The following is a 55,526-nucleotide window of genomic DNA, read 5'->3' as shown; positions in this document are numbered from 1 at the left end:
TGAGCAGATTTGGGAAGAAGGCAACGATGAAGTGCTGGTTCGCGCCTTCGAAAAAACCGACAAAGACTCGCTGTTCTGGGGCGAGCAAACCATCGAACGTAAAAACGTCTGAACGTTCCCCCCGCCCACGCGGGGGGTTATCTTCTATTTCGCCGCGTTGTTCATCACCGCATTGAATTTATCGACAGGACAGAAGCCGTTGCCATCCACCGGACAGCCCTTCAGCTCCAGCGTCACGCGCTGCGCAGGGGATTGCAACGACAGTACGCTGGCGTTACGCAGTTGATCTGAACTCTGGTAGACATACTCAATTTTCATCAGCTCCTGATTAGTGTTTTTGTCATGCCAGCGCTGGAAGACAATTTTACCGCCAATCGGGGTTCGTTCCTGCTGGTCGTGCAGCTGATAAGGCCTGAAGTCCAGCGCGGTCAGCAGCGAGGCGATGTTAGAGTCGTGCCCCACCAACAGGGTGATTTTTGGCGCTTTTGCCTGGTCGGTCACCAGCGCTTTATCAATGTACTTCACCAGCGGTTTAGCCACGTTCTGCGCCACCTCCGTCGACGTAAACAGCGAGTCCTGATAGCCGTTTTTCAGCTTCGACAGCACGCGCCACTGCTGATCGGTTTTGATTTCCCCCCAGGCCACCTGGTCTGTCGGGAAGCCTTCGTAATACTGTAGCGTGAACGCATCCACCAGCGAGTTACCCACCTTCAGCGGCCCGGAGACGCCCGGTTCTTTTTCATAATCGGCGCTGAACGTATCTTTCGCCTCCGTCAGGGAGCAGACTTTTTTCTCCTTGCAGGACGGCGAGTCGCTGTAGTTTGTCAGCTGTTCCAGCAGTTTGTAGCTTTCATCCAGCTGCATTTTCTGCCGTTCCGTCTCCATCGCTTTCAGCGCTTTCTCGCGAAACTCAGGGGAGTTATCGGTAATGACCGGATTGAAGGTGGGGTCCATGGTGCCCATTTTTTCCTGGTGATGCACAGGAACATCGCACCCGGGGAACGCGCCGGTGATAAAGAACTGTGCGGTCGCCACGGTGCGCTGGAGGCTGTTGGCGTAGGCATAGACGGTATCCGCTGGCGGGCATTCACCCGTCTTCACCATCCCCTGCTCTGCCAGCCACTCGCGCATATAGTGACCCATATACACTTCCAGTACGCCACCTTTGGTGGTGAGCTGTCCACCCGGGACGTCCCACTCCGGCCACTGCTTCGGCGTGGACTGCTCCAGCACGCTGCCGTTATTGGCAAGCGGCGCGCGCAGGTTGTGGCGGCTCATGATGAGCACCTGTTCCAGCTGATAGCCGTCCGGCGTGTCCTGCGCCTGTGCGCCAAAGGTCACGGAAAGGGTACCTGCCACGGCAACTGCGAGTAGTGCTTTTCTCATCCCTAATTCCTCACACGTTTTTAATGTCGCCCTGAGTGTGACAGATCCGTGACAGGTTTTTCGGGAAGCATTTCTCAAACTGATGATTAACGTGCTTACGGCGTGTGCCGATGAGTTTTATAAAAAAACCATACCCCACCGGAGAATTCGCTGTGAAACGTACCCGCCTTGAAGAGAGCACCTGCCCCGTCGCCCGTTCGCTGGATATTATCGGCGACTGGTGGTCGCTGCTGATTGTTCGCGACGCGCGCTACGGGGTCGCAGTCGATATTCTGGTGGCCTATCTCACCGATGAAGCGGGGATCCGCGCTACGTAAAACAGTAGCCTAACGCTGAAGCTGGTCACCGTATTCGCTCATCCAGGCGGCCAGCGGCGAGAGTGCGTCCTGAAGGGTTAGCCCCAGCTCGGTGATCTGATACTCCACGCGCGGCGGGATCTCCGGGTAGACCGTTCGCGTCACCAGCCCGCGCTGCTCAAACAGGCGCAGCTGCTTCGTCAGCTCTTTCTGGGTGATAGGGGCAGCGGCCCGCAGCAGATCGCCAAAGCGAACGGGCGTATTGAACACAATCAGGCGATAGAGAATGGGGATCGCCCACTTACCGGAAATCAGATTCACAAACTGCGTCATCGGGCAGGTATACGCCTCAGATTTTTTTTCGCAGCACGCTTCCAGCAGCTCTGCCATTTCACACCTCTTGCCTCGTTAGTATCCATTTGGTACCTGGTTTCCTTTCGATACTAACGTTTCTATAGTGCTTTCTCCAGAGACATTTCAGGAGAAGAACATGGGTCGTTTAACCGATAAGTATACGTTGATTACCGGCGGCACCAGCGGTATCGGTCTCGCCACCGCGCAGGCGTTTATCGCCGAAGGGGCGCGCGTCGCCGTGACCGGACGCAACCCGGATACCCTCGCCGAAGCAGAGCGCATTCTGGGCGATAAGGCCTGGGTGATCCCAACCGACGCAGGCGATATTTCGTTGCAAAAAGCGCTGGCGGAGACCCTCACCGCCCGCTGGCCACGCCTGGATGCGGTCTTTCTCAACGCCGGTGACGTAACGCACGCGCCGCTGGAAGTCTGGCAGGAAGAGGCCTGGGACCGTCTGATGAGCATCAACCTGAAGGGACCGTTCTTTTTAATTCAGGCGCTGCTGCCGCTGCTGAATAACCCATCCTCGGTGATCCTCTGCGGCTCCGTGAGCGCGCGCATCGGCCTGCCCACCAGCAGCGCGTATGCCGCGAGCAAGGCCGCCCTGCTGTCGCTGGCGCGTACACTCTCGGCGGAGCTGCTGCCGCGCGGGATCCGCGTCAACGGTCTGAGTCCCGGTCCGGTGGAAACCCCGGCGTTTACGAAAACGGGCTTAAGCGACGAGGCGCTTAACGCGATGATGGCAGAGGTCATTAAGCTGGTGCCGCTGGGCAGAATGGGCTCGACGACCGAGCTGGCAAAAGCCGCACTCTATCTGGCCTCCGACGAGTCGAGCTACACGGTGGGAACGGAACTGCTGGTGGACGGCGGAATGGGGAGCCTGTAATTCAAAAGGCGCTGATGCCGGTGACCGCGCCGACATACAGCGCCGCCCACGCACAGGCGGAAAGCAGGCTGACGGCGTAGACCTTGACGGCGTTCAGCCTGAGCATCCCGGCCGCCAGCGGGACGATGTAACGCAACACCGCCAGGAAGCGCGACGTAAAAAGCACGATGACCCCGTTCTTTTGCAGCTGATGCTGGACCCGCAGGAACTTATTGGCATGCTTTGAGGTGAAGCGCGTGACCATCCGGGTATGCCCCATCAGTTGGCCGATATGGTAATTCAGCACCGAACCCGCCGTTGCCCCCATCACCACGGCGAGCCACGTCAGCGCAGGATGCATGCTCCCCTGGCTGACGGTAATGCCCGCCAGCAGCATCACCGACGCGGGCGGCAGCACGGAGGAGATCAGCACCGTCGATTTGCTCAGCGCCATCACGAATAACAGCACAAACAGATGTGCCGGATACAGCGCAAAATGATTCAGCAGGTTATCAAACCATGTCATTTTCCCCTCCCCCGTTAATAATTTAATTGTCCATTTAAAATGAATAACCTTAAATAAACCCTCAACATTTTATTAATAAGATTTACCTAAACCGTTCTTAAACATTATTTAATTTTCTGAGCACTAAATTTAAACAGGCGTATTATCCCTCTCGTTTTACAACGATCTCGTTATGGCGAGGCTCCTGTACAAATACACGTTATCGCTCTGGTGGGTTCGAGAGAACCGGCACAGGGTAAAACAGGCACTGTCGAATCAAGGCTTTGTCAGTATAACTTCCCTTGTGGGATACGGTGTACAGTGCTGAACCCAGGACGTGGGGATCTCCTTTCCGACATGCCCTGTCTTGCTCGCCCCTGAGAGATTTTATTATTCAAAGGGAATTTACTATGTCTTACGCTATTCATAACCAAAACCTGGCTTTTAATGACAGCGCCATCGCGCAATATATGAATACCGATTTTATCGTTATCGATATTTCATTATGCGTAGCTCTGGCACGCGAGCAGTTCTTTGAAAAATTAAAAGATGATGATATTCCGTCGCATATTTTTATCGAAGATAACGGTCGCCTCGCGGGTTTAATCGCCGTACGCAAATTATTGCAGGCCACGGACACCGTGCAGCCTGTTAAGGGGTTGATGATATCGGATTTTATTCAGCTCAAACCGGAAGATGAGCGGGCGGATGTCGCCGGGCTGCTGGCGCACGCGGGTGCGGATGTAGTGCCGGTGGTGACCTACGGCAAGCTGGTGGGCTGCCTTACCGAGCGTGAAATCGCCCATCTGCTGGAAGATGACGTTACTGAAGATGCCCAGCTTCAGGGGGCGACGCTGCCCCTGGAGAAGCCCTATCTGGAAACCAGCGCCTTCAGCCTGTGGAAGAAACGCTCCGTCTGGCTGCTGCTGCTGTTTGTTGCGGAAGCGTATACCAGTTCGGTGATCCAGCATTTTGAAGAGGCGCTGGAATCTGCCATCGCGCTGGCGTTCTTTATTCCGCTGCTGATTGGCACCGGTGGAAACAGCGGGACGCAGATCACCTCGACGCTGGTGCGCGCCATGGCGCTGGGTGAAGTCCACCTTCGCGATGTGGGTCGCGTGCTGCGCAAAGAGATCAGCACCTCGTTAATGATTGCCGCCACGCTGGGTCTGGCGGGCTGCGTTCGCGCCTGGATGATGGGTATTGGGATGGAAATCACGCTCATCGTCAGCCTGACGCTGGTCTGCATTACACTGTGGAGCGCCATCGTCTCGTCGGTGATCCCGATGGTACTGAAACGCTGCAAAATCGATCCGGCGGTGGTCTCCGCACCGTTTATCGCCACGCTAATCGACGGGACCGGGCTGATTATCTACTTCAAAATCGCGCAGTATACGCTGGGGCTGGAATAACGAAAAAACCCTGCGATATTGCTATCGCAGGGTTTTCGAATTTGGCGGAAGCGTAGAGATTCGAACTCTAGAACCCTTTCGGGTCGCCGGTTTTCAAGACCGGTGCCTTCAACCGCTCGGCCACGCTTCCAAAGTGAGGCGCACTATAAACATCTCTGAGCATGATGTAAAGCACGAATTTGCATAACATTACACGTCTTCCGTCCTCCCCTTCCGTCCCGCTGATTTCTTCGCCATCGACTGGCTAAAATGTAAACATTTATTTTTACATTCATAACGTTTATTAGATTCGCGGGTGGTCATTTAGACTCTTTTTCGCACAACACCCATTAACCGTAGATCACTGCGATAAGAGATTAGCCATGACTTTATTTAACGACGATTATGAATTTTTTATTTATCAGTGATAACTATTACCTTTGCCATGGTGTATCAAGCTCCCTGACATCAACCCATTTGATTCGCGATGACGCGGATATTCACGATCTTGATGGGGTCGATCAGGTGATGGATTTTATCATTGCGATTGAACAGGATAAGTTACGCAATAAAACCATTCGGCAGGTCAAAAAAGTTAAGCGTGATTACATTGTCCTGATGCATGAGATAGAAGCCAACCGCGCAGTGAGAATCGATAATATTATCTATTCGTCGATGCATTTTACTGCTCACCCTTTTCAGCAGCTGATGCGCTTTTACCGGGCGCTCAGAACACACTCCTTTACGCGACGCGAATATGACGTGCTGAAGCTGTTTCATTTGGAAAACCATGAGATCGCGAAAAAGCTGCAATTGTCACAAAAAACGACCAGCACCTACCGCGTGAGGATCCTCGAGAAATTAAATATGCGCTCAAAAAACATTCTGGCGATGACCCGTGTAAAATCGGCGATCGTCGATTAAAAGCTGTGACATTTTGCCTTGCCACGGAAAAACCGGGCCGTCACGTTTCGCCCTGAGGGGGTTTGGCTGGCGCGGTATACCAGTTCTCTTTGGTAACCATTACGCTGCCCTCTGGCTGCATAACAAAATTCGGGGACATGATCTGCACGTTAAATTCGTTAAACACATCCTGTATCTGGCTATGCAGTTCATTGCGGGCAACCGCGAGGGACTGTTCGGGCAGCAGACGGACCTGCAATTCGTAAGCGATATACCAGTCCATTAACCCTAACTGGCGTACCAGCGGCGGCTCGGAAAGGTCAATCCCTTTTGCCCGTTTCGCGGCCAGCTCCAGCATGGCATGCACCTGACGCCATGGGGTGTCATAACCGATCGTGACGCTGACCGTCAGATTGAGGCTGCCATCGGGCTGTAGCGCGCTCAGATTGGTGATCTTACCGCTCACCACCACCGCGTTGGGCACGGTAACGACATAATTTTCCCGGGTAATAATTTTGGTCGCCAGCATGCCAATTTCACTGACCTTGCCTTCGTTATCCGCCACCCGAATGACATCGCCTTTGCGCAGTGCGCGGGAGTAAATCAGGACCAGACCGCTCATGGCATGGTTCATCACCCCTGCCGAGCCCAGCGTTAACATCAGGCCAAAGAAGACGCTAATACCTTTAAACGCCAGCGAGTTTGCACCGGGAAGAAACGGCCAGGCGGCGGAGAGAGCAAATAGCCAGACGGCAACGGAAATGAGCTTACGGGTAGCCCCCACGGTTTCCGGATGTACGCCGGGAAGTTGCAGACGACCAGCCTCCACCTGATTGAGCACCATCCTGAGAAGCTTCAGAATAAATGCGGTAATGAGGAAAATGATCAGCACAATCGTCAGCCCCGGCAAGGCCGAGACAATCGCCAGGGCGATTTGCTGCACCACGCGAAGCGTCCAGTCTCCCAGCGACGTGCCCCACACCCGCGTCCACGGAAACAGACTGAATGCCCAGCTCAGCCAGACGTAAAAGCCGATCAACCCCAGCAGGAACATCAGCAAGGCGTAAAGCCGAATCTCAATTGCGCCAATGTACCGCCGCCAGCTTTGCGGCACCCGGCTGCGATTCTCCACAATACGCCGACGGTAGACGCGCCGGAACCAGCGCCAGGATCGCCACGCGCCGTAGCAGAGCAGCAACAGCGCCAGCAGGCCAGCGGCTGTTTTTACCGTCGACAGCGCCAGCCAGCCGGTATCGTATTGATCGCGCAGCGCCATCCTTTGCGCTTCCATGCGCGCCAGCACGCGCTGTGCGGCCTGATTGAGGGTAAGATCGTCCCCTTCGTCCAAATCCCCTTCCGTCAGCAGCATCACAGGTTTCCCGTTCATCACTATCAGCCGTCCCTGCTGGTTATAGCGGGTCACGGGAACGATGCTGAGCGGCTCACGCACATCCGCCTCGGTAAAATTGCGCAGGGTGTTGCGGATGCGTAAAACGCGTTCTTCCGGCGTGGTCAGGCCAAATTTCGCCTGGAGCATGACGATGGGCTGATGGAAGATGTAGACCGTTCGGGCGCGCTCCTGCTCCGTAGGCGCCTGGCGGGGCTCTGCGGCATACGATGAGAAGGCGCTCAGGGCGGCAAAACAGAACGCAAACGCGAGCAGGATCTTTTTCATCCTTACTACCCCAGGTCAGAAATCTTGTTATTTTTCAGGCAACCCGCGAATGCCAGGTGGGTATGTTGAGAATAGTCCAGCCTTTCGTTTCTGCAACAAGCGACGGTGAGCGTGTTGCTCTCAATCACAATATATGTATTATGTTATAACATAACAATTTTGGATTGCGTTCTATGTTACTCAAAAAAGGATTATTTCTGGCTTCACTGCTCACCATGGCGCCTGCCGCTTTCGCCGCTACCACCTGGCCCCTCACGATTGAAAATTGCGGCGTTAAGCAGACCTTTACGCAGGCTCCTCAGCGCGTCGTTACCGTGGGTCAGCATGAAACAGAATTACTGCTCGCACTGGGGCTGGAGAAAACGATCGCCGCGACGTCAGTCTGGTTCGGCAAGCTCCCGCCCACGCTGGAGGATGCCGGGAAAAACCTCCCCCGGCTTGCGGATAACTCCCCCTCCTTTGAAGCCGTGGTAGGGCAGAAACCTGAACTCGTTCTCGCGCAGTATCACTGGCACATTGGTCCGCAGGGAGAAGTGGGAACCCGTGAGCAGTTTGCGTCGCTGGGGATTAATACTTGGATCTCCCCTGCCGACTGCACGGATAAAACGGTAACGGAAACCTCAAACGCAGACGGAGCACGTAGCGCGCCGTTTTCACTGGCGGAAATTACACGGGAAGTGACAGATCTGGCGACGATTTTTGATGTTTCTGCGCGAGGTGAGCAGCTCAATCGTGCGCTGGCGGAGCGTATTAAAAAGGCCCAGGCGCGCACCTCCGCGAAACCGCTTAGCGTCGTATTCTGGTTCTCCAGCAGCCGTCTGAATGGCGATCCCTGGGTGGCGGGGAATTACGGCGCGCCTGGCTGGATCAGCCGCACGCTGGGGTTGAAGAACATTATTGACTCTCACGACGAATGGCCCGCTGTAACGTGGGAACATATTGCCCGCTCGCAGCCGGACGTGATTGTTATCGCCGGGATGTCCCGCAGGCTCTACCCTGCCGATGACGTTGAGGTAAAAAAAGCGTTCTTGCGCAGTGACCCGGTGACAAAGAACATGCCTGCGGTCAGGAACAACCACATCATCGTGGTGCCAGCGATGTCGTTAAACCCTTCATTGCGTAACGTCGATGCGGTTGAGCTTATCAGCGATCGGCTGGCTTCTTTCCAGGATGAACAATGAGTCATTTCGCTTTTGACCGCCGCCAGCAGGGTTTACTGGCAGCAGGTGCCATGGCGCTGCCGCTGATGCTGGTCTTTGCCGCCAGTATCGGTGATATGCCGGTGTCGTATGCCAGTACCGGGAAAGCGATCCTCAACGGACTGGGTTTGACCTCTTATACGTTGCCGCAAACGGAGGAAGGTATCGTCTGGCAATATCGCATGAGCCGGGCAGTAATGGCCGCGTGCAACGGCGGCGGCCTGGCGTTGTGCGGGCTGGTGTTACAGTCGATCCTGCGTAACCCTCTGGCTGAGCCTTATCTGCTGGGGATTTCCGCGGGCGCATCGCTGGGGGCCGTCTGCGTGATGCTTCTCGGCATCGGGGGGAGCGTGATTGGCGTAAGCAGCGGTGCGTTTGTCGGCTCGTGCGCCGCCTTTGCGCTCATCATGGTGATTACGAACGGGATGAGTGAAAGCCCGTCGCGCATTTTGCTGGCTGGCATTGCGGGCACCCAGCTCTTCAACGCCATGACCGCGTACGTCGTCAGTACGTCCGCCAATGCCGAGCAGTCCCGTAGCGTCATGTTCTGGCTGCTGGGAAGTCTGAGCGGCGTGCGCTGGCCTGACGCGCTGCTGGCGCTGGCCGTTACGCTTGCGGGTTTACTGGTGGTATTGCTCTTTTCACGGGCGCTGGACACCTTCACCTTCGGGGATGAGGTCTCCACCACGCTGGGGATCCCGGTTACCGCCGTGCGTATTGTCTTATTGCTGACCTGTGCCATTGTTACCGCAACGCTGGTGAGCGCCACGGGCGCAGTGGGGTTTGTGGGGCTGGTCATTCCCCATGTAACGCGCATGCTATGTGGGCCGGGCCATCGTCTATCTATCCCGCTGACGTTTCTTATCGGCGCCCACTTTATGATCCTCGCCGATATCGTCTCACGCACGCTGATTGTGCACCAGGTTCTGCCCATCGGGGTGGTGACTGCGCTGGTAGGCGCCCCCGTCTTTGTGGCGTTGCTTTATCAAAACCGAAAGGAGCATCCATGAATATTACTGTGGCCGGGTTAACTGTAACCCGACAAGCGCAGACGGTGCTTAAGGATATCGATCTCGACCTGCCATCCGGGCAGATTATCGGCCTGTTAGGGCCTAACGGCTCGGGCAAGTCGACGCTGCTGCGCTGTCTCGCCGGGCTGCTTCCACGACTCAGCGAACGCGTGGCGCTTAATGGCACAACGCTCGGCATGATGCCGCTGAAAAAACGCGCGCAGCACATGGCGTTTGTCCCGCAACATGCTGAGGTCGACGGAGAACTGACCGTTGAGGACATTGTCAGACTGGGGCGTACGCCCTACCGGAAAACATTCCAGAAAACCTCGCGCGACGATGAGGCTGCGGTTGAGCAGGCGATTGGCCTGATGCAGTTATGCCGCTTACGCCAGCGGCGATGGCACTCTTTGTCTGGCGGAGAGCGCCAGCGAAGCCAGATAGCCCGCGCGCTGGCCCAGCAGCCGCAGGTGCTGTTGCTCGATGAACCGACAAACCACCTGGACATTCAGCACCAGCTGGAGCTGATGCGGCTCGTTTCACAGCTGCCGCTTACGGTGGTGGTTGCACTGCACGATCTCAATCTTGCGGCCAATTATTGCCAGCGTCTGATCCTCCTGAAGGCCGGGCAGATCGCCGCCACGGGCGCGCCAGAAGCGGTTCTGACGCCGGCAAACATCGAGGACACCTGGTGCGTAAAAGCTCAGGTCTGCAAGGCCGACGCCGGGATTACGATAAGCTACAACATGGTGGCATGACGGAAGCCTGGCGCAAAAGCAAAAACCCCTGCGATATTGCTATCGCAGGGGTTTCGAATTTGGCGGAAGCGTAGAGATTCGAACTCTAGAACCCTTTCGGGTCGCCGGTTTTCAAGACCGGTGCCTTCAACCGCTCGGCCACGCTTCCTAAGTGAGGCGAACTATAAACACCTCACCGCGCGCTGTAAAGAGTGCGCGCATTCGTTCGCTTTAAAAATAGCCAAAATGCGTTTAATCGGTTGAATAGACGACAGATTGGCCGTTTTGGCAGCATAATATCCACTGCGGATCGTTAGTGCTTTTTGATGTACATATCTTTGGTGTAGTAGTACCCGAGCTTGTCTGGCGTGAAGCCCCCTACCCACGGTTTCACCAGGTGCGTGCGCACGTAATGATAGACCGGGATCGCCGGTACATCCCGTCCCAGCAGATCTTCTGCCTGCTGGTAGAATTTACCGCGCTCCTCCGCCGTTTTCGATTTCGCCGCGTTCACCAGTGCCCGATCGTAGTCCGGATTGCTGTACTGAGTGGTGTTTTGGCTGTCCCCGGTACGGAAGTTGTTCAGGAAGGTTGCCGCATCGTCGTAATCGGCAATCCAGGCGTAGCGTACCGCGTCAAAGTTATGGGTGTGCATGGTATCAAGCATGGTTTTCCACTCCTGATTTTGCAGCTTTGCCTCCACGCCGAGGTTCTTCTTCCACATTGAGCTGGCGGCAATGGCAATACGCTGGTGCGATTCCGAGGTGTTATAGAGGAGATTAAAGCTGAGCGGATGGCTGTCGTTAAATCCGGCTTCGGCCAGCAGCTTTTTCGCCTCGGCAATGCGTTTATCCATCGGCCAGCTGGCGTAATCCGGGTTCTGGAGCTTGACGCCGCCAATATCCGGCTGGCTGATCAGCCATGCCGGGCGCTGGCCCTGCCCTAATACTTTCCCGGCGATGATGTCTTTATCCAGCGCCAGGTTCAGCGCCTTGCGCACGCGGGCGTCGTTGAACGGCGGCCGGGTGGTGTTGAACTGATAATAATAGGTGGCAAGCTGCGGTGAAACGTCCAGCTCGCTCCCCAGCGTTTTCTTCAGCTGAGCAAACTGGTTGATCGGCACCGTGTAGACAATGTCGATTTCGCCCGCTTTGTAGCGGTTGACGTCAGCAGCTTCAGAGGAAATGGGCAGATAGGTCACCTTGTTGATGACGGTATGTTCGTTATCCCAATATTTCGGGTTACGCACCGCCACAATGCGTTCATTAACCACCCACTGTGACAGTTTATAAGCCCCGCTGCTGACGAAGTGCTCCGGTTTGGTCCACTTATCACCGAAACGGCCTACCAGGACTTTATCAATTGGCACCAGAGACGGGTGAGCCAGCATCGCCAGGAAAGCGGCGTTAGGTTGCGTGAGCGTAACTTCCAGCGTGGTGTCATTGATGGCTTTCACCCCCAGCGACTCGGGCGCTTTTTTGCCTTCTGCGATATCAGTGCCGTTGACGATACGCATACTACCGGGATAGCTGGCATACGGAGAGGCGGTTTTCGGGTCGACCAGCCGCTGCCAGCTCCAGACAATATCTTCCGCGGTGATGGGGGTTCCATCGCTCCAGGTAATGCCCGGACGCAGATGGAACGTCCAGACGGTGTTGTCTTTATTTTCCCATTTCTCCGCCAGGCGCGGCTGGATTTCACCTGCCGGAGAGACGCTGACCAGCCCGTCGAATAAATCGCTGATAATATTGAATTCGACATCGCTTTCGACTTTATGCGGGTCGAGCGAGGCGGGTTCACTGCCGTTGTTCCTGACCAGTTCCTGCTTATCTGCCAGCTGGGTTCCTGCCGGCACGTTAGCCGCCCAGGTTGCCGTGCTGGCGCACAGGATCCCTGCGGTTAACAAAGAGAGTGTAAAGTGCGTGCGTGTTTGTGGTTTCATTTCCTTCGCCTTATTGTCTGTTTTTATGACGATCCGGAAATAACTCTTAGCGGCCTTAGGGAAATAACGCAATATTTTTCAGTGACCTATAAGAGGTTGATCTGAATACGCCCTACAAACCGCACTTCATTCTGAGTACAAAGGCTTTGCCAGAATAAAAAACCAGCATAATCCCTAAGGGGCTGAGTAAAGATGGGTAAAACCACTTTGCGTCTGCCGCGCCGTTTCCTATTCTTTGCGCTAATTACATCTGTCATAAGAGAGTGACTCATGGATCGTATAATTACTTCTTCACGCGACCGCACATCGCTACTCAGCACCCATAAGGTGCTGCGCAATACCTATTTCATGCTCAGCCTGACGCTGGCGTTTTCGGCGATCACCGCGACGGCCAGCACCGTACTGATGCTGCCTTCTCCGGGCCTGATCCTCACGCTGGTGGGTATGTACGGTCTGATGTTCCTGACCTACAAAACCGCGGATAAACCGGTGGGTATTCTCTCCGCGTTCGCCTTTACCGGCTTCCTGGGCTACATTCTGGGGCCAATCCTGAATGCCTATCTGTCTGCCGGAATGGGCGACGTGATTGGTATGGCGCTGGGCGGTACCGCGCTGGTGTTCTTCTGCTGCTCGGCCTACGTGCTGACCACCCGTAAGGACATGTCCTTCCTTGGCGGTATGCTGATGGCAGGTATCGTGATTGTGCTGGTCGGTATGCTGGCGAACATCTTCCTGCAATTGCCTGCGCTGCATCTGGCAATCAGCGCGGTGTTTATCCTGATTTCATCCGGCGCAATCCTGTATGAAACCAGCAACATCATTCACGGCGGTGAGACGAACTATATCCGCGCCACTGTGAGCCTGTATGTGTCGCTGTACAACATTTTTGTCAGCCTGCTGAGCATCCTGGGCTTCGCCAGCCGCGATTAACTCACCGTGCTGTGAACAGGGCCCCGCTTATGCGGGGCTTTGTTTTTTTGGTAGACTGAGGCGGTTTTTGACTAACGTGTGAATGAATATGTTGAGTTTTGAAGGCAAAGAGATCGAAACCGATAACGACGGTTATCTGAAAGAGAGCAGCCAGTGGAGCGAAGCGCTGGCGGAGAAAATTGCGGAAAACGAAGGAATTACCCTCTCCCCGGAACACTGGGAAGTGGTGCGCTTCGTGCGAGAATTTTACCTTGAATTCAACACCTCGCCGGCTATCCGCATGCTGGTCAAAGCCATGGCGAATAAATTTGGCGAAGAGAAAGGCAACAGCCGTTATCTGTATCGCCTGTTTCCGAAAGGCCCGGCTAAACAGGCGACAAAAATCGCCGGCCTGCCAAAGCCGGTAAAATGCATTTAATAGCGAATACTGAAGTCAGCGTATTCCCGGTCGGGTTGATGCGGTTCCGTTAGCACCTTATCAACCCGCGCGCTGCGCGGTCCGCCCGCTTTCAGCCACGCCACCAGCTTCTCAACCCGATCCGCCTCACCGCAGGCCACAACCTCCACGCTGCCATCATCCATGTTACGCGCATACCCCGTCAGCCCGAGCTGAAGGGCTTCGCGCTGGGTGCTGTAGCGGAATCCGACGCCCTGTACAAGGCCATGGACCCAGGCAATGGTGCAAACATTTGACATCATCCTTCTCCTTATCCGACTGGCGCGTTGCATTTCCTCACTAAAGTCGGGAAAATGGCGGCCATTTCATTGGAATCGACAGAATAGCAAATTATGAGTGTACGTTTAGTGTTAGCCAAAGGGCGCGAGAAGTCATTACTGCGCCGTCATCCCTGGGTCTTTTCCGGCGCGGTTGCCCGCATGGAAGGTAAAGCCAGCCTCGGTGAAACCATCGATATTGTTGACCATCAGGGGAAATGGTTAGCACGCGGCGCATACTCGCCAGCATCTCAGATCCGCGCGCGCGTCTGGACATTCGATAAAGAAGAAACCATCGATATCGACTTCTTTGTCCGTCGTTTGCAACAGGCGCAGCAGTGGCGCGAGTGGCTGGCAAAGCGTGACGGGCTGGACAGCTATCGTCTGATTGCCGGAGAGTCCGACGGGCTGCCGGGCGTGACCATTGACCGCTTCGGCAATTTCCTGGTGTTGCAGCTGTTGAGCGCCGGGGCGGAATACCAGCGTGCCGCGCTGATTAGCGCCCTGCAAACCCTGTTTCCGGATTGTGCCATTTACGACCGCAGCGACGTGGCGGTACGTAAAAAAGAGGGCATGGAGCTGACGCAAGGCCCGGTCACCGGCGAACTGCCGCCTGCCCTGCTGCCTATCGAAGAACATGGCATGAAGCTGCTGGTGGATATCCAGGGCGGCCATAAGACCGGTTATTACCTCGACCAGCGTGACAGCCGTCTGGCAACGCGCCAGTACGTTGCCGATAAACGCGTGCTGAACTGCTTCTCTTATACCGGCGGCTTTGCGGTCTCTGCCCTGATGGGCGGCTGTGCTCAGGTGGTGAGCGTCGACACCTCACAGGAAGCGCTGGACGTGGCGAAGCAGAACGTTGAGCTGAACAAGCTGGATCTGAGCAAAGCGGAGTTTGTGCGCGACGACGTATTCAAACTGCTGCGTAAATACCGCGACCAGGGCGAGAAATTTGACGTCATCGTGATGGACCCGCCGAAGTTTGTTGAAAACAAAAGCCAGCTGATGGGCGCCTGCCGTGGCTATAAAGACATCAACATGCTGGCGATCCAGCTGCTGAACCCGGGCGGCGTGCTGCTGACGTTCTCCTGCTCTGGCCTGATGACGACAGATTTATTCCAAAAAATCATCGCCGATGCCGCAATAGATGCGGGTCGTGATGTACAATTTATAGAGCAGTTCCGTCAGGCCGCCGATCACCCGGTGAACGCTACCTACCCGGAAGGGCTGTATCTGAAAGGGTTTGCCTGTCGCGTCATGTAACTTGAAAAGAGAAATATTGCCCGCACATAGTGTGTATGTAATGTTTCCCGGGAGGTGACTATGATTGCCAGCAAATTCGGTATCGGCCAGCAGGTCCGCCACACCTTGCTTGGATATTTGGGTGTGGTCGTGGATATCGACCCGGAGTATTCCCTTGATGAACCGTCAGCAGACGATCTGGCCGTTGACGCAGAGCTTCGCGCCGCGCCCTGGTATCATGTGGTTATGGAGGGCGACGATGGTCAGCCTGTCCATACCTATCTTGCCGAAGCGCAGCTGAGTGGTGAACTACAGGATGAGCATCCGGAACAACCCACTATGGACGAGCTTGCTCAGACCATCCGCAAACAGTTACAGGCACCAAGACTGCGCAACTAAAGGTGTAAAAAAGCCCGTCAAACGGGCTTTTTTTATTTTGCCAGCCCCAGACGGGGAATATCGATTGCCGGACAGCGATCCATCACCACCTTCAGCCCGGCATCGCGCGCCAGCACGGCCGCCTGCTCATTAATCACGCCCAGCTGCATCCACAGCGTTTTCGCGCCGATGGCAATCGCCTCCTGCGCCACGCCCCAGGCCGCCTCTGAATTACGAAAAACGTCCACCATATCCACCTTTTCCGGCACGTCCGCGAGCGTCGCATAGCCCTGCTGGCCCAGCAGCGTTTTCCCCGCCACCTTCGGCGAGACCGGGATCACGTGATAACCCTGATCCAGAAGGTATTTCATGACCCGATAGCTTGGGCGATCCGGTTTATCGCTCGCGCCGACCAGCGCGATAGTGCGCGTGGACGTCAGAATCTCGACAATGTCGTTCTCTTTCATGCTCTTCCTCCTGGCTTTTTTCAAAGTGTACGTCAAAGCGGACATCTCAACCACGCATCCCATACAGAAGTATGAGGGCAAAACGGCAGAATATGTCTATATGTTAGTAAACGTGTTTGTCGAAAACTTTTGATACATTCTTACCGGGTAGTTTGTCTACAGGAGTCTGCTATGAAAACCGGCATTGCCTGGGCTATGGTTGCGTTAATCATGCCGGTTTGTGTTTTCGCAACCACCCTCAGACTCTCAACCGACATTGACCTGCTGGTGCTGGACGGGAAAAAAGTCTCCAGCTCCCTGCTGCGGGGTGCAGACAGTATCGAGCTGGATAACGGCCCGCACCAGGTGGTTTTTCGGGTGGAAAAGACTATTCGCCTCGCCGACAACGAACAGCAGGTGTACATTTCGCCTCCGCTGGTGGTCAGCTTTAATACCCAGCGTATCAGCCAGGTCAATTTTCGTCTCCCACGCCTTGAGACAGAAAAGGAGTCACTGGCATTTGATGCCTCGCCGCGCATTGAACTGGTGGACGGGGACTCCATGCCCATCCCGGTAAAACTGGATATTCTGGCGCTGACAAAAAGGTCAAAGGGAACAGACTATGAAGCGGACACCGAGACCTACAACAGGGCCAGCAGGCGCGCCTCGCTGCCCCAGTTCGCCACCATGATGGCGGATGACAGTACCCTGCTTTCGGGCGTATCGGAGCTGGATGTACTCCCCCCTCAGTCGCAGACCCTTACTGAGCAACGCCTCAAGTTCTGGTTCCAGAATGCCGATCCGGACACGCGCGCCCGTTTTCTGCAATGGGCGAAGCAACAACCTTCGTCGTAAGCCACATTTTTTCGTCCTTTCTCTTGCAGCATCAGCCAGTTCCCGTCATCGTGTAACGAGGTAACCTCACGGATAAGATTATGGAACTGACAACACGCACACTTCCGGCGCGCAAGCACATTGCTCTGGTTGCGCACGATCACTGTAAACAAATGCTGCTTAACTGGGTTCGTCGCCATCAGCCTCTTTTACAGCATCATGCCCTTTCTGCCACGGGAACAACCGGCAACCTGATCCACCGCGAAACCGGTCTGGAAGTGAATGCCATGCTGAGCGGCCCGATGGGGGGTGACCAGCAGGTAGGTGCTCAGATTTCAGAAGGTAAAATTGACGTTCTGATTTTCTTCTGGGATCCGCTGAACGCGGTTCCGCATGATCCGGACGTTAAAGCGCTGCTGCGTCTGGCGACGGTGTGGAACATTCCGGTGGCCACCAATCTTTCAACGGCAGATTTCATCATTGAATCGCCGCAGTTTAACGATCCGGTGGAGATTTTGATCCCGGATTATCAGCGTTATCTTGCGGAGAGACTGAAGTAGTTTTTTGCCCGGTGGCGCTGCGCTTACCGGGCCTACAGAATTTGCCCGGCGCGTTACGGCTTTCTCGCCACCGGCACGTCAATACTTTTCAAAATATCGACAAACACCGACGGCTCCTCTTTGTTGAACAAGAGCCACACGCGATGGCGCGCGCGGGTTATCGCCACGTACAGTAAACGCCGCTCCTCTGCATCCGGGAAATCTTCCGGAACAGGTAATAACGCCTCTTCCATCACGGATTCCCGCGCCGGTGCAGGGAAACCGTCGCTCCCCTCTTTTAGCCCCACCACAATCACGTAGTCGGCCTGCTGCCCTTTACTGGCGTGAATGGTCATAAAATCGAGCTGAAGTTTTGGCCAGCGCGTCGCCGCTTTTTCCAGCGCCGTCGGCTTGAGGTGATGATAACGCGCCAGGACCAGAATGCGCTCATCCGGTTTCGCATAGCCGCTCAGTTTATCCAGCAACGGTTCCAGCTGATCGTCCGCCAGCAGCGTGACGGCCTTTTTATCCCCCGACGTCAGGCTGTTAAGCGGTTTCGACAGCTGGTGCGGGTTCTGCTGAATAAAACGGTTGGCTATTTCGCCAATCCGCGAGTTGAAGCGGTAGGTGGTGTCCAGATCGCTGCGATCGCCTTCCCCAAAATAGTGGTGGAAGGCCGTTGTGAGGGATAGTTGCGCCCCGCTGAAACGGTAGATAGCCTGCCAGTCATCGCCCACGGCAAACAGCGACGTGTATTTATTCTGCGCCCGCAGCGCCGAAAGCAGCGCAGCGCGCTGCGGCGAGATATCCTGAAACTCATCCACCAGAATGTGTTTCCACGGGCTGACGAAGCGCCCTTTCTCCAGAATGATAATGGCCTGATGGATCAGCCCGGAAAAATCGACCGCGTTTTCGTCTTTCAGCGCGGTTTTCCACGCTTTCAGCATCGGCGCCATCAGCTTAACCCGCTTAGAAAACACAGCGCGGATCGACTCCGGTGCGCTTTCTATCATCTCCGCCTGAGAGCCGCCGTGCATGCGCATCAGGCTTACCCACCGGTCGAGACGAGAGCCAAGCCGGCGCGCCAGCTTTTCATCCTGCCAGAAGCTGCCCTCCGGCACCTCCCAGTTGAGTTCCTCTTCAAGCCACTGACGCCAGCCTTTCGCCTGCGCCTTTTTTTCACTGCACTGCTGACGCCATGCCTTGATAAACAGCGCCTGGCGAGCCTGAGCGTCGTTCTCCAGCTTGCTGACAACAGGAACTTTTTTGCTGCCCTGTTGAATGATGTGTAAAGCGAGGGAGTGGAACGTGCGTGCCGAGATATCCTGGGTATGCAAACGCGCCTGAATGCGCTCATCCATCTCCTGCGCAGCCTTGCGACCAAAGGCCAGCAGCAAAATCTGGTCGGCAACCGCCTCGCCCGTTGTCAGAAGCCAACCCGCGCGCGCCACCAGCACCGACGTTTTGCCGCTCCCGGCACCTGCCAGCACCAATAAAGACTGCTCGCCATTCACCACGGCGCGCGCCTGGGCAGGATTGAGGGGCGATGACTCCACCGTACTGAAGAAGTCGGCATATTGCGTAAGCATCGCCTCAGTCCAGGCCTGGTTATGCGCCAGACGGCTTTTCTCGATATCGCTCAGCCAGGCCTGGCACTTCCGCCACGCGTCGCGGCAGTTATCAAATTCCTCAAGCCGCGCCACCGGTAAAGGCAATGCCGTCAGCGCCTGGGCGATTTTTTGCTTAAGCCCGGCGGTTTGCTGGCGCGTCAGCCACTTCTGCTGCGTATTGCTTAGCGCGATATCGTCCAGCACCTGTTGCAGAACCTGTGCGGCAATCACGCTCATCTCCTGGCTCCACTGCTGCCAGCGCGTGTTCAGATGATGGTGGAAGCGTTGGGTTTCCGCCCACTCGGTCCCGTGGAGTCGCACCACTTTGTCTGCCGGCAGGACGAACTCCAGCTCCCCCCATACCAGCCCTCGTTTACAATGAATGGCCAGTAGCTGATTAAACGGAATAAGGTATTCGTGGCGTTCACCGGAGACTTTCACTCCTGCATTGAGCAGGACAATCTTGTCGTAAGGGTGCTGCGCCAGGCGTTTGCCCATTGAAGTTGCTTTCAGTTCCATATCCTGCCGGATCCACGAGGTCATAATTTGTCAGACAGTTTAACTGCCAGTTTTAAGGTGCTCCAGCCCAAAAAAACGTTACAATCACCGGGCGTTAATCATATCGAAGGAAATGAGGGTTTATGCGTACCGTTCTGAATGTGTTGAATTTTGTCCTTGGCGGTTTTGCCACCACCCTTTCCTGGCTTTTTGCCACTCTGGTGAGCATCGTGCTCATCTTCACCCTTCCGCTGACGCGCTCCTGCTGGGAAATCACCAAACTGTCCCTCGTTCCTTATGGAAATGAAGCCGTACACGTGGATGAGCTGGAGCCGGAAAGAAAAAATGCCCTGATGAATACCGGCGGCACGCTGCTGAATATTTTATGGCTGATCTTCTTTGGCTGGTGGTTGTGTCTGATGCATATCTTCGCCGGTATCGCCCAGTGCATCACGATTATAGGCATTCCGGTTGGCATCGCTAATTTCAAAATTGCTACCATCGCCCTGTGGCCGGTAGGACGCCGTGTTGTCCCGGTCGAAGTCGCGCAAGCCGCGCGTGAAGCCAACGCCCGTCGCCGTTTTCAGTAATAAGGACTGGCCGCACTCATGCTAAGCCCCCTGCTTCGTCGCTATACGTGGAACAGTAACTGGCTGTATAACGTCAGGATCTTTATCGCCCTCAGCGGCACCGTCACTCTGCCGTGGTGGCTGAATGATGTGAAGCTCACCATCCCCCTCACGCTTGGGGTGGTGGCCGGTGCGCTGGCGGATCTCGACGACCGCCTGGCCGGTCGTTTGCGTAATCTGGTCATCACGCTGGTCTGCTTCTTTATTGCTTCCGCCTCCGTTGAGCTGCTTTTCCCCTGGCCCTGGCTGTTTGCCTTAGGGCTGACGGTGTCTACCAGCGGCTTCATTTTGCTCGGCGGCCTCGGGCAACGCTACGCCACTATCGCGTTTGGCGCCCTGCTGATTGCCATTTACACCATGCTGGGCGTCTCTCTTTACGATCAGTGGTATCAACAACCGGTCCTGCTGCTGTTGGGCGCTATCTGGTATAACCTGCTGACCTTAACCGGGCATCTTATTTTTCCGGTTCGTGCCTTACAGGACAACATTGCCCGCAGTTACGAACAGCTGGCCCACTATCTGGAGCTGAAATCCCGGCTGTTTGATCCGGATATTGAAGAGGACAGCCAGGCGCCCCTGTACGATCTGGCGCTGGCAAATGGCCAACTGGTCGCCACGCTGAATCAGACCAAAGCGTCTCTGCTCACCCGTCTGCGCGGCGATCGCGGTCAGCGCGGTACCCGGCGCACACTGCACTACTACTTTGTCGCCCAGGATATTCACGAGCGCGCCAGCTCCTCGCATGTGCAGTACGCTGACCTGCGCGAGAAATTCCGCTACAGCGACGTGATGTTCCGTTTCCAGCGCCTGCTGTCGATGCAGTCTCAGGCCTGCCAGCAACTTGCGCGCTCAATACTGCTGCGCACGCCCTATCAGCACGATCCTCGCTTTGAACGCGCATTCAGTCATCTGGATGCGGCCCTCGATCGCGTTCAGGCCAGTGGGACATCGCCGGAACAGTTCAAAGCCCTGGGATTCTTGCTCAACAACCTGAGAGCCATCGATGCTCAGCTCGCCACCATTGAGTCTGAACAGGCGATGGCAATGCCGGGCAATGACGCCGACAACCAGCTTGCCGACGACAGTCTCAACGGTTTCAGCGATATGTGGCTGCGCCTGAGCCGTCATTTTACGCCGGAATCCGCCCTCTTTCGCCATGCGGTAAGGATGTCGCTGGTTCTGTGCGTCGGCTATGCATTTATCCAGATAACAGGGTTGCACCACGGTTACTGGATCCTGCTGACCAGCCTGTTTGTCTGCCAGCCGAACTATAACGCTACCCGCCATCGGCTCGCGCTGCGTATTGTCGGGACATTAGTCGGGGTCGCCATCGGGCTACCGGTGCTCTACTTTGTGCCATCCGTAGAAGGGCAACTGATCCTGATCGTGATTACCGGTGTACTGTTTTTCGCCTTCCGCAATGTGCAGTACGCCCACGCCACGATGTTCATCACGCTGCTGGTGCTGCTCTGCTTCAATCTGCTGGGTGAAGGCTTTGAAGTGGCCCTCCCCCGCGTGATCGACACGCTAATCGGCTGCGCCATTGCCTGGGCGGCGGTGAGCTTTATCTGGCCGGACTGGCGTTTTCGTAACTTACCGCGCGTGTCCGACAGAGCAATGAACGCCAACTGCCGCTATCTGGATGCTATTCTTGAGCAATACCATCAGGGTCGCGATAACCGTCTGGCCTATCGGATTGCCCGTCGCGATGCGCATAACACGGACGCAGAGCTGGCTTCCGTTGTCTCGAATATGTCAACTGAGCCGCGCGCCACGGCAGAAATCCGGGAGACAGCCTTCCGCCTGCTGTGTCTGAACCACACGTTCACCAGCTATATCTCTACCCTTGGCGCCCACCGTGAGAAACTGACAAATCCGGGCATCCTGGCGCTGCTGGACGACGCCGTTTGCTACGTTGATGATGCGCTTCATCATCAACCTGCGGATGAGCCACGGGTTCACCAGGCACTGGATGAACTGGTGCAACGTATCGCACACCTTGATCCTGGCACCGACAACAAAGCTCCGCTGGTCCTACAGCAAATTGGCCTGCTTATCGCTTTGCTGCCGGAAATTTGTCGGCTGCGACAGAAGATCGCTACCTGGCGGAATGATGGCCCTGCGACTCAGGCAGCGCATTAAACCACTCCATAAGCTCCCGGCGAATATCCGCCGGGAGTGCCGCTTCATGTAACCCTTCGATGGCGCCTTCAAGCGCGAACAATACCCGGATACTCAGCGCTTTATTCTTAGAGCGCATTTTCAGCCAGCTCGTCTTCGCCCCCAACTGTCGTAGCGTCTCTTCATTGGTAATGCCCGCCTCCATAAGCAGGACCTCAATCTGAAAGGTCAGGTTCGGCAGATCCTTAAGCCGGTTACGCTGATGGCGTTGGTAGCGCTCTTTCCTGGCGGCATCGAGCGCAAACGAGGAGAGCTGAAGCAGCTTTTCCCTGTTTTGCCACAGACCTTCATCCACACGGTAGTAATTAAGCAGCACTGGCCGTCCTCGTTTCATCAGGATCAGAAAAGAGGAGGCGTTTTTTACACAGTATTTTGCACTTTGCTCACAGGCGCGAAGGTACAGCTCGCCGTCAGACACCATCGCGAACACCGCTTCATCCACGGCCAGGGTATAACCGCCAAACAGGGCGCGATGATGAATTTCGCCCAGCGGAGAGAGGTATTCCTGAGATTGATAAATCCGATCATAAGATATCTTTTTCATGATAATTCCATTAAAAATCATACAGTAAACACGATATTTCTTACTAACGGATCCGTTAGCAGGAAAATAGGCAACTTATTGCCGTTGGGCAAGATGATTTTTTCAGGTTCACCAGGAATGGATGAAATTTGCGAGTCGCTTTCCGAAAATGAGGTTGATCTTTATGCACACAGGGGTTACTGTATATCCATACAGTAACTACAGGGCTGGAATGAATATGTACACTTCAGGCTATGCAAATCACTTAACACCTTCCACTTCTGCCGCAGGCAATGCTGCGCAGAATTCTATCGGGCGTGTATCGACAGGGCTTATCAGTGAAGTGGTTTACCGTGAAGACCAGCCGCTGTTAACACAACTCTTACTCCTGCCGCTTTTGCAGCAGCTCGGGCAACAGTCTCGCTGGCAGCTCTGGCTGACGCCACAGCAAAAATTAAGTCGTGAATGGGTTCAGTCGGCTGGCCTGCCGTTAGCGAAGGTGATGCAGATTAATCAACTCTCCCCTTGCGATACGGTCGAGTCGATGGTCCGGGCATTACGTACCGGGAACTATAGCGTCGTGATTGGGTGGTTGCCTGAGGATCTGTCGCAAGAGGAACATTTGCGTCTGACTGAAGCGGCTGAAGAAGGTAACGCGATGGGTTTCATCATGCGGCCGGTTCGTGGAGATTCCTATCGCAGAGGACAACATCCCGGGCTAAAAATTCACTCAAATGTGTACCATTGAGTCATTTTAAGAGTTTTCCTGGAATTTTTTTCGACCGCAGTATGCAAAAAAAGTTCAACGCGCCAAAACTGCGGCAAGGCTTGTCTGACGCGGTTCTCGTTAATTTTACTGCACAAAATTCGTTCAAAAATTGTTAAATATTAGGTATACGGAACTTTTTTTTTCATATGCCTGACGGACTTCACACTTGTAAGTTTTCAGCTACGTTGTAGACTTTACATCGCCAGGGGTGCTCGGCCTAAGCCGAAGATATCGGTAGGTTTATATTTGACCACGCCCCCCGGTGAAGGATTTAACCGTGATTCCTCCGATGGAGATATTCATGGCAAATTTTGGATGATAACGAGGCGCAAAAAATGAAAAAGACAGCTATCGCGATTGCAGTGGCACTGGCTGGCTTCGCTACCGTAGCGCAGGCCGCTCCGAAAGATAATACCTGGTATGCAGGTGGTAAACTGGGCTGGTCTCAGTTCCATGACACCGGTTGGTACAACAGCAGCCTGAACAACGATGGCCCTACTCACGAGAGCCAGCTGGGTGCAGGTGCGTTCGGTGGCTATCAGGTTAACCCGTATGTTGGCTTTGAAATGGGTTACGACTGGTTAGGTCGTATGCCTTACAAAGGCGACAACGTAAATGGCGCTTTCAAAGCTCAAGGCGTACAGCTGACCGCTAAACTGGGTTACCCAGTAACTGACGATCTGGACGTGTACACCCGTCTGGGCGGCATGGTATGGCGTGCAGACTCCAGCAACAGCATCGCTGGTGACGACCACGACACTGGTGTTTCCCCAGTATTCGCTGGTGGCGTTGAGTGGGCAATGACCCGTGACATCGCTACCCGTCTGGAATACCAGTGGGTTAACAACATCGGTGACGGTGCTACCGTTGGCGTTCGTCCAGACAACGGCATGCTGAGCGTTGGTGTTTCTTACCGTTTCGGTCAGCAGGAAGATGCGCCAGTCGTAGCTCCAGCTCCGGCTCCAGCTCCAGAAGTACAGACCAAGCACTTCACTCTGAAGTCTGACGTTCTGTTCAACTTCAACAAAGCTACCCTGAAACCAGAAGGTCAGCAGGCACTGGATCAGCTGTACACCCAGCTGAGCAACCTGGATCCTAAAGACGGTTCTGTAGTGGTTCTGGGCTTCACCGACCGTATCGGTTCTGACGCTTACAACCAGGGTCTGTCTGAGAAACGTGCTCAGTCTGTAGTTGATTACCTGGTATCTAAAGGTATCCCAGCTAACAAGATCTCCCCACGTGGTATGGGCGAATCTAACCCAGTTACCGGTTCTACCTGTGACAACGTGAAACCACGCGCTGCACTGATCGACTGCCTGGCACCAGATCGTCGCGTAGAGATCGAAGTTAAAGGTATCAAAGACGTTGTAACTCAGCCTGCGGCATAAGTTATCGTCTTATAAAAAAACCCCGCGATGCGGGGTTTTTTATTATCTGAAGAAAAGTAAAAAGCTTATTTTTTACCTAACAGTGCCTGTAGATCGTTCTTCAGCGTCGACATCTGGCTGGCATACTTCTCTTTGTGCTCGGCATCTTCAATCAGCTGCACCACCGTTTCCGACAGGGTTTTCCCGCGCCGCTGCGCAAGCCCGGCCAGACGCTGCCAGACCATGAACTCCAGGTCGATGGATTTCTTACGGGTGTGCTGATGCTCGGCATTGAAATACCGTTTACGACGAGCTCGGATAGTTTGCTTCATCCGGTTTAACAAGGCCGGATTAATGTGTTTCTCAATCCAGCCGTTGACCTGCACCGGTTCGTTTTCGAGGGTCAGCAACATATCCACAGCTTCTTGTGCCGCGCTGGCTTCGATGTAGCAGGTGATCAGCTCCCCTTCACGGTGCTTTTTGACCAGGTACTTCCATTTCCAGCCGCTTTCGAGGTTTTCCAGTTGTTGATATTTCATTGCGATCTCAGTGTTACCGTGTAACTCTGTTCAGAATATCAGTTTTTTGGCAATCTGCTGAAAAGAAATCATATCCTGTGAAACGCCGCAGGCGATCCGCATGACGAAAACCCGAATCCTGATTGGGCAGAGTGCGCCGCTTACGGTATACTCCACGGTTTTACTTCTGACTAAAAAACATCAACTTTGACCATTACGAAACTTGCATGGCGTGACCTGGTTCCGGATACCGAGAGCTATCAGGAGCTGTTTGCACAGCCAGACCTCACAAAAGAACACGAATTCATACTTAGCGATACACAACCGCGTTTGCATTACGCGCTGGAGCAGATGTCATCCCCATGGGCTACATCTCCTTTCATGCTGCTCAAAGCCCCGGAAGAAGCCGAGTATCTGACGCTTCTCGGTGATGCCATGCGCCAGTTGCATCCAAAAACGAATGCCGTTTTTGGTGGTCAGTATCATATTGCCGGACGTGACGTGACCTTCGGACCTGCCACGCAGGCAGACGGACAATTCGCTGCAAAAGGCGAAGTGATCACCGCCAACTGGGTGGAAGCAGAACAGCTGTTCGGCTGCCTTCGTCAGTTCAATGGCGATGTGTCACTGCAACCCGGTCTGGTACACCGCGCGAACGGTGGTGTGTTGCTCATCTCCCTTCACACCCTGCTCGCACAGCCTCTGCTGTGGATGCGCCTGAAAACGGTGGTGATGCAGCAACGTTTTGACTGGATAGGCTACGACGATTCACGTCCGCTGCCTGTTTCCATTCCGTCTATGCCGCTGTCGCTGACCGTCGTGCTGACGGGTGACCGTGAATCTCTGGCTGATTTCCAGGAAATGGAGCCAGAACTCGCGGAGCAGGCGGTTTACAGTGAATTTGAAGACAATATTCAGATCGCCGATGCCGATGACATGGCGCAGTGGTGTCAGTGGGTTATGGCCGTGGCGGAACGTTTCGCGCTGCCCTCGCCTGCCGAGGATGCGTGGCCGGGCTTAATCCGCGAGGCCGTACGCTACACTGGCGATCAGGAAACCCTGCCGCTCTGCCCGCTCTGGATCGGTAAACAGCTGCGTGAAGTGGGCGTTATCAGCGGCAACGGTCCGTTTACTGGTGAGCAGCTTAGCCAGATGCTGGCCCAGCGTGAATGGCGTGAAGGTTATCTTGCTGACCGTATGCAGGATGAAATTCTGCTGGAACAGATTCTGGTGGAGACCGAAGGCGAACGTATCGGGCAAATCAACGCCTTGTCCGTCATCGAGTTCCCCGGACACCCGCGCGCCTTTGGCGAGCCTTCCCGTATCAGCTGTGTCGTGCACATTGGTGACGGCGAATTTACCGATATCGAACGCAAGGCCGAACTGGGCGGAAACATTCATGCCAAAGGCATGATGATCATGCAGGCATTCCTGATGTCTGAACTTCAGCTGGAGCAGCAGATCCCCTTCTCTGCCTCGTTGACCTTTGAGCAGTCCTACAGTGAAGTCGACGGCGACAGCGCCTCGATGGCAGAGCTGTGCGCCGTGATCAGCGCGCTTGCAGACGTACCGATTAATCAGAATATTGCGATTACCGGTTCCGTAGATCAGTTTGGTCGTGCTCAACCGGTGGGTGGACTGAATGAGAAAATCGAAGGCTTCTTTGCTATCTGCCAGCAGCGAGGTTTAAACGGCAAACAGGGCGTGATTATTCCGGCGCCTAACGCTCGCCATTTGAGCCTGAGTCAGGCGATTCTGGATGCGGTAGAGCAGGAACAATTCGCCGTCTGGGCCATCGAAGGGGTTGAGGATGCTCTACCCTTACTGACAAACCTGGTCTGGGACGGCGAAGGCCAGACAACCCTGATGCAGACCATTCAGGAACGTATAGCTCAGGCGACACAGCAGGATGCTCGTCATCGTTATCCGTGGCCGTTACGCTGGTTAAGTTGGTTTAGTGCTAACTGATCGGACTTGTTCAGCGTACACGTGTTAGCTATCCTGCGTCCTTCACTAAAATAAGGCTTACTGAGAACATGGTAGATAAACGCGAATCCTATACTAAAGAAGACCTTCTTGCCTCTGGTCGCGGTGAACTGTTTGGTGCGAAAGGCCCGCAGTTACCGGCCCCAAATATGCTGATGATGGACCGTGTCGTGAAAATGACCGAAACCGGCGGCAACTTTGATAAGGGTTACGTAGAAGCAGAACTCGATATCAACCCGGACCTGTGGTTCTTCGGTTGCCACTTTATTGGCGATCCGGTAATGCCTGGCTGCCTGGGCCTCGATGCCATGTGGCAGCTGGTTGGCTTCTATCTGGGCTGGCTTGGCGGTGAAGGTAAAGGCCGTGCGCTGGGCGTAGGCGAAGTGAAATTCACCGGTCAGGTTCTGCCTACCGCGAAGAAGGTCACCTACCGTATCCATTTCAAACGCATCGTTAACCGCCGCCTGATTATGGGCCTGGCGGACGGTGAAGTGCTGGTAGATGGTCGTCTTATCTATACCGCGAACGACCTGAAAGTGGGTCTGTTCCAGGATACCTCCGCTTTCTGATAACGGCATTTAGCCCCTTCCAGAAAGGCGAAACCTCCGCATTGCGGAGGTTTCTTTTTAAAGAGACGGTATCAAGCAAGTACTGCCCTGTCTCCGATGGCTTCTCGCCAGCCCCCTAGCCATTGGGACCTTTGATTCAGGGCCTGATAGGGACACATTTCTTTTGAACGTCCGGCGATGCCAGCCTGATAACCACGTTGATGAGCCCTTTCCAGGCGATCTCGTTTCTGTCTCTTCATGCCTCGTTTCCCTCATTCTTTTGTCTGGTGGAAAGAAAACAGTGGTTGCAATATGTGCAAGCACAGTTAACGAATACCCCGAATCGGCGTCAGCGTCAACGTTCAAAATTCATACGGGTGTCATATTTGTGAGCTACATGGAAGATCGTTTGTACAAAAAATGTGACGCGGGACAAGTAACAAACTGAACATAAAACAAAAAAAAAGCCGCAATCAGCAAGGAGCTGAGTGCGGCTTTCGTCGATGAATTTTACTTATGGCAGCCGGGAAATCTCTCTTGCGATAGCAGCCGACTCCTGTGCCCACCCCTGCGCAAGCACTTTCACCATTTCGTCATAGCCATCTTTCTGCTGCTTCAGTTCCAGATGGAAAGGACGCTTAATCAGCTGGCCCTGATGATTCAAGAGCCACTCCCCGCTGATAACAACCGCACCATCATAGCGGCCATGGAATCCCGTCACGTTAACATTCAGGGTATCCTGATCGCTTCCCAGAGGCTGCGAGGCGACTACCCAACCAGGAAGCTGGCTGCTCAGATTCGCCACCAGCGTATTGCGTAGCTGCTGATCCAGCGGGCTGGCCCACAGGTTATTGTTGGCGATAACGTACTGCACATCGCTGGTCTGGTAGACCACCCCGTTGCCCGCCAGATAATCTGGCACGGCAACCTGTTCAACCCACAGCAGACGGCTGCCCTGCGAGGTGCTACTCTGCGCACCGGATTGCGCGCTTAACGGCAACTGGTAGTAGCTTTTGTTATCGCTTCCAGAGCTACAGGCCGTTAATACCAGTGCGCCTGCGATGATTAGCCATTTTTTCATTGTTTCGCCCTCTTAGGCTCAGGATCCTTTTTGTCTTTCGCTTCAAACACCAGCGCGTTGCTCTTTTCATTGAGCGTTTTCAGAACGGGCTGTAGCTCGCGTAAAACCTGATCAAGACGTTGCATATCCGCCACCATCTTGTTGTAAGCCGCTGAGCCCGGCTGGAAGCCCTGCATACTGCGATTCAGTTCGCGCAACGTTTTCTGCATATCCTGCGGCAGCTGCTGCATGGACTGGTTGGCAGTGATCTTGTTGATATTATCCAGCGTGGTTTGCAGACGTTGCATCGTCGCCTGGCTCTGATGCAGTGATCCCGTCGCGGCCTCAAGCATTGGATTCAGCGGCAGATTGTTGATCTTATCCAGCGTTTCCATCAGGCGCTGTTGGATCTGCGCCAGGCCACTGCTGACCGTAGGAATAATTTTGTAGCCGCCAAATTCACGGATCCCCGTCATTGGTGGCGCTTTTGGATAGAAGTCCATATCGACATATAACGCCCCTGTGACCAGGTTGCCAGTTTTCAGCGAGCCACGCAGACCGCGATTCATCAGATCGCTGATATGCTCCCCAATATCCTGGTCCTCGCCTATCTGGTTAATCAAACGCTCAGGCTCAATGCGGATCAGCACCGGAATACGATAATCATCATCAAGCATCTGCTTGAGTCCCGGAACAAAGTAAGGCACTTGTCCCACGGTCCCCAGACGGATACCCCGGAACTCAACTGGCGCCCCAGGCTGCAAGCCGCGTACAGAGTCCTTAAAGAACATCAGGTAGTCGATGTGATCGGTATAGAGCGCATCCTGAATGCTTTTTTGATCGTCAAACAGCCTGAAGGCGGTTTTCTCCGCCACCGGTTGTCCCAGATCGATACCTTCCGGCACATCAAAACTGACGCCCCCACCAAACAGCGTGGTGAGTGAACCCATCTCAACGCGCATCCCCGCAGAGGTCAGATCCACCGCGATCCCGCTGTCTTTCCAGAAGCGAACGTTGCTGGTCACCAGGCGATCATTAGGCGCATTGATAAAAAGCTGATAGCTGATGGTCCGTTTTTGCGGATCGAAGGTGCTTGTTTCAACCGAACCGACGCGATATCCACGGAACAGCACCGGATCGCCCGGCGAGAGCTGGCCCGCTTTTTTGCTGTCCAGAATAACGCGGATCCCTTTTGCATCCGGAGGCGCAAGCGGCGGTGAATCCAGCAGCTGATAGTTTGCTGGCTGGGCGCCTTTGTTGCCGGGCTGGAGTTCAATATAAGCCCCGGACAATAGCGTCCCTAAGCCGCTGATCCCTTCTCTCCCGACCTGCGGTTTCACTACCCAAAAAACAGAATCTTCATGGAGCAGTTTTTCCATGCCGGCATTCAGGCGGGCCTTGATTTCAACATGGGTTAAATCATCCGTCAGGGTCGCGCTTTCCACGACACCCACATCCACGCTGCGGCTCTTGATGGTGGTTTTTCCGCCCTCAATCCCCTCTGCATTGGTAGTAATTAGCGTGACTTCCGGTCCCTGATGGCTGTAATGATAAAACAGGATCCATGCACCGATCAGCGCGGTCACGATGGGGAAAATCCACACCGGCGACCAGTTTCTGACCTTCTGCACTTTAGCCTCTCCACTCTTATTTTCCATGCTCTTACTCTTCCTCATGGCTTGAATCGGGCTCACGATCCCACGATAAACGAGGGTCGAAGGTCATGGCCGCAAACATGGTCATAATGACGACCAACGCAAACATCAGCGCCCCCATAGCGGGATAAATACTCATCAGCCCCCCCATACGCACCAGCGCTGAGAGAACCGCAATCACGAACACGTCAATCATCGACCAGCGGCCAACAAATTCCACGACCTCATAAATCAGATGCATACGCTCGCTGTCTCGCTTACCGTGCCCTTTTGCATCCCAGCAAAGCCAGGCAATGGCAATCATCTTTAAGGTCGGAACCATAATACTGGCGAGGAATATGACGCCTGCTACAGGGTAAGACCCCTCGCTCCACAGCAAAATCACCCCGGCCAGTATGGTCGAGGGCATTCTGTCGCCGAGCAGATCGGTGATCATGATCGGCAAGATATTGGCGGGCAGATAGAGCATGACAGAGGTCACCAGCAGCGCCATGGTCCATTGCAGGCTATTTTTGCGCCGGACGTGACCTTTTGTTTCACAGCGCGGACACACCTCGACATCCGCGGGCAGCACGGCGGTGCAGCACGAGCAGGAGCGAAGCCCCTGACGGATACCCGGTACGCCCACCTTTACCGTCTGCGAGAGCGTCGGCGCCGGGGCAATATCGTCCCAGGCCCAGCGTCGGTCCACGCACTGGAACGCGCGCAGTTGTAGCACGCAGTACAGACACCACGGAATAAAGCTGCTGCCAATCCCCACATCGCCGTAGGCCATCAGCTTCACGAAGCTGACCAGGATACCCGCGAGAAAAATTTCCGCCATCCCCCAGCTTTTCAACTGGAACAGGATCCGCGCGAGTTTGATTTTAAGGACAGTGGGCATCCTGACGCGGTTGACCAGCAGCAGAATGACGACCAGGCAAAAAGCCGGGACGATCTGCACGAAAAGAAGAAAGAAGGTGCCAAGGCTGGCGTAATCTTCCGAGAACATCACGCCTGGTATTTCCAGTAAATCCACCTGGCTGGTCATCCCGCCCACTTTCATATAGATGAAAGGGAAGAGATTGGAGAGCAGTAACATGAATAAGGCTGCCAGCGCATAAGCCGTAGGACGCTGCCTTGGCGCGTCCCACTCGGTCGTCAGCGTAGCGCCGCAGCGCGGGCAGGCAGCCTTATGTCCGTGACCAAGCTCTGGCAACGCCACGAGCATATCGCATTGCGAGCATAATATATGCCGATCGGCATGGTGCTGGTCACACATAGATTATCCCTGTTTATGCGCCGTTTTTCAGAGACTCAAGGTACTCCCAGCGCTCAAATGCCTCTTCCAGCGCCTGTTCAGCCTGGGAGAGTTCAGCCAATACTTTCTGAGTATAGTCGTGAGGCTGCGTAAAGAATGACGCATCAGCGACCTGGATTTGCAGTGCTTCCAGTGCAGCTTCCAGCTCTTCCAGACGCTGCGGCAGCCCTTCCAGCTCGCGCTGCAAGTTATAACTCATTTTAGCAGGAGACTTTTTGACAGTTTCTGCCTTTGCAACAACAGGTTCAGCGACATTTTTGGTCTTCGCCTGTTTTTGCGCCAGCGACTGCGATTGCTGTCCACGCGCGTCATGATAGCCGCCCACATATTGCCCGATGCGTCCTTTGCCTTCGAAGATCCAGCACTCGGTCACGGTGTTATCGACAAACTGACGATCGTGGCTGACCAGCATCACGGTTCCCTGATAACCATCAATCAACTCTTCCAGCAGTTCCAGCGTTTCGACATCCAGATCGTTAGTCGGTTCATCGAGAATCAATAAGTTACTGGGTTTCAGGAACAGACGCGCCAGCAAAAGACGGTTACGTTCTCCCCCGGACAGCGCGCGCACCGGCGTCATAGCGCGTTTCGGGTGGAACAGGAAGTCCTGAAGGTAGCCCAGCACGTGACGCGGCTTGCCATTAACCATGACCTCCTGTTTACCCTCGGCGAGGTTATCCATCACCGTACGGTCTGGATCCAGCTCGGCGCGGTGCTGGTCGAAGTACGCCACTTCCAGTTTGGTACCGCAGTGGATACGACCGCTGTCGGCCTGGAGCTGACCGAGCATCAGTTTCAGCAGTGTGGTTTTACCGCACCCGTTCGGGCCGATCAGCGCAATTTTGTCGCCGCGCTGAACCTGAGCGGAGAAATCGTTCACCAGCACTTTGCCGTCAACCGAATAATTCACGTTCTCCATTTCGAAGACAATCTTGCCCGAGCGGGACGCCTCTTCCACCTGCATTTTGGCGCTACCCATGACTTCGCGGCGTTCGCTACGTTCGCGGCGCATCGCCTTCAGGGCGCGAACGCGGCCTTCGTTACGGGTACGACGCGCTTTAATGCCCTGACGGATCCATACCTCTTCCTGGGCCAGCTTGCGGTCGAACTCGGCATTTTGCAGCTCTTCCACGCGCAGGTTTTCTTCTTTCTCCAGCAGATAGGTATCGTAATCGCCCGGATAGGTCACCAGCTTGCCGCGATCGAGATCGACAATGCGCGTGGCCATGTTGCGGATGAACGAACGGTCGTGGGAGATGAAGATAATGGTGCCGTTAAAGGTTTTCAGGAACCCTTCCAGCCAGTCAATCGCTTCGATATCCAGGTGGTTCGTCGGTTCGTCCAGCAGCAGCACCTTAGGCCCGCTCACCAGGGCACGACCCAGCGCCGCTTTACGCAGCCAGCCGCCGGAGAGCGCCGACAGCTCCATATCCGCTTCCAGGCCAAGCTGGGCCAGCACTTCGTTAATGCGGTTTTCCAGCTGCCACAGGCCGTGGTGATCGAGCATCTCCTGCACTTTTGCCAGCTCGTTGAGATTCTTGTCGCTCGGGTCCGTCATCACCAGATGCGAAATCTCGTGATAACGCTTGAGGTATTCCGCCTGCTCTGAAATCCCTTCGGCCACAAAATCGTACACGCTGCCGGTGACGTTACGCGGCGGATCCTGTTGCAGACGAGAGACGATCAGATCCTGCTCGTAAACAATACGGCCGTCATCCAGCCCCTGCTCACGGTTGAGGATTTTCATTAGCGTCGATTTACCTGCGCCGTTACGGCCCACCAGACAGACGCGCTCGTTATCTTCGATATGCAGTTCTGCATTATCGAGAAGCGGTGAGTCGCTGAAAGAGAGCCACGCGCCATGCATACTAATTAAAGACATTTATTTTTCCTTTCAGACCGCGGAGATCAGCCAGCAGTTGTGGATTTGACGGTTACGGGCAAAGTCCTGAGACAGCGTTTTTTGGCTGATTTCTTGTGCTTTCAGTCCCAGTTCGGCCAGGCCGTCGTGATCCATGCGGAATCCGCGCTTGTTATTCGAGAACATAATGGTGCCGCCTTTACGCAGCAGACGCTTCAGGTCGGTCATCAGGCGCAGGTGATCGCGTTGAACATCAAAGCTATCCTCCATACGCTTGGAGTTAGAGAAGGTCGGCGGATCGATAAAGATCAGGTCAAACTGCTCGTCGGTATCGCGCAGCCAGCCCAGCACGTCGGCCTGTAACAGGCGATGCTGACGGCCGGTTAAGCCGTTAAGACGCAGGTTGCGCTCTGCCCACTCCAGATAAGTCCGGGACATATCTACCGTGGTGGTGCTACGCGCGCCGCCAAGCCCCGCATGAACGCTGGCGCTGCCGGTATAGGAGAACAGGTTCAGGAAGTCTTTCCCCTTGCTCATCTGGCCCAGCATGCGGCGGGCGATACGGTGATCGAGGAACAGGCCGGTATCAAGGTAGTCGGTCAGGTTAACCCACAGGCGCGCGTTATATTCGCCCACTTCGAGGAAGTCGCCTTTCTCGCCCATCTTCTGATACTGATTTTTACCTTTCTGACGCTCACGGGTTTTCAGCACCAGCTTGTTTGGAGAAATGCCAAGTACGGCGATGGTGGCCGCAATCACATCCAGCATACGCTGACGCGCTTTTTGCGCATCGATAGTTTTCGGCGGGGCGTATTCCTGAACCACCACCCAGTCCGCATAGCGGTCAACCGCCACGTTGTACTCGGGCAGGTCAGCGTCGTACAGGCGATAACATTCGATGCCTTCTTGCTTCGCCCACTTCTCAAATTTCTTCAGGTTTTTGCGCAGGCGGTTGGCGTAATCTTCCGCCACGCCTGACGGTTTGCTATCCGCCGCTACCTCTGCCAGATGGTAGTTTTTCTGCACGCAGTCCAGCGGGCCGTTTTTCGCTTTGAACTGGCGATCGGCACGCAATTGCAGGCAGCTCAGCAGCTCCGGCGAGGCGCTAAACAGGGAGAGGTTCCAGCCGCCGAAATGCGCTTTCATGTTGCGGCCAAGCAGGCTGTGCAGTGCAATCAGCGCCGGCTCGCTGTCCAGACGCTCACCATACGGCGGGTTGCTGATCACCGTACCGTACGGGCCTTTTGGCAGCGGATTGGTCAGATTCGCCACGTCCTTCACCTCGAAGGTCACCAGCTCGCCGATACCGGCACGACGGGCGTTGCTGCGCGCGCGTTCAATCACCCGTGCGTCGCTGTCCGAACCGTAAAAGTGAGAGGTGTACTCCGCCAGCCCTTTACGGGCGCGGGTCTGCGCATCGTCTTTGACCTCTTTCCAGATGGCTTCATCGTGCTGCGCCCAGCCTTTGAAGCCCCAGTGGCCGCGGTGCAGCCCTGGCGCACGGTCGGTGGCCAGCATCGCGGCTTCAATCAGCAGCGTACCGGAACCGCACATCGGATCGAGCAGCGGCGTACCTGGCTGCCATCCGGAGCGCATCACGATAGCGGCAGCCAGCGTTTCTTTGATCGGCGCCATCCCGGTGCGATCGCGATAGCCGCGCAGATGCAGGCCTGCGCCACTCAGATCCAGGGAAATACTGGCCGTATCGCCGTTCAGCCAGACGTTGATACGCAGATCCGGGTTTTCACGGTCAACGTTCGGACGTTCTTTATTGCGACGCGTGAAGCAGTCCACAATGGCATCCTTAACGCGCAGGGCACCGTACTGGCTGTTGCGGATCTCATCGTTGACGCCGTTGAAATGCACCGCAAAGGTAGCGTCCGGGGTGAAGATCTCTGTCCAGTCGATCATCTGTACGCCGGTGTAGAGATCAAGATCGCTGTAGACCTTGCACTCTTTCATCGGCAGCATGATGCGCGACGCCAGACGGCTCCACATCAGGCTCTGGTAAATAAGCCGCGTGTCGCCCTCAAAATGGACACCACCCTGAACCACCCGGCACTCTTTCGCGCCCAGGGCTTCCAGTTCAGTTTTTAACAGCTCTTCCAGCCCACGGGCCGTACTGGCAAACAGAGAATTCATATCGTCACTTTTACTCAAAGAAAATTGTCGCGCATTATAGCTAATATGGCGTGTATGTCATAAAGTTGAAGGCTTATTTTCTTTAGCGGGAGTGTGCAGTGGCGACGTTATCCAGGCTTTTTATTCATCCGGTGAAATCCATGCGCGGCATCGGCGTCTCTCACGCGCTGGCCGATATGAGCGGATTCGCCTTCGATCGTATTTTTATGGTCACCGAGCCTGACGGTACGTTTATCACCGCACGTCAGTTCCCGCAGATGGTTCGCTTTACCCCTTCCCCGCTTCATGACGGGCTGCATTTGACTGCGCCGGACGGTTCAAGCGTCGTGATCCGCTTTGCTGATTTTGCGCCGCTTGATGCGCCAACGGAAGTGTGGGGCAATCATTTTACCGCGCGTATCGCGCCGGATAACATTAACCAGTGGCTGAGCGGCTTTTTCTCCCGTGACGTTCAGCTGCGCTGGGTTGGGCCTGCGCTGACCCGTCGCGTGAAGCGCCACGATGCGGTTCCTCTCTCCTTCGCGGATGGTTTTCCCTTCCTTCTGACCAGCGAGGCCTCGCTGCGTGATTTACAAAATCGTTGCAAAGCCAGCGTGCAGATGGAGCAGTTTCGCCCGAATCTGGTGGTGACCGGAGCGAATGCCTGGGATGAAGATACCTGGAAAGTGATCCGCATCGGCAGCGTTATTTTTGATGTCGTGAAGCCGTGCAGCCGCTGTATTTTTACCACCGTCAGCCCGGAGAAAGGTCAGAAACACCCTTCCGGCGAACCGCTGAAAACCTTGCAGTCATTTCGTACCGCGCAGGATAACGGCGATGTCGACTTCGGCCAGAACCTGATCCCCCGCTCCAGCGGCGTGATCCGCGTGGGCGACGAGGTCGAAATTCTCACCCGCGGGCCTGCCAGGGTGTACGGCGCAGGTCAGGAAGAAGAGATGGTTGACGTTGTCACCAACGTCGCTTCCGCGGTGGATATTCACTGGGAAGGCAAGGTTATCCGTGGTAACAATCAGCAGGTGCTACTGGAACAGCTGGAACAGGCAGGTATCCGCGTACCGTATTCCTGTCGCGCGGGGATTTGCGGATGCTGTCGCATTAAACTGGTCGATGGTGAAGTAAGTGCCCTGAAGAAATCTGCGATTGGCAGTGACGGCACGATCCTGTGCTGTAGCTGTGTCCCGAAAACATCCGTACAGCTGGAAGCTTAAACTGCCTGTTCAAGGCTGAAGGAATCAACGCGCAGCTGTGGCTTCAGCCTGTCATTCATCACTTTGATGGCATCACCTAACTGCATAACTCGCCCGGCAATGGTCACGCCGGGTTGGGCCAGCAAACAGAGCGCAGCGTTTTCACCGGGTTCAACCACCAGCAAATTCACCTCTTCTTCGGTATCGCTCAGATTGACGCTCGCCGCATCGCCGATAGCCGGGGTCCAGCACATGCCGTGGGCGAGAAAATGCCAGCTTTTCGGCATTTGCGGTTTCAGGAAACGGATCGCTACCAGCGCATTTAGTACCAGTTCAGCGCGCTGTTCTTTGGAGAGATCGAACTCGCGGCATTTTTCTTCAAAAGAGAAATAGAGTGCAGCGTCGTCAACGCAAAAGCCTGAGGGAGCAAACGCGTCTGGCGTTAACATTCGGCGCGCAAAACGAGAGCGAAACAACATGCCATTGGCTAAGTCGAGCATCATACGGTCATGCTCGTCACAAAAATACCAGCGCCAGTTATCGTCAGGTTTAATTCGCATGTTTCTCTCCCGTCCCCTAAACGTCCTGTACTAAAAATGTCCTGTTTGCCGCTTCGCTTATAACACTAGTAATAAAAGACTATAATGTTTAAATAAGCAACAATGACGGAATATAAAACAACCAGGGCTGGAAATAAAGCCCTGGTTGTCTGATTAAGAGAAAAGATTAGATATGCGTGACGATTTCTTTAATCAGCGGCGGCCCTTTAAAAATAAAGCCGGAATAAATTTGCACCAGCGATGCACCTGCCGCCATCTTCTCACGTGCAGCGATGACAGAGTCAATGCCACCCACGCCAATAATCGGCAGCTGACCTTTTAATTCTGCGGAGAGTGCGCGAATAATTTCGGTGCTTTTTAATTGTACCGGACGGCCACTTAATCCACCCGCTTCGTCACAGTTTTTCATTCCCTGAACGAGAGAGCGATCGAGTGTTGTATTGGTTGCAATCACACCATCAATATTATGGCGAACTAAACTGTCGGCAACCTGGATCAATTCTTCTGCCGAAAGATCCGGGGCGATCTTAACCGCGACCGGAACATATTTATGGTGGATCGCCTGTAGCGCCGTTTGTTTATTTTTAATGGCGCTAAGAAGATCGTCGAGCGCTTCGCCATATTGTAATGAACGCAGCCCTGGGGTGTTAGGCGAAGATATATTCACCGCAATATAACCGGCATAGGCATAGACTTTTTTCATACAAATCAGATAGTCATCTTTACCCTGCTCGACCGGCGTGTCTTTATTTTTGCCAATATTAATACCCAGCACGCCATCAAAATGGGCTTTCTTAACGTTCTCAACCAGATGATCGACGCCAAGGTTATTAAAGCCCATGCGGTTGATCAGCCCCTCGGCTTCAACCAGGCGAAACAGACGTGGCTTGTCATTTCCCGGCTGCGGACGCGGCGTCACCGTCCCGATTTCGATCGAGCCAAAGCCCATCGCACCGAGTGCATCAATGCATTCGCCATTTTTGTCCAGACCGGCCGCCAGGCCCAGTGGATTTTTGAAAGTCAGGCCCATGCACTGAACTGGTTTTTCCGGCACGTTTTGACGCACCAGCGCGGCCAGAGGCGTTCCTGTAATACGGCGTAACTGCTGAAATGTAAATTCATGAGCGCGCTCAGGATCGAGCTGGAAAAGGGCTTTACGAACGAAGGGGTAGTACATGAACTCTCCTGGATTCCCGGTGTGCAAACCGGGAGGGGATTATGTGCGATTCCGCCCGGAAAGGGAATTGACCTGTGGCAAAAAAAGCCACGTAAAACGCAATCGTTTACTTATCGGTTCGCTTCTTATGCATTTTTCTGCATTCATCCTGAGGATAAATCATTTAGTGGAATAACCACGCAATGTCACACTCCTGAAAATTGTTATGAATGTTAGATAAAAGCAAACTATTAGTTATAAGGAGCAACCATGCGCGTCATTACCCTGGCCGGAAGCCCCCGCTTCCCCTCTCGCTCCAGCGCACTGCTGGAATACGCTCGCGAAAAGCTTAATGCTCTGGATGTCGAAGTGTGTCACTGGAATTTGCACAATTTCGCGCCTGAAGATCTGCTCTACGCCCGTTTCGACAGCCCGGCGCTGAAAACCCTGATCGAACAACTTAAGAGTGCTGACGGGCTGGTCGTCGCGACACCGATTTACAAAGCCTCTTTTTCCGGCGCACTGAAAACGCTGCTCGATCTGCTGCCCGAACGCGCGCTGGACGGTAAGGTCGTCCTGCCGCTGGCCACAGGCGGTACGGTAGCCCATTTACTGGCGGTGGATTATGCCCTCAAGCCGGTTCTGAACGCGCTGAAAGCGCAGGAGATCCTGCATGGCGTCTTCGCTGACGACTCACAGGTAATCGACTACCAGCATAAACCCCATTTCACGCCGAATCTGCAAACCCGCCTCGACAGTGCGCTCGAAACCTTCTGGCACGCCCTGAACCGTCGGGATCGCCACGCGGCAGCATTTCATCAATCACAAGGAGTGGCGCATGTTTAAAACAGTTACCCGTATCGGGCTGGCAGGTCTGCTGGCAGTGGCGTCGCTGGCTCAGGCGGCGGAGAAAGCGCCGGAGAGCCTGCGTATCGGTTATCAGAAAGGCAGCGTCAGTATGGTGCTGGCGAAAAGCCATGCGTTGCTTGAGAAGCGTTTCCCGGAGACCAAATTCTCATGGGTCGAGTTCCCTGCCGGACCACAGATGCTGGAGGCGCTGAACGTCGGGAGTATTGATTTAGGCAGCACCGGCGATATCCCGCCAATCTTTGCGCAGGCTGCCGGGGCGGATCTGGTTTACGTTGGCGTTGAGCCCGCCAAGCCGAAGGCAGAGGTTATTTTGGTGCCGGAAAACAGCGAGATCAAAAGCGTCGCCGACCTCAAAGGCCATAAGGTTGCTTTCCAGAAAGGTTCAAGCTCGCACAACCTGCTGCTGCGCGCGTTGCAGGAGGCCGGCCTTAAATTCACCGATATCCAGCCCGTTTACCTGACGCCTGCCGATGCGCGCGCGGCGTTTCAGCAAAAAAATGTTGATGCCTGGGCTATCTGGGATCCGTACTACTCCGCCGCACTGTTGCAGGGCGGTGTGCGGGTGCTGAAAGACGGCACCACCCTGAAGCAGACCGGTTCGTTCTACCTGGCGGCACGTCCTTACGCTGAGAAAAATGGCGCATTTATTCAGCAGGTGCTGGATACCTTCTCTCAGGCCGATGCGCTGACCCAAAGCCAGCGTCAGCAGAGCATCACGCTGCTGGCAAAAACCATGGGCCTGCCTGAACCGGTGATCGCCACTTATCTTGACCACCGTCCTCCCACCACCATAGCACCGGTTGACGCCCACGTTGCCGCTCTCCAGCAGCAAACGGCAGACCTCTTTTATCAAAACCGCCTGGTTCCAAAGCAGGTGAATATTCGCGAACGCATCTGGCAACCCGCTGGCATTGAAGGAAAAAAATCATGAGTCTGAATCTTTTCTGGTTTTTACCCACCCACGGTGATGGACACTATCTTGGCACAGAAGAAGGCGCCCGCCCGGTCGATCACGGCTATCTACAGCAGATCGCCCAGGCGGCAGACCGCATCGGTTTTACCGGGGTACTGATCCCGACGGGCCGCTCGTGTGAGGATGCGTGGCTGGTTGCCGCATCAATGATCCCCGTCACCCAGCGCCTGAAATTCCTGGTAGCCTTGCGCCCGAGCGTGGTGTCGCCCACCGTCGCGGCGCGTCAGGCGGCAACGCTGGACAGGCTTTCCAACGGCCGTGCGCTGTTCAACCTGGTGACGGGCAGCGATCCGCAGGAGCTGGCGGGCGATGGCGTCTTCCTCGATCATACCGAGCGCTATGAAGCCTCCGCAGAGTTCACCCGCGTCTGGCGACGTCTGCTGGAAGGGGAAACCGTCACCTTCGAAGGGAAACATATCCACGTTCGCAATGCGCAGCTCTACTTCCCGCCGGTACAGCAGCCGCGCCCTCCCCTCTATTTCGGCGGATCGTCGGACGTGGCGCAGGAGCTGGCGGCTGAGCAGGTCGATCTCTATCTGACCTGGGGCGAGCCACCGGAGCTGGTGAAAGAGAAAATTGCTCAGGTACGCGCTAAAGCCGCAGAACATGGCCGTACGGTACGCTTCGGCATTCGCCTGCACGTGATCGTCCGCGAAACAAACGACGAGGCCTGGCAAGCCGCCGACCGTCTGATCGCTCATCTGGACGACGACACTATCGCTAAAGCACAGGCAGCGTTTGCCAAAACCGACTCCGTGGGCCAGCATCGGATGGCCTCCCTGCACAACGGCAAGCGTGAAAACCTTGAGATCAGCCCGAACCTGTGGGCCGGGGTAGGTCTGGTGCGCGGCGGTGCCGGCACGGCACTGGTCGGCGACGGTCCAACCGTAGCGGCACGCATTAATGAATATGCGGCGCTGGGGATCGACAGCTTTATCCTGTCTGGCTACCCACATCTGGAGGAGGCGTACAAGGTGGGTGAACTGCTGTTCCCGCACCTGGATGTCGCTATCCCGGAAATTCCGCAGCCACGTCAGCTTCAGTTGCAGGGCGAAGCCGTGGCGAACGCGTTTATCCCGAGAAAAGTCGCGCAAAGCTAAGGAGCCACCATGTCTGCAACCGCACAAAAATGGCTGCTGCGCGCCGCGCCGTGGTTTCTGCCCGTCGGCATTGTCCTCGTCTGGCAACTGGCGTCTTCAACTGGCTGGCTGTCGAGCCGCATTTTGCCCTCTCCGGAGGGCGTTGTGGAAGCGTTCTGGTCGCTAAGCGCCAGCGGTGAGCTGTGGCAACATCTTGCCATCAGCTCCTGGCGCGCGGTAATTGGCTTTTCGATTGGCGGAAGCATCGGCCTGACGCTGGGGCTGATCAGCGGCCTGTCACGCTGGGGTGAGCGGCTACTGGATACCTCCGTTCAGATGCTGCGCAACGTGCCGCATCTGGCGCTTATTCCGCTGGTTATCCTGTGGTTTGGCATTGATGAGAGCGCCAAAATTTTCCTCGTGGCGCTGGGAACGTTATTCCCGATTTATATCAATACCTGGCATGGGATCCGTAATATCGATCGCGGTCTGGTGGAGATGGCCCGCAGCTATGGCCTGTCAGGTTTTGCCCTGTTTACCCATGTGATCCTGCCGGGCGCCCTGCCCTCCATTATGGTTGGGGTGCGTTTTGCGCTCGGCCTGATGTGGCTAACCCTGATCGTGGCGGAAACCATTTCGGCTAACTCCGGCATTGGTTATCTGGCGATGAACGCCCGCGAGTTCCTGCAAACGGACGTGGTGGTGGTTGCCATTATCCTTTATGCCCTGCTCGGCAAACTTGCGGACGTCAGCGCCCAGTGGCTGGAACGTAGCTGGCTGCGCTGGAACCCGGCCTACACCGCTCAGGAGGCGAAAGCATGAATACTGCACGACTGAACCAGGGAACACCGTTACTGCTGAACGGCGTGACCAAACGCTACGGCGACAACACCATTCTGAATGCACTGGATCTGCATATTCCTGCCGGACAGTTCGTGGCCGTTGTCGGCCGCAGCGGTGGCGGCAAGAGTACCCTGCTGCGTCTTTTAGCCGGGCTGGAAGCGCCAAACTGCGGTGACATTCTGGCAGGCACTACGCCGCTGGCCACGATTCAGGATGATACGCGCATGATGTTTCAGGACGCGCGTCTGCTGCCGTGGAAAACGGTGATGGATAACGTCGGGCTGGGCCTGAAGGGCAGCTGGCGGGAGGACGCCCGGCAGGCACTCGCTGCGGTAGGGCTGGAGAATCGCGCGGGAGAGTGGCCTGCGGCCCTGTCGGGTGGACAAAAGCAGCGCGTAGCGCTGGCTCGCGCGCTGATTCACCGTCCCGGCCTGTTGCTGCTTGATGAACCGCTCGGCGCGCTTGATGCCCTGACGCGGATCGAGATGCAGGATCTGATTGAAACCCTCTGGCAGACGCACGGCTTTACGGTACTGCTGGTGACGCATGATGTCAGTGAAGCCGTGGCAATGGCAGACAGGGTGCTGTTAATAGAAGAGGGCAAAATTGGTCTGGATCTGACGGTAGATATTCCACGTCCTCGCCGCGTGGGATCGGCCAGACTGGCGGAGCTGGAAGCCGAAGTACTGGATCGGGTGATGAAACGTGGGGAAGCGGAGATTCAGCGGATAAAGGCTAATGCCTGATGCCCTCACCCCGGCCCTCTCCCACAGGGAGAGGGAGAAAACCGATGCCCCGCGACCCCACGTAGGCCCGGTAAGCGTAGCGCCACCGGGCTTTTTTACATCAGGCCAGCGCCTTAGCAATCTTCTCGTACAGATCGCCAGACAGATTTTCCAGCCCTTTCAGCTGCTCAAGCGCGGCGCGCATTTTCGCCTGACGCTGCGCATCGTAACGTTTCAGGCGGATCAGCGGCTCAATCAGACGAGACGCCACCTGCGGGTTACGGCTGTTCAGCTCGGTCAGCATTTCAACCATGAACTGATAACCGCTGCCGTCTTCGGCATGGAACGCGGCCGGGTTGCTGCTGGCGAAGGCACCAATCAGAGAGCGGACGCGGTTCGGGTTGCTCATGGTGAACGAACGGTGCTTCAGCAGGCTGCGTACTTTGCTGAGTACATCGGCTGCCGGGCTGGTGGCCTGAAGGATGAACCACTTGTCCATCACCAGACCATCCTGATGCCACTTGTCGTCGTACTCCTGCATCAGCGCATCGCGGCACGGCAGCTCGGCGGCAACGCTTGCGGCCAGCGCGGCCAGGGCATCCGTCATGTTATCGGCTTCGTGGTACTGCTTGCTGACCAGCGTGTTCGCCAGCTCTGCCTCACCAAACGCCAGATAGCGCAGGCAGGTATTGCGCAGGGAACGTTTACCGATATCCGCATGTTCCACCCGATACCCGTCCAGCTTGTTGGCGTTGTAAATGGCGAGGAACTCATCTGCCAGTTCGGTCGCCAGCGTGCGGGTCAGCGCTTCACGCACGGCGACGATGGCAATCGGGTCGATGATGTCAAACAGCTCGGCGATTTCAGTCGCAGAAGGCAGCGTTAAAATTTCAGCCGCCAGCGCCGGGTCAATGTTCACATCCAGCAGGATGGCACGGAACGCGTCTGCCACATGAACCGGCAGCGTCAGCGGCTGGCCCTGCTGGTAACGGTTGACGTTCAGCTTGATGTAGGTCGCCAGCAGGCTTTGTGCCGCATCCCAGCGCGAGAAATCGTTGCGCGCGTGACGCATCAGGAACGTAAGCTGCTGATCGCTCCACTTGTATTCGAGTTTCACCGGCGCGGAGAATTCGCACAGCAGGGCGGGAACGGGCTGGAAATAGACGTTATCGAAGATAAAGGTCTGCTCTGCCTGGGTCACGTTCAGCACGTTATGCACCGGGTGGCCGCCCTTCTGTAACGGGATCACGTTGCCTTCGTTGTCGTACAGCTCAACGCTGAACGGAATGTGCAGCGGATGTTTCTCTTCCTGCTCGGCAGTTGGCGGCGTGCGCTGGCTGATGGTCAGCGTGTACTGCTCGGTTTCCGGGTTGTAGTCGTCTTTGACCGTCACAATCGGCGTACCGGCCTGGCTGTACCAGCGGCGGAAATGAGACAGATCGACGTTAGAGGCGTCTTCCATCGCCTGAACAAAATCGTCGCAGGTGGCCGCACTGCCGTCGTGACGCTCAAAGTAAAGCTGCATCCCTTTCTGGAAATTCTCTTCACCCAGCAGGGTGTGGATCATACGGATAATTTCAGCGCCTTTTTCATACACCGTCAGGGTGTAGAAGTTATTCATCTCAATGACTTTATCCGGGCGGATCGGGTGCGCCATTGGGCTGGCATCTTCTGCAAATTGCAGACCACGCATGGTGCGCACGTTGTTGATGCGGTTTACCGCCCGCGATCCCAGATCGGAGCTGAACTCCTGATCGCGGAAGACGGTTAAGCCCTCTTTCAGGCTCAGCTGGAACCAGTCGCGGCAGGTGACGCGGTTCCCGGTCCAGTTATGGAAATATTCGTGGCCGATAACGCGTTCGATATCGAGGTAATCTTTATCCGTGGCGGTATCGGTACGCGCCAGCACGTATTTAGAGTTAAAGATGTTAAGACCTTTATTCTCCATCGCGCCCATGTTGAAGAAATCGACCGCAACGATCATATAGATGTCGAGGTCATATTCGAGGCCAAAGCGCGTTTCATCCCACTTCATGGAGTTGATGAGGGAGGTCATTGCCCACGGTGCGCGGTCAAGGTTGCCACGGTCCACGAACAGCTCCAGCGCGACTTCACGGCCAGAGCGCGTTTTAAAGGTGTCGCGCAGGACATCGAAATCTCCCGCCACCAGCGCAAACAGATAGCAGGGTTTCGGGAACGGATCCTGCCACTGTACCCAGTGACGGCCATTCTCCAGTTCCCCTTCACCAATCCGGTTGCCGTTGGAAAGCAGGTACGGGTACAGCGTTTTGTCGGCAATAATTTTGGTGGTAAAGCGCGCCAGGACGTCCGGGCGATCCAGATACCAGGTAATGTGGCGGAAACCTTCGGCTTCACACTGGGTACACAGGGCTACGCCTGACTGGTAAAGTCCTTCCAGCGCGGTATTGGCGGCAGGGCTAATTTCATTCACGATGCGCAGGGTAAAGCGTTCCGGCAGGTTGTCGATGACCAGCTGGTTGCCTTCTTCTTTATAGTCTGACCAGGCTTCATCGTTAATATGCAGGGAAACCAGCGTCAGGTCTTCACCATCCAGACGCAGCGGCACGGCTGTCGCGCTCTGGCGCGTCACCTGGCTTACCGCCGTCACCACGGTTTTTGTGGCATCCAGGTCGAAAGTCAGATCGATATCGCTTATCAGGTATTCCGGCGCACGATAGTCGTGGCGGTATTTAGCTTGTGGCTGTTGTGTCATAGAAAACCTTATGCATCGTTTGTCGAGTAACGATTCAATATATTCCTGTTGTGTAAAACGCGCTATGCAGAATGTTCATCTTTTCAGGCACAACGCCCTTTTTAGCTACATTTTTATAACACGGGGCACGAAATGCTCTCGACCATAAAGTGTGCTTATGTTGTGATCGGGGTTCAATAAATCACTAAACAGGGTATACTCCGGAGTTGTTTATTGTACTAAACGCTCCCGTGAGAGGATGCTACAGCGCACCTATGACTCAATTCGCTTCTCCGGTTCTGCATACGTTGCTGGATACCGACGCGTACAAGCTGCATATGCAGCAAGCCGTGTTTCACCACTATCATGATGTCCATGTTGCGGCGGAATTTCGCTGCCGGGGTGACGACTTGCTGGGTATCTACGCAGATTCCATTCGTGAACAGGTCGAGGCCATGCAGCATCTGGCGCTCACCGATGACGAATATCAGTGGCTTTCAGGCCTGCCTTTCTTTAAAGCGGATTATCTGAACTGGCTGCGTGAGTTCCGCTATAACCCGGAACAGGTCACCGTCACCAATGATAACGGCAAGCTGGACATTCGTCTGACCGGCCCGTGGCGCGAGGTGATCATGTGGGAAGTGCCGCTTCTGGCCGTGATCAGCGAGCTGGCCCACCGCTATCGCTCCCCTGAAACCGGTGTGACGCAGGCGGTTGCCGCTCTGGAGAATAAACTCGTTGAGTTTTCCAGACTGACCGAAGGGCTGGATATGTCCCGATTCCGTCTGATGGACTTTGGCACGCGCCGCCGCTTCTCTCGCGAGGTTCAGGAAGCCATTGTCAGACGTCTGCAACAGGAGCCGTGGTTCGTTGGCACCAGTAACTACGATCTGGCACGTCGCCTTGATTTAACGCCGATGGGCACCCAGGCGCACGAATGGTTCCAGGCGCACCAGCAGATCAGCCCTGACCTTGCCAACAGCCAGCGCGCCGCCCTCGCCGCGTGGCTAGAGGAATACCCGGATCGGCTGGGTATTGCCCTTACCGACTGCATTACCATGGACGCGTTCCTGCGCGACTTTGGCCCTGAGTTTGCCAAACGCTACCAGGGTTTGCGCCATGATTCCGGGGACCCGGTTGAATGGGGTGAGAAAGCCATCGCCCATTACGAAAAACTGGGCATCGACCCCATGAGTAAGGTGCTGGTCTTCTCCGATAACCTTGACCTGGCGAAAGCCGTCGACCTTTATCGCCATTTCTCATCGCGGGTGAACCTGAGTTTCGGGATTGGTACGCGGTTAACCTGTGATATTCCTCAGGTGAAACCGCTGAACATCGTGATAAAACTGGTGGAATGTAACGGTAAGCCGGTCGCGAAGCTCTCCGACAGTCCGGGCAAAACCATCTGCCATGACAAAGCGTTTGTCCGCGCATTACGTAAAGCCTTCGATTTGCCTCAGGTTAAAAAAGCCAGTTAACGGCTTCGGGGGAGCCTTCATGGCTCCCCTTCTCTTATTAATTTCTTATTTCTTCTCTTAAGACGGTGAAATTTACTTGTCTGATAGCGGATGGCAGGTAACATAGATATCCCCCCTATAAGGGCGGACAAGTGTTTATTTTTTCCGACTATTAACAGAGAGAATATTATGAGCGTTGTGCCTGTAGCCGACGTACTCCAGGGCCGTGTCGCCGTTGACCAGGAGGTCACCGTGCGCGGATGGGTGCGTACTCGCCGAGATTCTAAAGCTGGCATCTCCTTCCTCGCCGTCTATGACGGTTCCTGCTTTGATCCTGTACAGGCCGTCATTAATAATTCTCTGCCCAATTACAATGATGACGTTCTGCACCTGACAACCGGCTGTTCCGTGATTGTCACCGGTGTTGTGGTGGCCTCTCCGGGCCAGGGTCAGAGCTACGAAATTCAGGCGACCTCGGTGGAAGTGACCGGCTGGGTTGAAGATCCTGACACCTACCCGATGGCTGCAAAGCGTCACAGCATCGAATATCTGCGTGAAGTCGCGCACCTGCGTCCGCGCACCAACCTGATTGGTGCGGTTGCCCGCGTGCGTCATACGCTGGCGCAGGCGCTGCATCGTTTCTTTGACGAGCAGGGTTACTTCTGGGTTTCTACTCCGCTGATCACGGCTTCCGATACCGAAGGCGCAGGTGAAATGTTCCGCGTTTCAACGCTGGATATGGAAAACCTGCCGCGTACGCCGGAAGGTAAAGTCGATTACGACAAAGACTTCTTTGGCAAAGAAGCCTTCCTGACGGTTTCCGGCCAGCTCAACGGTGAAACCTACGCCTGTGCGCTGTCTAAGATCTATACCTTCGGCCCAACCTTCCGTGCGGAAAACTCCAACACCAGCCGTCACCTGGCGGAATTCTGGATGCTGGAGCCGGAAGTGGCCTTTGCCGATCTGAATGACGCGGCAGCCCTGGCAGAAGCGATGCTGAAATACGTGTTTAAAGCCGTTCTCGAAGAGCGCGCAGACGACATGAAATTCTTCGCTGAGCGTGTCGATAACGACGCCATCGCCCGTCTTGAGCGCTTCGTCTCCGCAGACTTCGCGCAGGTGGATTACACCGACGCGGTCGCAATCCTGGAAAAATGCGGTGAGAAATTCGAAAACCCGGTTTACTGGGGCGTGGATCTCTCCTCCGAGCACGAACGTTATCTGGCAGAGAAGCACTTTAAAGCACCGGTTGTGGTGAAAAACTATCCGAAAGACATTAAGGCGTTCTATATGCGCCTTAACGAAGACGGTAAAACCGTTGCCGCGATGGATGTCCTCGCGCCGGGCATCGGTGAGATCATCGGTGGCTCCCAGCGTGAAGAGCGCCTGGATGTGCTGGACGCGCGTATGCAGGAGATGGGCCTGAACCCGGCGGACTACAGCTGGTATCGCGATCTCCGTCGCTACGGCACCGTTCCACACTCCGGCTTTGGCCTGGGCTTCGAACGTCTGATTGCTTACGTAACAGGTGTTCAGAACGTACGTGATGTGATTCCATTCCCACGCACACCGCGTAACGCAAGTTTCTAACCGACCAAATCATTAATGGCCAGCAAATGCTGGCCATTATTTTATCCTGCAATGTCAGTTTTCGTCAGTCAGAAGTAAGCGTCTTTAAACCACAACCCCGCTATTACCTCTACCTGTTACGTTTTGTTTCCACGAAATATCCTGAGACAAAAAAAATAACCCCATTCTTATTGCGCTTAAAACAATCCTTACGCATTAGCATAAAAAACAACCAATTTCACAGCCATCTGGATGGCTTTTATCGATCATAAGAAAAAATGAGCCGTTTAACTTCTGTTTATACGAAAGGCCTTTAGCTAAATTAAACATAAGGAAATCATATATATAAGAATAAAGCGGATGTTTAATTCGCCAGGTGGCACTGAAATTTGAGGTGCTTCACAAAGTTCCCAAAAATACATATTTAGTTACACATATTTTCTTTTAGTAACTGAATCTTGAAGATTGTAGCACTTTCAGTGTAGCGAAACGGTTCTATGAATGGAAAGATGCCTGTCAGACACATAAAGACACCTAAGGAAGGTGCGAATAAGCAGGTCATTTCTTCCCAAGCTGACTCGCTGATTAAAATTTCGCGGATCTGGGCCGATTTTTTTCCCGCAAACACATCGAATCAGCCTATTTAGGCTATTTTTTCCACCATTTCTGGCGTTATTTCCGGTTTTTACTGAGATCTCTCCCACTGACGTATCATTTGGTCCACCCGAAACAGGTTGGCCAGGGTGAATAACATCGCCAGTTGGTTATCGTTTTTCAGCAGCCCCTTGTATCTGGCTTTCACGAAGCCGAACTGCCGCTTGATGATGCGAAACGGGTGCTCCACCCTGGCACGGATGCTGGCTTTCATGTATTCGATGTTGATGGCCGTTTTGTTCTTGCGCGGATGCTGCTTCAAGGTTTTTACCTTGCCGGGACGCTCGGCGATCAGCCAGTCCACATCCACCTCGGCCAGCTCCTCGCGCTGTGGCGCTCCCTGGTAGCCGGCATCGGCTGAGACAAATTGCTCCTCTCCATGAAGCAGATTACCCAGCTGATTGAGGTCATGCTCGTTGGCCGCGGTGGTGACCAGGCTGTGGGTCAGGCCACTCTTGGCATCGACACCAATGTGGGCCTTCATGCCAAAGTGCCACTGATTGCCTTTCTTGGTCTGATGCATCTCCGGATCGCGTTGCTGCTCTTTGTTCCTGGTCGAGCTGGGTGCCTCAATGATGGTGGCATCCACCAAAGTGCCTTGGGTCATCATGACGCCTGCTTCGGCCAGCCAGCGATTGATGGTCTTGAACAATTGACGGGCCAGTTGATGCTGCTCGAGCAGGTGGCGGAAATTCATGATGGTGGTGCGATCCGGCAGGGCGCTATCCAGGGATAATCGGGCAAACAGGCGCATGGAGGCGATTTCGTACAGGGCATCTTCCATGGCACCGTCGCTCAGGTTGTACCAATGCTGCATGCAGTGAATACGCAGCATGGTCTCCAGCGGATAGGGCCGTCGGCCATTGCCCGCCTTGGGATAAAACGGCTCGATGACAGCGGTCATATTCTGCCATGGCAGAATCTGCTCCATGCGGGAGAGGAAAATCTCTTTTCGGGTCTGACGGCGCTTAGTGCTGAATTCACTATCGGCGAAGGTGAGTTGATGGCTCATGATGTCCCTCTGGGATGCGCTCCGGATGAATATGATGATCTCATATCAGGAACTTGTTCGCACCTTCCCTAACTCTCATCAATAGTTCCGGAAATATTTATTGACAGAATTTATTGGCGGCAGTGGCGAGTGTCATAAAAAAACCAATGAGGGTAATAAATAATGATGAAGCGCAATATCCTGGCAGTGGTAGTCCCTGCCCTGCTGGTAGCCGGTGCAGCAAACGCTGCTGAAATCTATAACAAAGACGGCAACAAATTAGATCTTTACGGGAAAGCAGTTGGCCTGCATTACTTCTCTGATTACGCGGGCAACGATGGCGACAACACTTACGCGCGTCTGGGCTTCAAAGGTGAAACTCAGATCAACGATCAGCTGACTGGCTACGGTCAGTGGGAATACAACTTCCAGGGTAACAACTCTGAAGGTGGCGATGCACAGAACGGCAACAAAACCCGTCTGGCATTCGCAGGTCTGAAATTTGGTGACGCAGGCTCCTTCGACTACGGTCGTAACTACGGTCTGGTCTATGACGCAATCGGCATCACCGATATGCTGCCTGAGTTCGGCGGCGACACCGGCGCGAGCGATAACTTCTTCGCAGGCCGTACGGGTGGTCTGGCGACTTACCGTAACAGCAACTTCTTCGGCCTGGTTGACGGTCTGAACTTTGGTGTTCAGTACCTGGGCAAAAATGAACGTGATGACGCAGTACGTTCCAACGGTGACGGCTGGGCAACCTCTCTGAGCTATGATTTCGACGGTTTCGGCATTGTGGGTGCTTATGGTGCAGCTGACCGTACCAACAACCAGCAGACGCTGGAATGGGGTAAAGGTGACAAAGCTGAACAGTGGGCAACCGGCCTGAAATATGACGCGAACAACATCTACCTGGCAGCTATTTATGGCGAAATGCGTAACGCAGCGCGTCTGGGCAGCCGTGGTTTCGCTAACAAGTCTCAGGACTTCTCTGTCGTCGCTCAGTACCAGTTCGACTTCGGTCTGCGTCCATCCATCGCTTACTACAAATCTAAAGCGAAAGACGTAGAAGGTATCGGTGACGAAGACTACATCAACTACATCGACGTTGGTGCGACATACTACTTCAACAAAAACATGTCTACCTATGTTGACTATCAGATCAACCAGCTGAAAGACGACAACAAGCTGGGCATCAACAACGACGATATCGTGGCTCTGGGTCTGGTTTACCAGTTCTAATCAGCACACCTCGTTGTTATATGCTTAATGAACAGGGCTTCGGCCCTGTTTTTTTATTCCTGAGAGAAAATAATAGCGACTTTTGAAAAGCCGCACGCTTTTCGTCGCAAACGGTTGGCATTTTGTAAATCTACCGTTAACCTGATAGCGGATTTCACTTCTGTAATCACAATGGAACTTCGTCATGTTTGAGAACATTACTGCCGCTCCTGCCGACCCAATTCTGGGCCTGGCCGATCTGTTTCGTGCCGACGACCGCCCTGGCAAAATCAACCTGGGTATTGGTGTATATAAAGATGAAACCGGCAAAACTCCGGTACTGACCAGCGTCAAAAAAGCTGAGCAGTATCTGCTGGAAAACGAAACCACCAAAAACTACCTCGGTATTGATGGTATCCCTGAATTTGGTCGCTGCACCCAGGAGCTGCTGTTCGGCAAAGGCAGCACCATTGTGAGCGAAAAACGCGCCCGCACGGCGCAGACCCCAGGCGGTACCGGCGCACTGCGCGTGGCGGCAGATTTCCTGGCGAAAAACACCTCTGTGAAGCGTGTGTGGGTAAGCAATCCAAGCTGGCCGAACCACAAGAGCGTTTTTAATTCTGCGGGTCTGGAAGTGCGTGAATACGCCTACTACGACGCGGCAAACCACGCGCTGGATTTCGACGGTCTGCTGGCCAGCCTGAGCGAAGCCCAGGCGGGCGATGTGGTGCTGTTCCACGGCTGCTGCCATAACCCAACCGGTATCGATCCTACGCTTGAGCAGTGGGAACAGCTGGCTAAGCTGTCCGTTGAAAAAGGCTGGCTGCCTCTGTTCGACTTCGCTTACCAGGGCTTTGCCCGTGGTCTGGAAGAAGATGCAGAAGGTCTGCGCGCATTCGCCGCCGTGCATCAGGAGCTGATTGTCGCAAGCTCCTATTCCAAGAACTTTGGTCTGTATAACGAGCGTGTCGGCGCCTGTACGCTGGTGGCTGCTGACGAAGCAACCGTCGATCGCGCATTCAGCCAGATGAAGTCCGTGATCCGCGCTAACTACTCTAACCCACCGGCACACGGTGCGTCTGTGGTCGCGACGATCCTGAGCAACGATGCGCTGCGCGCAATCTGGGAACAAGAGCTGAACGATATGCGTCAGCGCATTCAGCGCATGCGTCTGCTGTTTGTGAACACGCTGGCTGAGAAAGGCGCTGACCGTGACTTCAGCTTCATCATCAAGCAGAACGGCATGTTCTCCTTCAGCGGCCTGACCAAAGAGCAGGTGCTGCGCCTGCGTGAAGAGTTTGGCGTGTATGCCGTTGCCTCTGGCCGCGTGAACGTTGCAGGTATGACGCCTGACAACATGGCGCCGCTGTGCGAAGCCATTGTCGCGGTGCTGTAACCTGCACCCATAAAAAAAGCCTGCATCGCGCAGGCTTTTTTATTTTACCGGGTTTACCAGACAGGCATTTCATCCTGAAGGAACGGGTTATGCAACCGCTCATCGCCCAGCGTCGACATCGGTCCGTGTCCAGGGATAAACGTCACATCATCACCTAACGGCAATAACTTCTGCTTAATCGACTGAATCAGCTGACCGTGATCGCCGCGTGGGAAATCACTGCGTCCTACGCCCCCTTTGAAAATCACGTCACCGGAAATCAGCAGGCGCGACACGTCATCAAAGAAGACAATATGGCCGGGCGTATGCCCGGGGCAATGCAACACCTGTAAAGTTACATTCCCCACGTTAACGCGATCGCCTTCGTTCAGCCAGCGGTCCGGTGTCAGTGGCTGACACTCATCCAGACCAAACATACGGCTTTGGGCAGGTAGCCCCTGAAGCCAGAACTCATCTTCTTTTTCCGGGCCGATAATCGGCACACCGTAGTGTTCAGCCAGTTCTGCCGCTGCACCCACATGGTCGAGATGGCCATGGGTGAGTAAAATCTGCATCAGCGTTACACCGCTGGCAGCGACTTCCTGCTTGATTGTCCCGGCGTCTCCACCGGGATCGACAAGCGCGGCCAGTTTAGTTTGTTCACACCAGATCAATGAACAGTTCTGTGAGAACGCGGTAACCGGAATAATACGATAGTTCATACTGCTCCTGTGTTTCGTTATTACCAGTGCCGAACCGGCCCGGTATCAATATGCACAAAGTTGCTACGTGGGTAGTATCCTACACCACCTGCGCGCATAGATAACGCCGCTTTGCGAATATTGGCTAACGAAACGCCATCAATATGGAAATCCATCGCCTGCCCTTTAGTGTGATAGCTTTTTTTCGCTACCCCACGGCTGTGGGCGCGCAGTTCATTGTTGGTATCCAGAGAGCGATAGCCAGAAATGAGTTGCACCGGCCTTTTGGTCCCCAGCAGTCCCTGCAAGCGGTAAAGCTGATCGAATAATCCAGGGTCGATGGCTTTGATTTTATTCGCGCGGAAATCACGGAAAAAATGGTTGAGTCTTGCTAATTCATCCTGAATATAGCCTCTGCCATCGAAAAATTCCGCTTTAAGCGTCTCACCAGTATGCAGATTGTTGAGCGTTAAAATACGCGGACGAGGTGTCGAGAGGGTGGCAAATGCTGGCGTCGGAAGGATGGCTGCTGCGCCCAGCGCAACGCCACCTAACGCCAGCAATTTGCGGCGATTAGCGTCAAATTTGTCCATGATAATCAGGTCTACAGGTAAAAGAAATTGTCAATATGCTTAGCGCACGAAGGGCACCATAACTGGCAAAGCCTGCTACGTCAAGGCGCCCAACCCCAGTGAATACGCGGCTTGCAGCCAGATCGCCTCATATTCACCATAACTTACGACAATCATTTTTACCGAACTACTTCATTTACCTGATTAATTGTTCCGCTTTTGGCAAAATTTGTGCGCCGGATCGCGCTGTCAGATCATAATTGTAAATATCTGTACGATACTGGGTGCGTCCGTCCGCGCCTACAAACGCCGTCAGATAGTAAAGATTGACCGGAATATTGTGGCGAATATTGACGTAACGCGTATCCCCCTGCTTCAGGGCATCTGATATCCGCGTATCGTTCCAGCCTGCATCCTGCAACAGCATATTCGCCAGCTCGGAGGCCTTGTTCACGCGGACACAGCCCGAGCTGAGCGCGCGTGCATCTTTCTGGAACAGATTATGGTTTGGGGTATCATGCAGGTAGATAGCGTCCGAACTTGGCATATTGAATTTGTAACGTCCCAGCGAGTTATGTGCGCCAGGTGCCTGCTGAAAACGAAACGGCAGGTTCGAAGGCGTAATCGTTGACCAGTCGACCATCCAGGGATCAATCGCTTCTTTGCTGTTCCAGCCACGCATCACCGTATAGTTATGTCGCTCCAGATAACCTGGGTCATTCCATACCTTAGGCAGGATATCTTTGCGCGCCAGCGTCGGCGGCACGTTCCACGGCGGGTTAACCACCACGTTATTCAGCGCGCTGCTCATCATTGGCGTTTTTCGGTCAGGTCGGCCGACAATCACGCGGGACGCCAGCACTTCGCTACCGTCCTGATAGTAG

The 55,526-nt window shown here is 54.8% G+C and carries 53 protein-coding genes, 2 tRNA genes, 1 pseudogene and 1 riboswitch (2 of these 57 only partly in view); of the genes and pseudogenes, 30 read left to right on the top strand and 26 right to left on the bottom strand.

Features of this window, described 5'->3' with window-relative positions; translation table 11 throughout:
* Positions 1-112 carry the final stretch of a YccJ family protein gene (locus ACQG1Y_RS08345; protein ID WP_006809324.1) on the top strand. It extends 116 nt beyond the left edge of the window, so the window shows 112 of its 228 coding nt (coding positions 117-228); its start codon lies beyond the left edge, outside the window; its stop codon occupies positions 110-112.
* 32 nt (positions 113-144) lie between these two features.
* Here ACQG1Y_RS08345 and agp read toward each other — a convergent pair whose 3' ends face one another.
* Positions 145-1,386 (bottom strand): bifunctional glucose-1-phosphatase/inositol phosphatase, encoded by a 1,242-nt coding sequence (agp, locus tag ACQG1Y_RS08340; protein ID WP_033487264.1) that lies wholly within the window; start codon positions 1,384-1,386, stop codon positions 145-147.
* A 152-nt stretch (positions 1,387-1,538) separates the two neighbouring features.
* Here agp and ACQG1Y_RS08335 point away from each other — a divergent pair.
* Positions 1,539-1,646: pseudogene (locus ACQG1Y_RS08335) on the top strand (winged helix-turn-helix transcriptional regulator); the annotation flags it as partial.
* 66 nt (positions 1,647-1,712) lie between these two features.
* Here the strand turns inward: ACQG1Y_RS08335 and ACQG1Y_RS08330 are convergent.
* Positions 1,713-2,072, bottom strand: coding sequence for a winged helix-turn-helix transcriptional regulator (locus ACQG1Y_RS08330; protein ID WP_017384779.1), 360 nt, complete (start codon positions 2,070-2,072; stop codon positions 1,713-1,715).
* 100 nt (positions 2,073-2,172) lie between these two features.
* Between ACQG1Y_RS08330 and ACQG1Y_RS08325 the strand changes: the two genes are divergently transcribed.
* Positions 2,173-2,922: an SDR family oxidoreductase gene (locus ACQG1Y_RS08325; RefSeq protein ID WP_368740687.1), complete on the top strand. Its 750-nt coding sequence runs from the start codon at positions 2,173-2,175 to the stop codon at positions 2,920-2,922.
* Between the two features lies 1 nt (position 2,923).
* On the opposite strand, the gene ACQG1Y_RS08320 is transcribed toward ACQG1Y_RS08325, so the two are convergent.
* On the bottom strand, positions 2,924-3,427 hold the full coding sequence (locus tag ACQG1Y_RS08320) for a DedA family protein (protein ID WP_015570881.1): 504 nt from the start codon (positions 3,425-3,427) through the stop codon (positions 2,924-2,926).
* A gap of 159 nt (positions 3,428-3,586) precedes the next feature.
* Positions 3,587-3,756, top strand: a riboswitch (M-box (ykoK) riboswitch).
* A 60-nt stretch (positions 3,757-3,816) separates the two neighbouring features.
* Here ACQG1Y_RS08320 and ACQG1Y_RS08315 point away from each other — a divergent pair.
* Positions 3,817-4,818: a magnesium transporter gene (locus tag ACQG1Y_RS08315; RefSeq protein ID WP_368740688.1), complete on the top strand. Its 1,002-nt coding sequence runs from the start codon at positions 3,817-3,819 to the stop codon at positions 4,816-4,818.
* 42 nt (positions 4,819-4,860) lie between these two features.
* Here the strand turns inward: ACQG1Y_RS08315 and ACQG1Y_RS08310 are convergent.
* Positions 4,861-4,948: transfer RNA gene (locus ACQG1Y_RS08310), tRNA-Ser, on the bottom strand.
* Positions 4,949-5,202: 254 nt separating this feature from the next.
* On the opposite strand from ACQG1Y_RS08310, the gene ACQG1Y_RS08305 reads away from it, so the two are divergent.
* Complete coding sequence (locus ACQG1Y_RS08305) at positions 5,203-5,721, top strand: LuxR C-terminal-related transcriptional regulator (protein WP_368740689.1); 519 nt, start codon at positions 5,203-5,205, stop codon at positions 5,719-5,721.
* 40 nt (positions 5,722-5,761) lie between these two features.
* Here ACQG1Y_RS08305 and ACQG1Y_RS08300 read toward each other — a convergent pair whose 3' ends face one another.
* The gene (locus ACQG1Y_RS08300) at positions 5,762-7,375 is read right to left on the bottom strand and encodes a mechanosensitive ion channel family protein (protein ID WP_069595748.1); all 1,614 of its coding nucleotides are present in this window, start codon (positions 7,373-7,375) and stop codon (positions 5,762-5,764) included.
* Positions 7,376-7,548: 173 nt separating this feature from the next.
* Here ACQG1Y_RS08300 and ACQG1Y_RS08295 point away from each other — a divergent pair, with 173 nt between their 5' ends.
* The 3 genes from ACQG1Y_RS08295 to ACQG1Y_RS08285 are packed head-to-tail and all read left to right on the top strand — an operon-like array spanning position 7,549 to position 10,342.
* Positions 7,549-8,556: an ABC transporter substrate-binding protein gene (locus ACQG1Y_RS08295; protein ID WP_069595747.1), complete on the top strand. Its 1,008-nt coding sequence runs from the start codon at positions 7,549-7,551 to the stop codon at positions 8,554-8,556.
* Positions 8,553-9,584, top strand: a complete 1,032-nt coding sequence (locus tag ACQG1Y_RS08290; RefSeq protein ID WP_032671208.1) for a FecCD family ABC transporter permease — start codon at positions 8,553-8,555, stop codon at positions 9,582-9,584. Before ACQG1Y_RS08295 ends, ACQG1Y_RS08290 begins: the two co-directional genes overlap by 4 nt.
* The gene (locus ACQG1Y_RS08285) at positions 9,581-10,342 is read left to right on the top strand and encodes an ABC transporter ATP-binding protein (protein ID WP_426736728.1); all 762 of its coding nucleotides are present in this window, start codon (positions 9,581-9,583) and stop codon (positions 10,340-10,342) included. Before ACQG1Y_RS08290 ends, ACQG1Y_RS08285 begins: the two co-directional genes overlap by 4 nt.
* 60 nt (positions 10,343-10,402) lie before the next feature.
* On the opposite strand, the gene ACQG1Y_RS08280 is transcribed toward ACQG1Y_RS08285, so the two are convergent.
* Positions 10,403-10,490, bottom strand: a tRNA-Ser gene (locus ACQG1Y_RS08280).
* A 144-nt stretch (positions 10,491-10,634) separates the two neighbouring features.
* Positions 10,635-12,263, bottom strand: a complete 1,629-nt coding sequence (locus ACQG1Y_RS08275) for an ABC transporter substrate-binding protein (protein WP_023296279.1) — start codon at positions 12,261-12,263, stop codon at positions 10,635-10,637.
* Between the two features lie 270 nt (positions 12,264-12,533).
* On the opposite strand from ACQG1Y_RS08275, the gene yccA reads away from it, so the two are divergent.
* Both yccA and tusE read left to right on the top strand, forming a co-directional pair.
* The gene (gene yccA / locus ACQG1Y_RS08270) at positions 12,534-13,193 is read left to right on the top strand and encodes an FtsH protease modulator YccA (protein WP_003858127.1); all 660 of its coding nucleotides are present in this window, start codon (positions 12,534-12,536) and stop codon (positions 13,191-13,193) included.
* A gap of 88 nt (positions 13,194-13,281) precedes the next feature.
* A complete protein-coding gene (gene tusE, locus ACQG1Y_RS08265) occupies positions 13,282-13,611 on the top strand; it encodes a sulfurtransferase TusE (protein WP_003858129.1) in 330 nt (109 codons plus the stop codon).
* On the opposite strand, the gene yccX is transcribed toward tusE, so the two are convergent.
* A complete protein-coding gene (yccX, locus tag ACQG1Y_RS08260) occupies positions 13,608-13,889 on the bottom strand; it encodes an acylphosphatase (RefSeq protein ID WP_017693676.1) in 282 nt (93 codons plus the stop codon). The two genes, tusE and yccX, sit on opposite strands and share 4 nt — an antisense overlap.
* A 93-nt stretch (positions 13,890-13,982) precedes the next feature.
* On the opposite strand from yccX, the gene rlmI reads away from it, so the two are divergent.
* Positions 13,983-15,173 (top strand): 23S rRNA (cytosine(1962)-C(5))-methyltransferase RlmI, encoded by a 1,191-nt coding sequence (rlmI, locus tag ACQG1Y_RS08255; RefSeq protein ID WP_368740690.1) that lies wholly within the window; start codon positions 13,983-13,985, stop codon positions 15,171-15,173.
* Between the two features lie 60 nt (positions 15,174-15,233).
* Entirely contained in the window at positions 15,234-15,551 is a 318-nt protein-coding gene (hspQ, locus tag ACQG1Y_RS08250) for a heat shock protein HspQ (protein WP_003858136.1), read from the top strand.
* Positions 15,552-15,583: 32 nt separating this feature from the next.
* On the opposite strand, the gene ACQG1Y_RS08245 is transcribed toward hspQ, so the two are convergent.
* On the bottom strand, positions 15,584-15,997 hold the full coding sequence (locus ACQG1Y_RS08245; RefSeq protein WP_006809337.1) for a CoA-binding protein: 414 nt from the start codon (positions 15,995-15,997) through the stop codon (positions 15,584-15,586).
* 171 nt (positions 15,998-16,168) lie between these two features.
* Between ACQG1Y_RS08245 and csgI the strand changes: the two genes are divergently transcribed.
* Positions 16,169-16,831, top strand: coding sequence for a curli synthesis inhibitor (csgI, locus tag ACQG1Y_RS08240; RefSeq protein ID WP_045907436.1), 663 nt, complete (start codon positions 16,169-16,171; stop codon positions 16,829-16,831).
* Positions 16,832-16,911: 80 nt separating this feature from the next.
* On the top strand, positions 16,912-17,370 hold the full coding sequence (gene mgsA, locus ACQG1Y_RS08235) for a methylglyoxal synthase (protein WP_003858146.1): 459 nt from the start codon (positions 16,912-16,914) through the stop codon (positions 17,368-17,370).
* A 53-nt stretch (positions 17,371-17,423) separates the two neighbouring features.
* Here the strand turns inward: mgsA and helD are convergent, their stop codons facing one another.
* The gene (gene helD / locus ACQG1Y_RS08230; RefSeq protein WP_414234593.1) at positions 17,424-19,478 is read right to left on the bottom strand and encodes a DNA helicase IV; all 2,055 of its coding nucleotides are present in this window, start codon (positions 19,476-19,478) and stop codon (positions 17,424-17,426) included.
* 122 nt (positions 19,479-19,600) lie between these two features.
* Here helD and ACQG1Y_RS08225 point away from each other — a divergent pair, with 122 nt between their 5' ends.
* Complete coding sequence (locus ACQG1Y_RS08225; protein WP_003858149.1) at positions 19,601-20,047, top strand: YccF domain-containing protein; 447 nt, start codon at positions 19,601-19,603, stop codon at positions 20,045-20,047.
* Between the two features lie 18 nt (positions 20,048-20,065).
* Entirely contained in the window at positions 20,066-22,228 is a 2,163-nt protein-coding gene (yccS, locus tag ACQG1Y_RS08220; protein ID WP_133982570.1) for a YccS family putative transporter, read from the top strand.
* Here yccS and ACQG1Y_RS08215 read toward each other — a convergent pair.
* Entirely contained in the window at positions 22,185-22,811 is a 627-nt protein-coding gene (locus tag ACQG1Y_RS08215; protein ID WP_368740691.1) for a TfoX/Sxy family DNA transformation protein, read from the bottom strand. The genes yccS and ACQG1Y_RS08215 overlap by 44 nt on opposite strands.
* A gap of 217 nt (positions 22,812-23,028) precedes the next feature.
* On the opposite strand from ACQG1Y_RS08215, the gene sulA reads away from it, so the two are divergent.
* Positions 23,029-23,538: an SOS-induced cell division inhibitor SulA gene (gene sulA / locus ACQG1Y_RS08210; RefSeq protein ID WP_026094322.1), complete on the top strand. Its 510-nt coding sequence runs from the start codon at positions 23,029-23,031 to the stop codon at positions 23,536-23,538.
* 356 nt (positions 23,539-23,894) lie between these two features.
* Positions 23,895-24,947 carry a porin OmpA gene (gene ompA, locus ACQG1Y_RS08205; RefSeq protein WP_017694761.1) on the top strand — a complete coding sequence of 351 codons (1,053 nt, stop codon included), beginning with the start codon at positions 23,895-23,897 and terminating at the stop codon, positions 24,945-24,947.
* Between the two features lie 65 nt (positions 24,948-25,012).
* Here the strand turns inward: ompA and matP are convergent, their stop codons facing one another.
* On the bottom strand, positions 25,013-25,465 hold the full coding sequence (matP, locus tag ACQG1Y_RS08200) for a macrodomain Ter protein MatP (protein ID WP_368740692.1): 453 nt from the start codon (positions 25,463-25,465) through the stop codon (positions 25,013-25,015).
* 186 nt (positions 25,466-25,651) lie between these two features.
* Here matP and ACQG1Y_RS08195 point away from each other — a divergent pair, with 186 nt between their 5' ends.
* Both ACQG1Y_RS08195 and fabA read left to right on the top strand, forming a co-directional pair.
* Positions 25,652-27,412, top strand: coding sequence for an AAA family ATPase (locus tag ACQG1Y_RS08195; RefSeq protein WP_426736727.1), 1,761 nt, complete (start codon positions 25,652-25,654; stop codon positions 27,410-27,412).
* Between the two features lie 68 nt (positions 27,413-27,480).
* Positions 27,481-27,999, top strand: a complete 519-nt coding sequence (gene fabA / locus ACQG1Y_RS08190) for a bifunctional 3-hydroxydecanoyl-ACP dehydratase/trans-2-decenoyl-ACP isomerase (RefSeq protein WP_000227926.1) — start codon at positions 27,481-27,483, stop codon at positions 27,997-27,999.
* Between the two features lie 71 nt (positions 28,000-28,070).
* Here fabA and rmf read toward each other — a convergent pair whose 3' ends face one another.
* From rmf to rlmKL, 6 genes are all read right to left on the bottom strand, one after another.
* Complete coding sequence (rmf, locus tag ACQG1Y_RS08185; protein WP_003858162.1) at positions 28,071-28,238, bottom strand: ribosome modulation factor; 168 nt, start codon at positions 28,236-28,238, stop codon at positions 28,071-28,073.
* 254 nt (positions 28,239-28,492) lie between these two features.
* Entirely contained in the window at positions 28,493-29,059 is a 567-nt protein-coding gene (pqiC, locus tag ACQG1Y_RS08180) for a membrane integrity-associated transporter subunit PqiC (RefSeq protein ID WP_017384809.1), read from the bottom strand.
* A complete protein-coding gene (pqiB, locus tag ACQG1Y_RS08175) occupies positions 29,056-30,696 on the bottom strand; it encodes an intermembrane transport protein PqiB (RefSeq protein WP_015570901.1) in 1,641 nt (546 codons plus the stop codon). The genes pqiC and pqiB overlap by 4 nt, the downstream gene beginning before the upstream one ends.
* Positions 30,697-30,700: 4 nt before the next feature.
* Positions 30,701-31,954 (bottom strand): membrane integrity-associated transporter subunit PqiA, encoded by a 1,254-nt coding sequence (pqiA, locus tag ACQG1Y_RS08170; protein ID WP_017693685.1) that lies wholly within the window; start codon positions 31,952-31,954, stop codon positions 30,701-30,703.
* A 13-nt stretch (positions 31,955-31,967) separates the two neighbouring features.
* Positions 31,968-33,875 (bottom strand): ABC transporter ATP-binding protein, encoded by a 1,908-nt coding sequence (locus ACQG1Y_RS08165; protein ID WP_023296269.1) that lies wholly within the window; start codon positions 33,873-33,875, stop codon positions 31,968-31,970.
* Positions 33,876-33,887: 12 nt separating this feature from the next.
* Positions 33,888-35,996, bottom strand: a complete 2,109-nt coding sequence (gene rlmKL / locus ACQG1Y_RS08160) for a bifunctional 23S rRNA (guanine(2069)-N(7))-methyltransferase RlmK/23S rRNA (guanine(2445)-N(2))-methyltransferase RlmL (protein WP_032620367.1) — start codon at positions 35,994-35,996, stop codon at positions 33,888-33,890.
* Between the two features lie 98 nt (positions 35,997-36,094).
* Here rlmKL and ACQG1Y_RS08155 point away from each other — a divergent pair, with 98 nt between their 5' ends.
* Positions 36,095-37,204: a YcbX family protein gene (locus ACQG1Y_RS08155; RefSeq protein ID WP_017384813.1), complete on the top strand. Its 1,110-nt coding sequence runs from the start codon at positions 36,095-36,097 to the stop codon at positions 37,202-37,204.
* Here the strand turns inward: ACQG1Y_RS08155 and zapC are convergent.
* Together zapC and pyrD are read right to left on the bottom strand one after the other, a co-directional pair.
* Positions 37,201-37,743 carry a cell division protein ZapC gene (gene zapC, locus ACQG1Y_RS08150; RefSeq protein ID WP_015570906.1) on the bottom strand — a complete coding sequence of 181 codons (543 nt, stop codon included), beginning with the start codon at positions 37,741-37,743 and terminating at the stop codon, positions 37,201-37,203. The genes ACQG1Y_RS08155 and zapC overlap by 4 nt on opposite strands.
* 166 nt (positions 37,744-37,909) lie before the next feature.
* Positions 37,910-38,920: a quinone-dependent dihydroorotate dehydrogenase gene (gene pyrD, locus ACQG1Y_RS08145; RefSeq protein WP_047719336.1), complete on the bottom strand. Its 1,011-nt coding sequence runs from the start codon at positions 38,918-38,920 to the stop codon at positions 37,910-37,912.
* Between the two features lie 249 nt (positions 38,921-39,169).
* Between pyrD and ssuE the strand changes: the two genes are divergently transcribed.
* From ssuE to ssuB, 5 genes are read left to right on the top strand one after another with little or no spacing between them, the layout of a single operon-like run.
* On the top strand, positions 39,170-39,745 hold the full coding sequence (ssuE, locus tag ACQG1Y_RS08140; protein ID WP_003858180.1) for an NADPH-dependent FMN reductase: 576 nt from the start codon (positions 39,170-39,172) through the stop codon (positions 39,743-39,745).
* Positions 39,738-40,700 (top strand): sulfonate ABC transporter substrate-binding protein, encoded by a 963-nt coding sequence (locus ACQG1Y_RS08135; RefSeq protein ID WP_023303399.1) that lies wholly within the window; start codon positions 39,738-39,740, stop codon positions 40,698-40,700. Before ssuE ends, ACQG1Y_RS08135 begins: the two co-directional genes overlap by 8 nt.
* Positions 40,697-41,842 (top strand): FMNH2-dependent alkanesulfonate monooxygenase, encoded by a 1,146-nt coding sequence (gene ssuD / locus ACQG1Y_RS08130; protein ID WP_047735086.1) that lies wholly within the window; start codon positions 40,697-40,699, stop codon positions 41,840-41,842. Before ACQG1Y_RS08135 ends, ssuD begins: the two co-directional genes overlap by 4 nt.
* A 9-nt stretch (positions 41,843-41,851) precedes the next feature.
* A complete protein-coding gene (ssuC, locus tag ACQG1Y_RS08125; RefSeq protein WP_003858185.1) occupies positions 41,852-42,643 on the top strand; it encodes an aliphatic sulfonate ABC transporter permease SsuC in 792 nt (263 codons plus the stop codon).
* Entirely contained in the window at positions 42,640-43,410 is a 771-nt protein-coding gene (ssuB, locus tag ACQG1Y_RS08120; RefSeq protein ID WP_032670196.1) for an aliphatic sulfonates ABC transporter ATP-binding protein, read from the top strand. Before ssuC ends, ssuB begins: the two co-directional genes overlap by 4 nt.
* 100 nt (positions 43,411-43,510) lie before the next feature.
* Here ssuB and pepN read toward each other — a convergent pair whose 3' ends face one another.
* The gene (gene pepN / locus ACQG1Y_RS08115) at positions 43,511-46,123 is read right to left on the bottom strand and encodes an aminopeptidase N (RefSeq protein WP_232959870.1); all 2,613 of its coding nucleotides are present in this window, start codon (positions 46,121-46,123) and stop codon (positions 43,511-43,513) included.
* 254 nt (positions 46,124-46,377) lie between these two features.
* Between pepN and pncB the strand changes: the two genes are divergently transcribed.
* Positions 46,378-47,580, top strand: a complete 1,203-nt coding sequence (gene pncB, locus ACQG1Y_RS08110) for a nicotinate phosphoribosyltransferase (protein WP_033487278.1) — start codon at positions 46,378-46,380, stop codon at positions 47,578-47,580.
* A 168-nt stretch (positions 47,581-47,748) separates the two neighbouring features.
* Positions 47,749-49,149 carry an asparagine--tRNA ligase gene (gene asnS, locus ACQG1Y_RS08105; protein WP_015570955.1) on the top strand — a complete coding sequence of 467 codons (1,401 nt, stop codon included), beginning with the start codon at positions 47,749-47,751 and terminating at the stop codon, positions 49,147-49,149.
* A 455-nt stretch (positions 49,150-49,604) separates the two neighbouring features.
* Here asnS and ACQG1Y_RS08100 read toward each other — a convergent pair whose 3' ends face one another.
* Entirely contained in the window at positions 49,605-49,832 is a 228-nt protein-coding gene (locus tag ACQG1Y_RS08100; RefSeq protein ID WP_315941693.1) for a hypothetical protein, read from the bottom strand.
* The gene (locus ACQG1Y_RS08095) at positions 49,814-50,794 is read right to left on the bottom strand and encodes an IS5-like element ISKpn26 family transposase (protein WP_032637327.1); all 981 of its coding nucleotides are present in this window, start codon (positions 50,792-50,794) and stop codon (positions 49,814-49,816) included. Before ACQG1Y_RS08095 ends, ACQG1Y_RS08100 begins: the two co-directional genes overlap by 19 nt.
* A gap of 162 nt (positions 50,795-50,956) precedes the next feature.
* Here ACQG1Y_RS08095 and ompF point away from each other — a divergent pair, with 162 nt between their 5' ends.
* Positions 50,957-52,015 carry a porin OmpF gene (ompF, locus tag ACQG1Y_RS08090; protein ID WP_017384819.1) on the top strand — a complete coding sequence of 353 codons (1,059 nt, stop codon included), beginning with the start codon at positions 50,957-50,959 and terminating at the stop codon, positions 52,013-52,015.
* Between the two features lie 184 nt (positions 52,016-52,199).
* Positions 52,200-53,390, top strand: coding sequence for an amino acid aminotransferase (locus ACQG1Y_RS08085; RefSeq protein ID WP_017384820.1), 1,191 nt, complete (start codon positions 52,200-52,202; stop codon positions 53,388-53,390).
* 53 nt (positions 53,391-53,443) lie between these two features.
* On the opposite strand, the gene ACQG1Y_RS08080 is transcribed toward ACQG1Y_RS08085, so the two are convergent.
* The 3 genes from ACQG1Y_RS08080 to ldtD all read right to left on the bottom strand — a co-directional run.
* On the bottom strand, positions 53,444-54,091 hold the full coding sequence (locus tag ACQG1Y_RS08080) for an MBL fold metallo-hydrolase (RefSeq protein ID WP_032619969.1): 648 nt from the start codon (positions 54,089-54,091) through the stop codon (positions 53,444-53,446).
* A gap of 20 nt (positions 54,092-54,111) precedes the next feature.
* Entirely contained in the window at positions 54,112-54,663 is a 552-nt protein-coding gene (locus ACQG1Y_RS08075) for a YcbK family protein (protein ID WP_196343803.1), read from the bottom strand.
* Between the two features lie 175 nt (positions 54,664-54,838).
* Positions 54,839-55,526, bottom strand: the end of a protein-coding gene (ldtD, locus tag ACQG1Y_RS08070) for a L,D-transpeptidase (protein ID WP_032647901.1). Its footprint extends 1,136 nt past the window's final position; only the last 688 of its 1,824 coding nucleotides appear in the window; its start codon lies off the right edge, out of view; the stop codon is at positions 54,839-54,841.

Source organism: Enterobacter cloacae complex sp. 397G4, from assembly GCF_050031515.1.
GTDB lineage: Bacteria > Pseudomonadota > Gammaproteobacteria > Enterobacterales > Enterobacteriaceae > Enterobacter > Enterobacter hormaechei_C.
Note: the sequence above shows the minus strand (reverse complement) of the source record. Positions and strands in the feature narration are given on the sequence as shown.

What these genes read in the sequence shown, in the direction of transcription:
- fabA (WP_000227926.1), top strand. Translation starts at nt 27,481, where the DNA reads ATGGTAGATAAACGCGAATCCTATACTAAAGAAGACCTTCTTGCCTCT.
- ACQG1Y_RS08095 (WP_032637327.1), bottom strand. Translation starts at nt 50,794, where the DNA reads ATGAGCCATCAACTCACCTTCGCCGATAGTGAATTCAGCACTAAGCGC.
- ACQG1Y_RS08285 (WP_426736728.1), top strand. Translation starts at nt 9,581, where the DNA reads ATGAATATTACTGTGGCCGGGTTAACTGTAACCCGACAAGCGCAGACG.
- pqiA (WP_017693685.1), bottom strand. Translation starts at nt 31,954, where the DNA reads ATGTGTGACCAGCACCATGCCGATCGGCATATATTATGCTCGCAATGC.
- ACQG1Y_RS08325 (WP_368740687.1), top strand. Translation starts at nt 2,173, where the DNA reads ATGGGTCGTTTAACCGATAAGTATACGTTGATTACCGGCGGCACCAGC.
- hspQ (WP_003858136.1), top strand. Translation starts at nt 15,234, where the DNA reads ATGATTGCCAGCAAATTCGGTATCGGCCAGCAGGTCCGCCACACCTTG.
- ACQG1Y_RS08215 (WP_368740691.1), bottom strand. Translation starts at nt 22,811, where the DNA reads ATGAAAAAGATATCTTATGATCGGATTTATCAATCTCAGGAATACCTC.
- agp (WP_033487264.1), bottom strand. Translation starts at nt 1,386, where the DNA reads ATGAGAAAAGCACTACTCGCAGTTGCCGTGGCAGGTACCCTTTCCGTG.
- ACQG1Y_RS08165 (WP_023296269.1), bottom strand. Translation starts at nt 33,875, where the DNA reads ATGTCTTTAATTAGTATGCATGGCGCGTGGCTCTCTTTCAGCGACTCA.
- ompF (WP_017384819.1), top strand. Translation starts at nt 50,957, where the DNA reads ATGATGAAGCGCAATATCCTGGCAGTGGTAGTCCCTGCCCTGCTGGTA.
- tusE (WP_003858129.1), top strand. Translation starts at nt 13,282, where the DNA reads ATGTTGAGTTTTGAAGGCAAAGAGATCGAAACCGATAACGACGGTTAT.
- ACQG1Y_RS08075 (WP_196343803.1), bottom strand. Translation starts at nt 54,663, where the DNA reads ATGGACAAATTTGACGCTAATCGCCGCAAATTGCTGGCGTTAGGTGGC.
- pncB (WP_033487278.1), top strand. Translation starts at nt 46,378, where the DNA reads ATGACTCAATTCGCTTCTCCGGTTCTGCATACGTTGCTGGATACCGAC.
- ACQG1Y_RS08080 (WP_032619969.1), bottom strand. Translation starts at nt 54,091, where the DNA reads ATGAACTATCGTATTATTCCGGTTACCGCGTTCTCACAGAACTGTTCA.
- rlmI (WP_368740690.1), top strand. Translation starts at nt 13,983, where the DNA reads ATGAGTGTACGTTTAGTGTTAGCCAAAGGGCGCGAGAAGTCATTACTG.
- ssuE (WP_003858180.1), top strand. Translation starts at nt 39,170, where the DNA reads ATGCGCGTCATTACCCTGGCCGGAAGCCCCCGCTTCCCCTCTCGCTCC.
- ACQG1Y_RS08225 (WP_003858149.1), top strand. Translation starts at nt 19,601, where the DNA reads ATGCGTACCGTTCTGAATGTGTTGAATTTTGTCCTTGGCGGTTTTGCC.
- csgI (WP_045907436.1), top strand. Translation starts at nt 16,169, where the DNA reads ATGAAAACCGGCATTGCCTGGGCTATGGTTGCGTTAATCATGCCGGTT.
- ACQG1Y_RS08275 (WP_023296279.1), bottom strand. Translation starts at nt 12,263, where the DNA reads ATGAAACCACAAACACGCACGCACTTTACACTCTCTTTGTTAACCGCA.
- ACQG1Y_RS08245 (WP_006809337.1), bottom strand. Translation starts at nt 15,997, where the DNA reads ATGAAAGAGAACGACATTGTCGAGATTCTGACGTCCACGCGCACTATC.
- ACQG1Y_RS08290 (WP_032671208.1), top strand. Translation starts at nt 8,553, where the DNA reads ATGAGTCATTTCGCTTTTGACCGCCGCCAGCAGGGTTTACTGGCAGCA.
- ACQG1Y_RS08085 (WP_017384820.1), top strand. Translation starts at nt 52,200, where the DNA reads ATGTTTGAGAACATTACTGCCGCTCCTGCCGACCCAATTCTGGGCCTG.
- zapC (WP_015570906.1), bottom strand. Translation starts at nt 37,743, where the DNA reads ATGCGAATTAAACCTGACGATAACTGGCGCTGGTATTTTTGTGACGAG.
- helD (WP_414234593.1), bottom strand. Translation starts at nt 19,478, where the DNA reads ATGGAACTGAAAGCAACTTCAATGGGCAAACGCCTGGCGCAGCACCCT.
- ompA (WP_017694761.1), top strand. Translation starts at nt 23,895, where the DNA reads ATGAAAAAGACAGCTATCGCGATTGCAGTGGCACTGGCTGGCTTCGCT.
- asnS (WP_015570955.1), top strand. Translation starts at nt 47,749, where the DNA reads ATGAGCGTTGTGCCTGTAGCCGACGTACTCCAGGGCCGTGTCGCCGTT.
- ACQG1Y_RS08135 (WP_023303399.1), top strand. Translation starts at nt 39,738, where the DNA reads ATGTTTAAAACAGTTACCCGTATCGGGCTGGCAGGTCTGCTGGCAGTG.
- yccA (WP_003858127.1), top strand. Translation starts at nt 12,534, where the DNA reads ATGGATCGTATAATTACTTCTTCACGCGACCGCACATCGCTACTCAGC.
- pepN (WP_232959870.1), bottom strand. Translation starts at nt 46,123, where the DNA reads ATGACACAACAGCCACAAGCTAAATACCGCCACGACTATCGTGCGCCG.
- rlmKL (WP_032620367.1), bottom strand. Translation starts at nt 35,996, where the DNA reads ATGAATTCTCTGTTTGCCAGTACGGCCCGTGGGCTGGAAGAGCTGTTA.
- pqiB (WP_015570901.1), bottom strand. Translation starts at nt 30,696, where the DNA reads ATGGAAAATAAGAGTGGAGAGGCTAAAGTGCAGAAGGTCAGAAACTGG.
- ACQG1Y_RS08330 (WP_017384779.1), bottom strand. Translation starts at nt 2,072, where the DNA reads ATGGCAGAGCTGCTGGAAGCGTGCTGCGAAAAAAAATCTGAGGCGTAT.
- ACQG1Y_RS08315 (WP_368740688.1), top strand. Translation starts at nt 3,817, where the DNA reads ATGTCTTACGCTATTCATAACCAAAACCTGGCTTTTAATGACAGCGCC.
- matP (WP_368740692.1), bottom strand. Translation starts at nt 25,465, where the DNA reads ATGAAATATCAACAACTGGAAAACCTCGAAAGCGGCTGGAAATGGAAG.
- ACQG1Y_RS08305 (WP_368740689.1), top strand. Translation starts at nt 5,203, where the DNA reads ATGAATTTTTTATTTATCAGTGATAACTATTACCTTTGCCATGGTGTA.
- ACQG1Y_RS08300 (WP_069595748.1), bottom strand. Translation starts at nt 7,375, where the DNA reads ATGAAAAAGATCCTGCTCGCGTTTGCGTTCTGTTTTGCCGCCCTGAGC.
- ssuD (WP_047735086.1), top strand. Translation starts at nt 40,697, where the DNA reads ATGAGTCTGAATCTTTTCTGGTTTTTACCCACCCACGGTGATGGACAC.
- ssuB (WP_032670196.1), top strand. Translation starts at nt 42,640, where the DNA reads ATGAATACTGCACGACTGAACCAGGGAACACCGTTACTGCTGAACGGC.
- pqiC (WP_017384809.1), bottom strand. Translation starts at nt 29,059, where the DNA reads ATGAAAAAATGGCTAATCATCGCAGGCGCACTGGTATTAACGGCCTGT.
- sulA (WP_026094322.1), top strand. Translation starts at nt 23,029, where the DNA reads ATGTACACTTCAGGCTATGCAAATCACTTAACACCTTCCACTTCTGCC.
- ssuC (WP_003858185.1), top strand. Translation starts at nt 41,852, where the DNA reads ATGTCTGCAACCGCACAAAAATGGCTGCTGCGCGCCGCGCCGTGGTTT.
- pyrD (WP_047719336.1), bottom strand. Translation starts at nt 38,920, where the DNA reads ATGTACTACCCCTTCGTTCGTAAAGCCCTTTTCCAGCTCGATCCTGAG.
- ACQG1Y_RS08320 (WP_015570881.1), bottom strand. Translation starts at nt 3,427, where the DNA reads ATGACATGGTTTGATAACCTGCTGAATCATTTTGCGCTGTATCCGGCA.
- yccX (WP_017693676.1), bottom strand. Translation starts at nt 13,889, where the DNA reads ATGTCAAATGTTTGCACCATTGCCTGGGTCCATGGCCTTGTACAGGGC.
- yccS (WP_133982570.1), top strand. Translation starts at nt 20,066, where the DNA reads ATGCTAAGCCCCCTGCTTCGTCGCTATACGTGGAACAGTAACTGGCTG.
- mgsA (WP_003858146.1), top strand. Translation starts at nt 16,912, where the DNA reads ATGGAACTGACAACACGCACACTTCCGGCGCGCAAGCACATTGCTCTG.
- rmf (WP_003858162.1), bottom strand. Translation starts at nt 28,238, where the DNA reads ATGAAGAGACAGAAACGAGATCGCCTGGAAAGGGCTCATCAACGTGGT.
- ACQG1Y_RS08295 (WP_069595747.1), top strand. Translation starts at nt 7,549, where the DNA reads ATGTTACTCAAAAAAGGATTATTTCTGGCTTCACTGCTCACCATGGCG.